Origin of the sequence: Mesobacillus subterraneus (assembly GCF_003937825.1) — a bacterium.
Classification (GTDB): Bacteria; Bacillota; Bacilli; order Bacillales; family Cytobacillaceae; genus Mesobacillus; species Mesobacillus subterraneus.
Genome location: NZ_RSFW01000019.1, coordinates 57115 through 113441, shown reverse-complemented (window position 1 = coordinate 113441; position 56327 = coordinate 57115). Strand labels below are relative to the sequence as shown.

Genomic DNA, 56327 nt, shown 5'->3' with positions numbered 1-56327 from the left:
GCCAGCATTTCCACATGGCCTATTTCCTCTGTTCCAATATCCAAAAGAAGATCACGATATTTTTCATTCCCTCTAGTAGCCCATCCCTGAAAAAGGTATTGCATTGAAACCGTCATTTCTCCATATTGCCCGCCAATCAATTCCTGAATTTTCTTGGCCAGCAATGGATCAGGCCTGTCCGGCTTAGCCTCAAATTGCAACTCTTTAACATGATAAAACATAGTATCTCCTCCTATTTCTATCAGACTGTGAATGGCGTTTCACGATATTTATTTGCCCATGGCTATTAATTAGGAAACCGAAAAAAGCTTAATGGAAAATGTTGCATATTATACAATGTAAAATAAGATTTTTAGTTAATCTGCATTTTCGTTTCCACCAATTTTATATCTGTGAGATCTTCTGTTATTACTTTCAAAAATCCCATTGTACTTTTATCCAGTCAGGAGTAAGATGTAAGAGGTGAAAAACAGAGAGGAGTTGGTATTTTTGGGTTATTCAATAGAACCTGATCCCGATAGTCGCGGGGAAGTCGATAATCTATTAGATTTGATACAATTGAAAACTGCAAGACTATCAACTCTGAAAAAAGGTAGTTGGCTTCCTCAATAAATCATGAGGAGGTTATTTAAATGCTGGAGATTTTTAAAAGCGATATTGATCGAAAAATAACAAGCGTTGATGAAATTTCAAAAGGCTGCTGGATCAATATGGTCCATCCATCCGAAGAAGAGATCATGAGAGTCGCGGATGAAACGGGAGTTGCCGTCGATTTCATCAAAGACGCCCTTGATGATGAGGAACGTCCGAGGATTGAAAAAGAAGACGGAGTTGTTTATATCATCGTGGACTATCCGTATATAACACATGATGAATCCGGTTTTCCTATTTACGAAACGATTCCAGTAGGGATCATCCAGACTGCAAACTGTATCATTACGGTTTCACTGAAGGAGACACCTGTACTGGATGAATTCAAAACGAACAGGGTCAAGGAATTTTACACATTCAAGAAAACGAGGTTCGCACTGCAAATTCTTTATGTGATCTCGATTTATTATTTGCGTTACCTGAAACAAATCAACAAAAAGACAAATGAAATTGAACGTGAGCTTCACCAATCCATGAAAAACAAAGAATTGTACGCATTTCTTGCACTGGAGAAAAGCCTGGTTTACTTCACGACATCATTAAAATCGAATAAAGTCGTCCTCGCTAAGATCATGCGCTTTAATTATTTGAAGATGTATGAGGAAGACAAAGATTTACTGGAAGATGTCATCATTGAAAATACCCAGGCAATTGAAATGGCTGAAACGTACAGCTCGATTTTAAGCGGGATGATGGATGCCTTCGCCTCGATCATTTCCAACAACCTGAATATGGTGATGAAATTCCTTACCTCCATCACAATTATTCTATCTTTCCCAACCATGGTGGCAAGCTTTTACGGAATGAACGTAGATTTGCCATTCCAGCACAACCCATTTGCGTTCATGCTGGCAATCAGTATAGCTGTTGTACTTGCAGGATTAACAGCGTTCATCTTTTGGAAAAAGAAATATTTTTAGCTTGCATCCGCGCCTGGACTTGGTCCCAGGCGTTTTTTATTCTAAAAAGCTTCAAACTTACATATTTATTAACCTAAGAGGCTGTCCACTTGAACGAAATAAAAGGGTGATTCAATGAATGGAATCTTAATCAATATCTATAAAAAAATCATGGCTTTCTTGATGATATTAGTGGTGACGACCAGTATGTTCCTGCTTGCGGGATTCATTTCATCTTCGAACATCAGTTTTTTTAAATTCAAGGTAAACGGGGATATTGGGGCTGAAACGTTCCTGAGAATCATCAGTTATGAAAACCCATTGATTGGACATGCATTGACTGGCTCGAGTCCAGACCTGTCGATTGCTTCTACATCGTTTAAATTAATCACGAACTTTGAAATGAATGATATCAGGAGCCTCATACGGAGCGAAATACCCGGCTTCATGGCTTTTGATTCGAATTTCCTGATTGCTGATGAAGGTGTTACCTTTACAGACATTCCAATTGAATCAGCTCCGCCGATGGAAGTCCTCCTGCAGGAAAGGGAAATGGCGGCCAAGGAATTGGAGGAGCTGAACAGCGGCGGTTCTGCAACTGGCAGTGCACCTTCGGAGAAGTCAGTTTTCATCTATCATACACATAGCTGGGAATCGTATTTGCCATTGCTTGGTCTAGAAGGAGCAAAAAATGCCAATGAAGCAGTGGATGGCAAAACAAATATCACTATAGTAGGGGAATTGCTTGGCAAAGAACTCGAAAAACGCGGGATTGGGGCAAGTGTTGATAAGACAAACATCGGCCAGGAGCTGGACAAGAAAGGCTGGTTATATCATAAGTCTTACGATATTTCTCGCTCATTGGTACAAAGTGCAATGTCTGGAAACTCGAAACTTGAGTATTTCATCGATTTACACCGTGATTCAGTCAGAAAGGACTCGACGACCGAGATTATCCACAATCAGCCATATGCTAAGCTGGTGTTTGTCATAGGAGAGGAAAATAAGAATTTCCAGCAAAACTTAAAATTTGCAAATGAACTTCATAAAATCCTCAACAAAAATTATCCCGGGATCAGCAAAGGTGTGCTGCCGAAAAAGGGGATAGGAGTGGATGGCATTTACAATCAGGACTTACATTCCAACTCGCTCGTAGTCGAGGTTGGGGGAGTGGACAATGATATGAAGGAACTGAAAAATACGATAGAGGCACTGGCAGAGGCAATCAGCCAGATCTATTGGGAGGCGGAGGAGGTCAATGGCTGAGAAAGGCGAAAAGTATTTTTGGCTGCTTTGGACCGTTACCACCTCTCTTACAGCCTTCCATTATGTCTCACTGGCAGTAACTTTCGCATTGTTCCTCGCGGGACTGATCGTCAGCAGCAAGTGCCTGATGGAAGAGTTTTTACAAAACCATGAAGAAAAAGATAGCAAACAGGAAAGGAACCATTGAGCTTGCCTCAATGGTTCCTTTCCTGTTTGCTGTGCAGCTTTTTAACCGTTGACAATCTTTAAAAACCCCAAAACACATTTCATTTAAACCAGCCTTTTTTCCAGAAATAGAGGAACATGGACATGCCGATCAGGAACATGGTGAATAGCGTACCAAAATAACCATAGCCCCAGGTGAGTTCTGGCATGTTCTCGAAATTCATTCCATAGATACCAGCTATAAAAGTTAGCGGCATGAAGATCGTCGTGATGACAGTAAGGACTTTCATGACTCTGTTCGTCTCATGAGAATTCATTGACAAATAACTGTCACGGATGTCTGTCGTCAATTCGCGGCTAGCCTCGACCTTTTCAGCTAACCTTAATAAATGGTCATGGATGTCAGCGAAATATTCCTTTTGAGCGAGGATTTCGGCCAACCTGTGAGAATTGATAATCCGATAGGCTAAATCCCTCATGGGTGTAATCGTATGCCTTAAGGAAAGGAGTTCATGCCTCGTATCAAATAAGTCCTCAAGCAATTCTTCCATTGATCGATCAGCCGAATTTTCATCAATGTCATTCAATACATCTTCAATCCTGTAGACGTGAGGGAAATAGTTGTCAACGATCTTATCCAATACATGATAGAGTACAATGGAGGGATTCCATTCTGAAGGTGTTTTCGCCAGTTCTAACCTCTTCCATACATCCTCGACTTCCCGGTTGCTGACGCTGTGAAACGTAACAATGTAATTTGGCCCTAAAAACAGGTCCACTTCTTCCTTCATCATCGTCTCGGCATTCAATGCCTGGAAAACAAAGAAATGATAATCATCATAATAATCAAGTTTGGGTCTTTGCAGTGTGTGAATACAATCTTCTATCGATAAGGGGTGAAACCTCAAAGGGTTTCTCAAAAGTGCGATTTCCTCATCTGTTGCTTCATTGAAGTCGATCCAGTACCAGTGATCCTTGCTCGATACTAATGTTTCAATACTTAAGCCGGTTTGAATATGACCGGAAGTGCCGACAGAAATGGTTCGTATCATAGAATCACCCGAATAGTTTTTTTGTATTGCAGTCCCTTATGACATGCGAATCTACAATCGCGTCGTTTAAAGAGTCTTCCATTATTATAGTAGGAAGCGTAAAGGAGATGCAAAACAGAAGCATAACTGATTTATCTGGAACGATTTTATTTGAGATCGCCAAAAGAGGGATGGTGAAAATACAAAAGGAGGAGCACAATCGGAATAGACAGCAAAATGGCTATTAAGGGTTTTTTTAAATGGATGCCCAGGATCGTAAACATAATGGCATTGAAGATACCCGAATTATGAATCTCCCACCCATTTGCATGAATAAAGAGTCCTTTCTTATTGAAAAGGAATTCCACAATTGTAAATAAAGACACCCACGCAATAATATAGGCAAATTTCCATTTCAGTTCTTTCGGTGTATAACGGAGATAGATCATTAATAAGGTAGGGATGATGATAAAACTGAACGTAATATCCATCAGGGTATGATTAAGCCAGGGCGTACTTGGATTGAAAGCCCATAAAGTATGATTATAGAAAATGAAATTGTACAGCATATTACAGATGATATAAAATTGGATGGTTGGGTAGTAATTCAGCCAATTTTTCCAATCGACAAAAAAATATGCGAGTAGTAAAGAAGCTGCAATTGTAATTATATAGTACATATCAGAACTTCCTTTTGCATTTTACGTTATTGTTTCCAGTTGGAGGGCAGTCAATACAAAATTTTGGAAAGCCAGGAGGGCGAAGGCATGCTGCATCATATTGAAGTAAATGTATCGAATTTAGATAAAACCATTGAATTTTGGGGCTGGTTTTTAAAAGAGCTGAACTACAGCGTCTATCAAAAATGGGATAAAGGCATCAGCTGGAAATCAGGCGCAACATACATAGTGTTCGTTCAAACAGAAGAACGGTTTATCGATTCAGTCTATCATCGATCGCAAACTGGCCTGAATCACCTCGCTTTTCATGCTTTTTCCCGTGAACAAGTGGATGAGATGACGAAAAAATTTATGGAAAGAGGAGTTCCTATCCTTTATCCAGACAGGCATCCTTATGCAGGGGGCCCCGGGTATTATGCCTTGTTTTGTGAAGACCCTGACCGCATTAAAGTGGAGCTGGTTGCCCCATAGACATTCTAAAATAATTTTTTCCATGTGTATTTCTCCGGTAGAGAGGGAAAAGTATTTTACTTTTGTAAAATAGGAGGCACAGGGAAAGTTATGGCAGAAGCATTTTTAGGAATCGTGATCTCAGCGATGGCAACAGGAATTGGAGCACTTCCGATTTTATTTTTTAATAATGTTTCATCAAGAATCAAGGCATTGCTTCTTGGTTTTGCCTCCGGAATCATGATGGCGGCGACTACATTCAGTCTGATACCCGAATCTCTTAAAGCTTCGAATCTATGGGTTCTATCCTTTGGGATGTTACTCGGTACTTTTATCTTGAATTATATAAACTCTAAGACTGAAAAACTGGATAAGAATGATTTTAAATTTTTGTCAGGAGTGGACGCGAAAACAGTGGTCATTGTAACGGCAATCACTCTTCATAACCTGCCAGAAGGCCTTTCGGTAGGTGTCAGCTATGGTACAGGGGCCGATAATCTTGGAGCGATCATCGCATTTGCTATTGGACTGCAAAATGCACCTGAAGGTTTCCTCGTAGGTCTGTACTTGATGCAGCAAAACATCCCTAAAGTAAAAGCGCTGTTGATTGCCACCTTCACTGGAGCAGTGGAAATTGTCACAGCAGCAATCGGTTATTTTCTTGCATCGGAAGTAGATGGACTTGTCCCATATGGATTAAGCTTTGCCGCTGGTGCCATGCTTTTCGTCATTTACAAGGAATTGATACCAGAATCCCAGGAAGACCGGCATGTCAAATTCCCGACTTATTCATTTATTTTAGGATTGATTTCTATGCTATATCTTACTCTCCATTTTGGATAAAATGAAAAAGCCTTTTTACAAGGCTTTTTTATTTTTCATCTTAATAGTTCTTCCATTAAGTGGTATAATCTCTTCAAAGTGAGAGGGGGAGTGCAAAATGTTTTCGTTTAAAGTAGATGAAGAAATCGCAATCGAGTTGTTTCAGCAGCACCATAAGCAGGAGTTATTTCAACTGATTGACCAAAACAGGGATCATCTCCGAGAATGGCTGCTTTGGGTTGACAAAAGACAATCACCGGAGGATTTTGAACCTATTATTCCGATATGGATAAAAAATTACGCCGACAACAATGGGTTTGATGCAGGAATTCGCCATAACGGCTCACTTGTTGGAATGATTGGACTGCATTTTATCGATTGGAAAAACAAAAGTACCAGCATTGGGTATTTTTTAGCCGAAGAGGCACAGGGTAAAGGAATCATAACAAGATCTGTTAAAGCTTTGCTTGATTATTTATTCAGCGATCTGGTACTGAACAGGGTCGAAATTCAATGCGCGACCAGTAATCATCGCAGTATTGCAATTCCTGAAAAACTGGGATTCACCAAGGAGGGAATCACCAGGGAGGGACAGTGGCTATATGACCATTACGAAGACCTGGTCACCTATAGTTTTTTGAAAAAGGATTTAAAGAAATAAGACCGTGAGGAACGGCCTTCTTTTTTTGCCTCTCAAAAAAGAAGATGGCCCTTAGAGTGGAAATATCTTCGGTTATCCCTGGCATCTTTCAACTGAATTAAATTATTTACAACTTTACAATCCGGAAATATTCCTTAATCCAGTTCCGTTGTTATTTCTGCTCATGTTGGTCCCAAAAATAAATACATAAATCAAGGAACTCCCCACTCCTATCACGAATAAATTATGGATAATGCGATGGAAAGAAGGTTGATGAAAGATGGTATTCTTTCTTGTTTTCCTGATTGGTCTGGGGCTTCCCTTGTTGTTCCTCAAGCTAAAAGCGAATCTGGCGAAATGGTGGCCGTCAATCCTGTTATTGCTGGCAGCCCTGCTATTAGGATTGAAAATTGTTTTCTTTCCAGCTCAGGAAATGGCTGTGTTAGGAGAAATTGTTACCCTTTTACTGATCGGTTGCGGCTTAGCCAGTTCATTAACCTGTGCAATCATCCTTCACTATTTGAAAAAATAAAGAAGGAGAAAACAAATAGTTGACGAACTATTCATGTCTGGATTGAAGGGAGGTATTTCATGAAACGAGTCGATGTTGCTTATGCACTGATTTTAGACGAGTGTGAGAAGAAAGTGCTGATGGTCAATAATGTTGGCAGCGGATGGTCTCTTCCTGGCGGGGAAGTAGAGAAGGGGGAGACTCTGGAAGAAGGAGTAGTCCGGGAAGCCATGGAAGAAACAGGATTGTTCATAGAGCCACTATATTTATCTGCTGTTAATGAGAGATTTCGTGATGATCTTGACGTTCATGTAGTCTTCTTCACATTCAAAGTAAAGATCCTGTCTGGTGAAATTGGCATAAAAGATGAAACCGAAATTTCTGAGGTCATGTGGATTGATTTCGAAACTGCCAACCAATTGATGCCATACTACCCAAACGGTGTGGAAGCGTTGCTAAAATCAGGAGCACCATATCATTTTCAACCGATTACATAATATGAGCTTATATGATAGGGAAAAAATAAAGTATTGGGTAAAGAGAGATAGAGTCTGGTATTCTAAACCTATACAAAAACGAAGGAGGGAATTCAACAATGGGAGAATGCAAAATCGATCATAGCAAAGAGGATGTCCTGAATAAATACGAATCACAAAAGGATTACCTGCCTGAAGAGATGCATCCTTTATTCAACCAATTTTTCCAGGATGACCATACTCAGGATATTCTGAATGAAGTTTTCCATTTGCTTAAAAAGTATGATTTGGCGACTGGGGGAGAAAAGAATGAACGGAACAACAGATTAAATCTTGTATTGAAGAATGTTTAAAGAAAAAAGGAGCCAATGAGCTCCTTTTTTTAGTGTTCCTCTCATATACTTTGCTGCATTCACTTTTATATAGGCTCTTTTCGTAAACTTTGTTGCTTTAGGCCTTCAATCCTCCTGGGATTGGGGGTTTTTAGTATTACACAAAAGAATGAAAACCTTCGGACAAAATCCGGTGCAGGAGCAATGAAAATGTCCGAAGTTGATAGGACTTCGGACAAAATTCGGGGGAGGAGCAGTGAAAATGTCCGAAGTTCACGGGACTTTGGACAAAAGTCGATATTGAAACGTTAGAAAGTGTTACGGAATTACTTACATTATACGAAAAGCATCAATCTATGCAAAAACAGTCCTTATAAAAATGTTGTGACATTCCACACCTTGTATGAATTCACAGAAGATTCTTTGTTTATGATCACATGAAATTTCTATTGCCAGCAAAAACCAGAAGGAGTAAAATTAGGTGGATATTTCGAATGCCAAAATATTTAACCACCTGAAAGAAGAGGAATGTATGCAAAGTCCTTCTGAGATTACAAAGTTGAATGAAAAGAACAGCATTTTTAATGGTGTGGCTTCCACGATTGTCATGAGCATGAGCAATAACTATTTTGCGCTGTTTGCGATTGGGGTCCTTGGTGCCTCGAATTATCAAGTAGGGCTGATCAGTTCGTTGCCGCAGATTGTTGGTATGTTTGCGATGATCCTGGGAACGGCGATTATGAGCAGACTTTCGGAGAAGAAGAAATTTACTGGACGCTCCATTTTATATACGCGCCTTTTTTTAATCGGGATGTTTTTGGTTATTTATCTGCCTGTCGAATACAGAGCGTGGACTTTCGTCCTTTTGATCGGCCTGATGAACCTTCCTGGATCGTTTGCGATGCTCAGCTGGCAGTCGTTTATAGGTGACCTTGTTTCCGACAGCCGAAGAAGCGGTTTTTTCAGTGAAAGGAACCGGATTTTGACAATCGCCGGTATGATCACGACTTTGCTTATCGGGATTGCGCTGCAGTGGTTCGACAAGAGCAACCCATTGCCATACCAGATCCTGTTCATCCTCGCATTTCTTTTTGGCTTGTTGGAAGTATACTATTTAAATAGACATATAGAACCTGCGAAAAAAACGAAGGAAGAAAAAAAGGGGTTCAACTTTGGCTGGGATGCTTATAAGCATAAACCTTTCATCTATTTCCTGATTTGCGGTTTGTTCTTTAACTTTGCCTGGCAGCTGGCTTGGCCGCTTTTCAATATATACAATATCAAGTACGCACACATGACGGGTTTCTGGATCAGCATCATCACGGTGGCGAACCAGGTAGGTCAGATCATCAGCTTCAAATGGTGGGGCAGGATGGCTGATCAGCATAGCAATGCAAAAATGCTGGCAGTTGCAGCTGTTGGGATGGCTACAGCACCCTTCATGACGATTCTCTCAACCAATATGTATTATTTAACCTTTGTCAACTTCACGTCCGGCCTGTTCGTTTCCGGAACCGTGCTCCTGCTGTTCAATCAACTACTTGAAGTAACAAAGGAAGAAAACAGGGGAAGCTACATCGCACAATATAATATCCTATTAGCAATCATCGGATTTGCAGCCCCGCAAGTCGGTGTCTATTTGCTCCAGATAACTTCCATTGACACTGCTATGAATTCTGCAGCCGCTTTGAGACTGTTCAGCGGTTTTGTATTTCTGATATTCTATTTATTTATGAAAAAGCATTATTTTACAACAGGCAGCAAAGTAGCAGTTGAAAGAACATAGAAAGGAGCCAGGGTTCTGGCTCCTTTTTGTGTCTCATGCACCTGAGTTGGTTCTTTGCCGTTTATGGATGGCATTGACGCCCATGACTACTGCAATTAGCTCTTCATTTGATAGTTTGCTTGAATTATTTCTTAATCTGTATGCAGACGATTCGATGAATGAGCTGATTTTATCAAACCGGGCGACGATTTGGTCACCGTCCATGATTTCGTATACTTTCGAAAAAGCTTCTGAGTTGATGATATAACTCCCCCGGTCACTGGCATCATATTCAAATTTCTTCGAAAACAGGGAAAATTTAGCCTTTAATGAACCTATTTCTTGTCCATGCCTGTCATATACCTTCCATTTAAGACCAAACAAAGGGAACTTACCGCTGATGATGACCTCACCGTTTAAATCAAGCACATCAATAGCAGTGCCAAATATATTTTTGAGGTCCAGTTCTCCGGCCATTTCCTTTGCTTCATTATATATTTCAGTGCGTCCAACTGAAAAGAAGTTATCTCTGAAGTATAAATGCTGTTCCATTTTCATATCACCTGCCTTTAAAGATTCACCATTGATTTTAGTATATATAAAAACCAAGATCTATTTTAGAGGGATTTTCCCCGAAAGACACGAACTAATAAAAACATACATCAAAACAGGGGGATAATATGAAAATATGTGCTACAACCAATTACACAAAGATTGCACAGTTAAATAAGACGGTTCATGACATGCACGTGAACATGTATCCAGAGTGCTTTAAAGAATTTAACCAAGAAGAGATGGAGGAAGCCTTCAAAAACCTGATTGGAAATGAACGCCACACATTCATCGTTCTCGAGGACGAGGGGGAAGCCGTAGGCTATGCCTGGTACGAAATCAAGACCTATGATGAAAATGTCTTTAAGAAAGGGTATGTGTCACTATATGTCCATCAGATCAGCATTGAAAAAAGACACCAATCAAAAGGATATGGAACGTTCATCATGGAATACCTTTTTGCCGAAGCATCCAAACGAGCGATTGAGAATGTGGAGCTTGATTATTGGGTTCAAAACCATCAAGCCAGAGAATTTTATAAGAAGCATGGATTCCAACTCAGAAGAGAATTCGTTTATAAGAAACTTTAATGCTAGATGATAATAGTATATTGCTAGCAATCGCTATTTATTAGTTATCAAATTACGACAAACCTTGATATAAAGCGATTTAATTTTTCAAAGGATAACATTTTTCTCATTCAGCTGACAAATGCGCAAGGAAAATTCCAGAGGCTGCAAAGACAGTTCTATAAAGGTGAACGAAAAACATCATACATAATGGAATTTGAAAAGAACAATGGAAAAGCGAAAAATGGGCCTTTTTATTGGACAGCAAAGATGTTACAACCTGGAATTGAAAGGCGGGTTTTTAGCTTTTAATCTACAAGAATGAACAAAAGGAATTTTAAGGAATAATACAGAATAAACTTTCAATAAGATCAAAGGACAGGTTGTGTCATTATTGACTATTATCTTATATTATTTATCAGCCTACCTGATTGGAAGCCTGATGGCTGGGTATTTTGTAGTAAAGCTATTGGGAAGAAAAGATATCAGGGTGGAAGGCAGCAGGAATGTAGGTGCACGGAATGCAGGCCGTGTCCATGGGAAAGCATCTTTTGTCTTAACCTTTCTTGGCGACGCATTAAAAGGCGCTATGGTCATTTACACTGGTCAATACCTTGATTTAGTGCCAGAGCTCGTCCTGGCAGGGCTTTTTTTCGCTATTTTGGGTCATGTAAAGCCTATTACACTAGGCTTCAAGGGCGGGATGGGCATTTCCACTTTCATTGGCGGAATGCTCGCATTTGAACCAATGGCAGCAATCGTGATCATTGCTGGTTTTTTGTTGCTATACCCTCTATTAAAAAGCTTTACTTTTGCCGGATTGGGCGCATTCATAACCATTCCCTTTTTCTTGTATTTCAGAGGAGAAAGTGCTTTAAACTGCATACTGGCCGGCATTCTCGTTCTCGTTATATTGTACATCCATCGCGAAGACATTATGGAAAGATTGGGGAATAAAACAAAAAAATAAAAGGGCTGGACAAACACGAACAACCTATTCCTTCTCTTGCATATAGTAAACCATGGAGATGCAAAAAGAATGGAAGGAATGGTTAAAGTGATCAACTGGGGCGTCCGATTTAAAAATAAATCCTGGGTGATAGCATTTGTTTCACAGCTGATGATTGTTTTACAAATTATTTTGGAAGGTATGAACTTAATCGGTCTTACTTCATTCCGGTTGACTGATGAAATTCAAAATGAAATATTAATGCTCATCAATGCAATTTTCATGATTTTGTCGCTGCTCGGCATTATCCAGGATCCCACTACTAAAGGATACAAGGACAGTGAACGGGCTATGGGCTATAAGGAACCAAATTAAAAGTGGACATTTTGTTTTAATTCCGCACATTTTGAGGTAAAGGGTTGAATAGGATAATATATCCATTCGAAAGGAGCCTGAATAATGTGGAACTGGGTATGGATATTACTGATCGCTATTGGAATCCTGCTAATCATTGAAGAAATTAGCCAATTCATTTGGCGAAGATATTTGAAGGACCCAAATGAAGAGAATACCACCTTGCTTAGACGTATTACAGCTTTTGGAAAGCAAACGATCAACAAATATCGAAAGAATCCATCGCTCTAAGCCGACGGATTCTTTTTTAGTATAATTTAGCATACTTGTAGATTGAAATAATGGTTTTAATCACTTATGATAGAGTAAGATATTCTGAAAATTTAGAAACATATAAAGGAGATGGTTGCATGAATAAAATTATTCCAGAAAAATGGTGGGATCAATTAACCGTACCAGCCATTGCTGCTCCCATGTTTCTTGTGTCAGGTCCAGACCTTGTAAGCGCGTGCTGTAAAAAAGGAGTCATTGGGTCGTTCCCGGCTCCAAACGCAAGGCCGATCGAGGTCCTTGATGAATGGATGGGGAGGCTGAATGATGAACTTGCTGAAGCAAAAACAAATGAACCAGACCGGAGAATTGCCCCCTGGGCCATGAATATGGTCGTACATAGCAGCTACAGCCGCCTTGATGAAGAATTGGAGTTATTGAAAAAGCATAAGCCCCAATTGGTGATTACTTCACTGGGGAGCCCTAAAAGAGTGGTGGAAATTGTCCATGAATATGGCGGTCTTGTATTTTCCGATGTAAGTGATGTGAAATTTGCGAGAAAAGCAGCCGAGACCGGGGTAGACGGCCTTATTTTGGTAGCAAATGGGGCAGGAGGCCACGCTGGTGAACTGAACAGCTTCGCCTTTGTGGATTCTGTGAGGACTTTCTGGGATGGAATCATTGTCCTGGCAGGATCCATCACGACAGGAAAATCGATACTGGCCGCTCAGTCCGCAGGAGCCGATCTCGCATACATGGGCACAAGATTCATTGTAGCGAAGGAAAGCATGGCAAGTGATGAATACAGGCAGATGGTTGTCGAAGCCACCCAAGAGGACCTGATCTTAACTGATGCATTTTCTGGAGTTAAAGCAAATATGCTAAAACCAAGCATAGTCAGAGCTGGACTCGACCCGGAGCAGCTAACGAAAAAGGATACCGTCAACTTTGATTCCATGCAAAAAGAAACGAATGCAAAAGCCTGGAAGGACATTTGGTCAGCCGGACAGGGAGTCGGCGCGATTCAAAATGTCCAATCTGCTGCTGAAATTATCGAGCAGCTCGAAACAGAATACAAAGAAGCAGTTGATAAATTGCAGCAAATGACAAATCGACTTAACCCCACTCTTAAGTGATACCAGACACCGGCCTGAGAAAGGTCCGGTGTCTTTTCGTTTGTTTTGTGGTCCGGAGATATTTCACAAACAAAAATAAAGGGATATCTTTACCTTTTACCGTATAAATATAGAAAGGGATGCAAATGGAATCAAGTAAAATCGATAAAAGGGCCGAAGTGTGTTAGTATAAAGATTATATTTAAATATGTGAATTCATTGTTTGTTTTCCTTGAATTCAAGAGGAGACTGATAACAATGCACACAAAAATTAAAAACTTACTCGTCAATGTGAAAGATACAGGCGCCCATATTTTCTATCCATTTGAAAATGAGGAAAGGTATATTGATAATGTATTAGAATATATTAGAACAGCGCTGGAGCATAACAATCACGTGATGGTTATTGAAAATGACCGGATCATGCCAGAAATCAAAAAAAGGATCGAGGCAGAGTTCGACAAAGAACAAATTGAAATGATCCATATCATCAATAATTATGATTTCTATTGTTATCGGGGGAATTTCCATAAGGAAACGATCCTTAGCTATTTACAAAAGGTGATTGCGCCATTTATAGAGAATAATATTCCGGTCCTCACATGGGCCCATGTGGAATGGAGAGATCAGGATGAGATTTTCCAGACACTCAGTGAATATGAAAAAGAAGCAGACGAAATCCTTCAGGCGACCAATCTTATTACTATTTGCGGCTATGATTCAAACAGGGTTCCAGAATCTTTAAAAGAGACATTGCTGGAGTGCCATGATTATTATATGACTGATGACACCATAAATAAAATCGATCGAACCAGCAGAATAAACTAACCATCCGCCTGCCTATTTTGGCAGGCGTTTATTTTTGTTTCTGCACTCAATTGATGATTTTATACTGATATGCAATTTTATAGTATGGAATCAGGATATGCGGCTGTCCCGGTGGAACTACACAGACTTCCTCACAATTAATTCAAACGGAAGGACAATCTTTTCTGCATAGCCGGGATCGGCGGTTCGCTTGAGAAATGCTTGAATAGCAGAGGTGCCCAATTGTTTTGCCGGGATGTCGATCGTCGAGATTCCCATCATTTCTGAAACAGGATGGTTATCAAAGCTGCAGATCGCCAAATCATCCGGGATTGAGAATCCTCTATTAATTGCTTCCGTGATCATCCCTGCTGCCACCTGGTCGTTGCCGACTAGGAACGCACTCGGTTTGTTTGGCATGTTTTCAAAATGATGGATCACTCTCTTGCCATCTTCGAACATTAAACAATCACCAATAATCCAATCACTGTGAACTTCCTGACGGAGCATTTCCAGTTTATTCGTATAAGCCTCTTGGCGCTTCCTGCTATTTGTACCTTCCAACCTGCCAAGGCAGATGGCAATCCTTTCATGCCCCTTTGAAATCAAGAAATCGAGACCCAGGTTAAAGGCTTCTACATGCTTAATCGACACTGAAGGAAATTCTTTTTGGTCTGCATCTTCACACAGAACAATGGGACCGAAACCTTTATAGATCATGAGGTTATTGAAAGACAAAGCACGAGAGCAGAAAATCAGACCATCGATAAGGTGTCCACGCAGCTGTTCAAGTGCCTCAAGCTCTTTCTCCTGCTTATAACCCGTCTGGAACAAAACCAGCTGAATATTGCGCTGCATCGCTTCTTCGGCAATCCCGTCCAGCAGATTTGAAAAATAAGGGTGATTGATGGTTGGGAGCACGATTCCAACCATGTTCGTCTTTCCCCGCGACAAGTGGACGGCGTTTATATTACGGCTATAATCAAGCTCTTGAATCGTTTTCAAGACAATCTCCCGTTTCTCGCCACTTACATAAGGGTGATTGTTCAATACCCTTGAGACAGTTGAAACGGAAACACCTGCCAAACGGGCAATTTCTCGTATATTAGCCATAGCGACAACCTCACTGAAAAAAAATTCTTGACCTGAAACGCGTTCCACAATTTATTGTAACTGTAACATAGCACAAAGGAGTGGTAATAATGCTTTCAGGGATCCTCATGCTTGCTGGTTTATGTGTTTTTGAAATCATTTTAGCAAAAATCGCACTCGGAAGTAGTGAGATTTTAGATTTTAACTTCCAGGAATTTTATGAGTGGCACGATGCAAATGGCACAAAAGTAAGAGACCAGGACCGCAGCCTGTAAACGGCAGCGGTTTTTTCTTTCACGCTACTTCGAGGTGATGCTGTTTCGGAGCATCGCTAAGGAGACCTATCCATTTATTAAGTTGGTCGATATATTCGCCGATGTGGTCGATATATTGAAAAATCCGCGGTGATAGTTAAAAATTGGGAGGATATATTCGAAAAAGCCCTAATATACCTAAAGATGTGTACAAAAAACATTACGAAACTCAACAAAATGCTGAATTGAAGTACACTAACGCACCATTTTACCTATCATCTCAGAATATTACCATCAAAAACAACAAAAACAACGATCTCCAACATCAACCTGCTGCATTAACACACGATATCCTGAAAAACAGTAGAACCGTCCCTGTGTTTTTGGAGGAAAGTGCTCGTGAATAGCGAATACTATGGAATGTGGGTTATCATACAGGGAGCTGTTTTGAAACTTTTTCCTGGGGGTTACGTAGATACTAAAGTCAGTTTAAGTACTGAGTTAATGTTAAGTGAGGTGATTTCGATGAGCAAAACTAAAAAAGTGATGGCTGGGATTTCGGCGACGGCGTTGTTGATGGGGCTTGCAGCTTGTAACAACCAGTCTATGCCTGATAGAGAATGGGAGCAGGATGGAGCCGGTTCGGATGGGGAGGATTGGACTGCTGGTGAAGGCCAGGATATTCCTCCGGTGCCTGAGGGGACCAATTGCAGTGACTGGGAGTGGGACGCAGAAGATGGCGTCTGGGAATGCGATGATACCAATTCCCCGTATTTCGGGCATTACTTCTTCGGTGGAATGTTTTTCGCGAACCGTTCTTTGTTATATAAAAGCAATGATTATATGAATTATAAAAAGAGCCCCGCTTTCAAAGGAGCAAGGCTGGACAGCAATTACAAAAACACTTCGCCTAGAGGGAGCAGCGGATTCGGCAGTGGATCCAGAAGCACCACTGGCGGTTAAAAGGAGAGAGAAACAAAGATGAACCTTTATGTAAACTTTGCTGCTTATTTAGGGCTTGGCCTGCTGCTGCTGATAGCAGGTGTGGGATTATTCGTCCTGGCTACACCGAAAATCAAGGAGTTTGAACTGATCGCGAAGAGGAACATCACCGCCGCGCTCTCACTTGGAGGCAAGATGATTGGATTAGCCATTGTCCTTGGAGCTGCCGCGGAATATTCGGTATCCCTGCTTGATATGGCAATCTGGGGTTCGATTGGTATTTTGACACAGATTATCGTGTTTTTCATCGCGGAAGTGGTCACTGTTCGCTATAGTCTGCAACAGGCAATTGAAGAAGATAACCGCTCTGTTGGGGTCATCCTGTTCTCGCTGTCCCTGGCAGTAGGCTGGATTGTTGCTAAAAGCCTGTCGTACTAGGAGGACCAAACGCTTATGAAAAAGCTTACTTATTTCATCCATGATGGCAAAGGGAACTACGAGCCATTTTATGAATATACGATTCCCCAGGTCGGTTTGGATGAATTTTATGCCCGTCAGCTTTGCACTTATTTCATTGTCAAAGGAAGCCAATATGAATTGATCTCCAATGAAATGGACGGGGATGAAGAAATTCTTGTCCTCGAAGATCGAGGCAGAAACCATTCCGTACTTGATGAAAAGAACTACCGTGGATTGGGAATCCATGTCGAGTTCCGCAGATACCAGGAGAGAGAAAATTACAAACTTTTAACCGCTGTTCCGTGCAGCACACATCTCGATGTTATTCGGTACTTACTGAAGGACGTCACCGAAATACCAGGATTTGGGCAAATGGCGGTAACTTCTACCGAAATCGATGAAGATCGCGGCGTGTATGTTGTTTATGTGAAAAATCTTGATGAACCGAACATGGAATAGGAGGTATTCCATGGAGAACTATTCAGAGAAAAGAAAAAGATTTTACAGCAATATCAAAAATTTCTGGCCGGACTTATACGGGGAAGAATATGCCTTATATGATGCTGCTTCCATAGGTCAAGAGGAAGCAGAAATGATCAGGATTGCGACCCGGAAAGCCGGCCATATTTTTTTCAAGGTCTGTGAAGTGCTGAGAAACGCAGATAACCAAACACTGATTGAGATGGGGTTTCCAGCTGAAACCCTCGATTTTTTACGTATTAAAGCCATGAAACCTGAAAGTGTCATTGCAAGACTTGATCTGATCAAGTCAAAAAATACATATAAATGTATCGAAATAAACTCAGATACCCCAACATTCATAAAAGAGTTATTTTATGTCAATCGCATGGTCGCGGCAGATTTTGGATTAGGCGATCCCAATGCAGGAATGGAAAGCCATCTCGCCCTCTCTATCCGCAAAAGCATAGCCGATACAGCTGACTGGCTTGGCGAGATAGAACCATACGTAGTTTATACAGCTCACGACGATAATATCGAGGATAAGAACACCGTCTTATACTTGCGTGAACTGTATGGTTTGCCTTCACGATTTGTTCCGCTGCACCTGCTGAGAATTGAGCCTGGGGTAGGACTCTTTGATGAAAAAGGAAGGAAAGTTGACATCCTGTACCGCCAGACTTTTCCTATTGAAAGCATGATTCTTGATGAAAATGGGGCAGGCAATAAAATAGGCTTGTGGCTGCTCCAGCTAGTGAGGGACAAGAAGCTGGCGCTGCTCAATCCACCTTCAGCTTTTCTGCTGCAGAATAAAGCCGTCCAGGCGGTGATCTGGGGGCTGCATGAGAACGGTGACCCCTTTTTCAGCGAGGAAGAACACAGCTGGATAGAAAGATACTTTCTGCCAACCTATTTGGAACCAGTTCCTTTTATTAAGAAGAAAATTCAGTACGTAAAAAAACCAGTATTCGGCAGGGAAGGCGACACGGTGCAAATCTTCGGTTCCGACGGGAAACTGCTGATCGAAGAAGTACATAAGACATATACAGACGTCCCTTCGATCTACCAGGAATGTGTGCAGCTTCCCCGTGCTGTATACCTCTCCGAAAAAGGAAAACAGGAGGGGCATATACTGACCGGGAGTTTTCTCGTGAACGGGATGCCATCTGCATTTGGATTCCGTGCAGGCGGGGAAATCACAAACAATCTTTCCTGTTTTTTGCCTGTGGGTTTGAGTAAAGAGAGAGGAGGCTAATACATGTGGATTTTGCAAAGATTATTTTCAAAGTTAATGAAAATCAGCCTCTGGAAAATTGTCCTGATCGTTGTTTCGGTTATTTTACTCAGCAGCCTGATTATTAAAACGTTAGAGCCTGAGACTTTTCCAAGATATCTTGATGCAGTATGGTGGACGATGACTACTGTGGTTACCGTTGGCTACGGGGATTACTCGCCAAGCAGCGATCTTGGGCGGATTTTTACCATGCTATTGCTATACACCATCGGTATTGGAGCGATGGGGATTATTATTGGCAAGATTTTCGAGGGCTTGACTGCATACAAAAAAATGAAGGAGGAAGGAAAGTTGGCATACAAGGGCAAAAACCATTATATTCTTATCGGATCCTCCCGGGACAAGCTGCAAAATGTTGTGGATGAAATTTTGCATTCCAATAAGACGTGTGACATCGTCATTATCGATCATAGTAATGAATCACCTGTCCAGCATGACCGCATCCACTTTGTGAGCGGCAATCCAGCCGAAGAGGAAATCTTGTTGCAGGCGAATATCCTCGAATCTCAATCGGTCGCAGTCTTTACCGATGACAAGATTGAATTGCCCGAATACGCGGATGGGAAGACACTGCTGATTGTTTCAAGAGTCGAACACATTTCCAAACAATACACTAAAAACATTTACACCATCGCAGAAATCATGAAAGAGAAGCACATTGCTCTTTTCGAGCACGCAAATGTTGATGAATTCATCCTTTCAAATGAATCAGTATCCAAACTGATGGCCCAGGCTGCCATATATCCGGGATCAAGCAGGCTTTTCAAGCAGCTGCTCAGCAATACAGAAGGCGAAAATTTGTATGAAATCAAAAAGAAACCCCATTGGACTACTTACAAGGAGGCAGCCATGGAACTCTTTGACTTAGGTGCAACACTTATATCAGATGGGCATTCGTTAGACGTTGCAAGGAAGCATAATGCCAGGATTCCAGAGGATGCAAAATTGTTTGTTATATGCGATGAAGATACCTTCAAAAAAATCAGCAGCTGATTCTTGGTTAAATTTTTCTAATTGGAGTTTAAAATTTTGTACAAGGGATATAATAAGCACGCAAGGTTAAATTGCAATTTTTTTAAATCGCTAGGAGGCAACAATTGTGGAACATGGTAAGGTAAAATGGTTTAACAGTGAAAAAGGCTTTGGATTTATCGAGCGTGAAGGTGGCGAAGATGTATTCGTACATTTCTCAGCAATCCAGGGCGAAGGGTACAAATCTTTAGATGAAGGACAAGAAGTTACTTTTGAAGTTGAACAAGGTCAGCGTGGCCCGCAAGCGACAAATGTACAGAAAGCCTAACTAAGGATTCCTGAAACAGACTCACACTAGTTGAGTCTGTTTTTTTGTATTGATTTTACGGAAATGAGGCAAAAAAAAACACATCATGGATGTGCAAGTCAAAATCCAAAAAAGGAACTGATCATATTCCTCTTTTTAAATTTCCGCAAAGATGCAACTGCCGGTAGAGATGGTTCATCTTTCTTTATCAACTCTTTTTCCTTTTGTGCCGCAGCCTCTTGCATACTGGAAATGATTTCATTCAGCCTGGTGATTTCATTTTGCAGATCTTCAATTTCCCTCCGGTGCTGCAGAAGCTGATAAGACACGACCTCATCTGCTTTTCCCGCAAGCTTTTTTTCCATTTCATCCAGCCTCGAGGAAATCTTATCCAGGGTTCCATCAGGCACGACAGTTGTTGCCGTTGCCTTTCTAGTTTTCCTTCCTTTGATTTTCAAATCCTGCAGCAGAATTCCATTATTCAGCTGTTCCTGGATATCTCTTAAAATCCCGATGCTTTCATCAGAGTATTGGTAATGTCCCAACTCTGTCCGCTCCATTTGAAGGTTGGCCTGCTTCACCCAACGTTGGATCGTGCTTGGTGATACTCCAAGCAACTTTGCAACTGCGTTAGTATTCATCCTGATCCCTCCTTAGTACTTAAAGGTTTTCGCCATCCTGCAAGATTATCCTTTTACTATGACAAAACTAGTTCCCATTCGGCAAAGAAAGCGAAGAAGCAACAACGTTTTTGAATCATCGGTCATATTACAAAAAATCATCGAATTATGACATAACTGCATGAAAAAGTTAAGGGAAAAGCCTGATGCCAGCTGGTAAAAGAGCATTCAGTTAAATAAGTCAAAAAAGTTCAAAAAAACCGAAACACTTATTGGTAAACGATGGTAAAATTAGATTATTCCTTCGAAAGGTGATCCAATCATGAAACAAAAAAAAGTAGTTAGAAAGTTTCTTCTCCTGGGGATTTTATTCTCTGTCATTTATGTCGGTTTTCTGCATTATCAGATCAGTCATCATGCCAGGCTGGATGCCCCAGATCACGCAGATTATATGATCGTGCTTGGCGCGCGTGTCAAAGGGACCGTTCCTTCATTGGCACTCCAATTCAGAATTGACCATGCGGCTGCCTATTTAAAGGAAAATCCGAATACCATCGTGATTGCCTCTGGCGGCAGGGGACCGGGCGAGGATATATCAGAAGCTGAATCCATCAAAAGGGAATTAATGGACCATGGGATAGAAGAATCAAGAATCCTGCTTGAAGACAAGTCAACGGACACGTACGAAAATATCCGTTTTTCAAAAGAACTAATACCAGAAGATGCAGCGACAGGATTAGTGGTAACGAACGACTTCCATATTTATCGCGCAAAGATGATTGCCCGCAAGGAAGGTCTCGATTTAAGTGGGTTAGCGGCAAAGACGCCAATCCAGGCGGTGTTCAAATCATTTACAAGAGAGTATCTCGCTTTGACGAAATACTATCTTAAAACTGCTTTTTAATCCTTCATTAAGGAGTAATGAAATGAATGTTATTGAGTTGCTTTCATCGATTTTATCCTGGAGCGCCATTATTTTCGCGGCAAGATGGGTTTATCGGAGCCAGAATCTAAAGCCGAACGTATGGAAAATGACCGTAGTCGTTATCCTGGGTTTATTCTCATTTTCTATCAATCTGCCATATATGGACCAGCAGGTAAAACTAGCCATCCTTCCTCTTGGTGTATGGATTTTGTATGCTGTCTTATCCAAAAAGAATGAAGGGAGCAGCTGGCTCAGGTACCGCAGGTTTGCGTGGCTGGGCTTTTTGGCAAATTATCTGTTTCTAACAATTTCCTTGATTAATCCGATCATTCATTCAGCGATTTATCCGAAAGATGACTTATCAACTTATATTTCGGATGCAGGAGAAGCCAAGCTCCTGATCACCCATCCGTCAGGTAATGAGAAAAAACTGGACTTTACTTCGCTGAATAAACAAATAAGAAATGCTAAAAATGAGCCTATTTATAGTGACCTCTGGTACAACGAAGTTTTTGAGAGCGGGGAAGAGGAGACCATGATTGACGAAAGATTCCCGTACCAGTTAACAGGCGCAAAACCCAAATGGGGCAGCGGGCTCCAAACTGTCATCTATATTGAACAGGATGGAAAGGGATTCTTAATCTCAACACCTCAGCAGCAATTGTATTTCCGATCAGCGACTTCTTTTCTGAAGGAGGGTGAGTAAATTGTCGAAAAAACGCCTTCTCCTTGCATCAGGGGCATCCATTATGTTAGCGCTCTTCATTTATTGGTTCTACTTTGCTCCTCCTGCACCGTTTCTTGAGAAGCAAGAAGCCAGGGATCAAATGATGGACTCATTCCCTACAGCAAATATAAAAGAAATTCAGGATATCGTCTTCTGGATTCGAAGCATGTCTACGTTCCATTTATAACAGCCGATGAGGCGCACGGTTTTAGTTTTTGGAAATGGCAAAAACACAAATGGGAATTTATTGGAATTGATACAGGATCCATGGTCCTCATGTGGAAGACCAATCAGAAAGACCCATCCAGCCATTATTTAATGTGGAATTTTCACCCGGATAATAACCTGGATTATCTCTCCTTTTACTTTCTGAAGGAAAGAGGATACTCCATTACCGAAGACATGCATCATTATCAGCCTGAAATCCAAATGGATTTCAGGCAGCAGCTTAGTGGAGAACAAACATATGGTTTCACTAAGCTGCCAGAAGAATGGACTGATAATATCAAAGCGGAAAACAATTTGATGGCATCTGCCATTCCGGATCGTTTTTTTTCAGAGTTTTTCCTGCCACCTCAGTATTATATTGGCTGGCGCTCCAAGAGCCATGACGGAAATGACGATGTACCTCCTTTTCCAAGGAATAGGAATGGCTTTGGGAGCGGTGATGGCTCCATTGAGTTTGTTAGATTTATCGACAGGCAGGAACTATATCAGAAATGAGAGATCGAACTGGATTAAATAATATGGCTCCTTTCAAGGAGTCTTCTTTAGATTGAAACCTTTTTATAAAAACATTCGTACATATATATGTACTTTCTAAAAGGCGGGGAAACATGGACAATTGGCTGTTTATTTTTATTGCTAACCTGTTGGGAGGAATCTTTGTATTTTATTTATTAAGTTTTTTGTTTTCTGGCTTCAATATTGATTCGTCTTTCTTTATCGGAATCTTCCTATTCATCCAGCTGAGTTTCATCACGACCCTCATATTCCATTTGATGCATCGTGTCAATCAGCTTGAAAAGGAAGCGAGAAAAAGAGAGGCCCAATGAATCACAGAATGAAATAAGATTGATTCATTGCTTATTAAAATTTGAAAAGAGTTTGATATCAGGAAACGATAAATCTATTTGTTCTTCTGTTTAAAGGTACAAGCATAGAATGAAACAAAACATGTATTCTGACCAGTATGTTTGCGGACATACCATTTTGAAAGTGCCATTACCCAAGAAAAAAAACAAATTATAGTTTGTAAATTTTGATTAAGCAGGGAAAAGGGTAATGTAGAGTTACAATTTCATTTTTTACAAAAGGAGAAACAACCATGAGCTTGAAACAAATTTTCAAATCAGCAGTAACCTGTCTTTTGGCAATCGCGATTGTCTCATCAGCATTTCCGGCATTTGCCTCGAAAGATAATGATGACGACGTTATTAATGAAAAGTACGGCCTTCCGATCGTCGTCTATGGAGAAGCACTTTCAGAGAAGCAAAAGCAGGAAGTGAGAGATTTATTGGGAGTCAATGATCCAGCAAAAGTGAAGGAAATTATCGTAACAGGGAAGGACCTTGTTACTTATATCGATGGTGATGAGCATTCAAATATGTATTCTTCCGCCAAAATAACCAGGAAAGATACTGGTGAAGGACTGGTGGTGAATCAAGTCACGCCACAGAATATCACGGAAGTAACCGATGAAATGTATGCCAACGCCTTATTGACTGCCGGGATCGAGGACGCAGTTGTTGATGTTGCTTCTCCAGTGAAGGTTACAGGTCATTCTGCACTAGTCGGGATTTATAAGGCGTATGATGAAGGGGAAGGTACAGCTCTTGATAAGGACCGCACTGAAGTGGCCAACCAGGAATTGAATCTTGCTACCAAACTCGCAAAAAAAGAAGGATTGGACCAAGATAAAGTCAGTGAACTTTTAACCGAGATCAAAAAGGAAATCGCCGAGCAAAACCCTGCAACGAAGGAAGACATCGAGAAAATCATTGATGATAAATTGAAAACGCTCGAAATCCAGCTCAGCCCTGAAGACAGGCAGCTTTTGATTGACCTTTTTAATAAAATGCGCGATCTGAACATCAATTTTGACAATGTAAAATCACAGTTGGAAACCTTATCGAATGATATTCAGAAGCGTATAGAGGAAGCAGTAGGAGACAAAGGATTCCTGCAGTCTGTTTCGAACTTTTTCAAAGACCTGATTGAAAGCATTAAAAATATTTTTTCCTGAACAGAGGATTTCTCCTCTGTTTTTTCATGGTTAAGTATTTATAAAGTTAGTGAGTTGTAGATAACTCCATTTTTTTCAAATCCAGCCCCAGCGCCCAGCCCCTCGAGTCGCTTCAGTCCGCCCAATAAAGTCAAAAAACGACTTCACCGGTCGGCCCCCCATCGCTTGTCGGGGCTGAACGAGGCGGTTGCGCTTTTTGTTCTTTAAACTGCTTAATATTGAGATATAATAATAGAATAATATTTGGTAATCGAGGTGGGAAGCGATGTTGATTCGTGTGGCAATAGAGCGGGATGCAGAAAAAGTAGCTAAGCTGATCCAAGACGTTGAAAATAGCTCAAGATATATGTTATTCGGGCCAGGGGAGAGGCCGTATAATCCAAATACAATAAAGAAGATGATTCAAGCTTTAAGCGAAGAAGACAATTCAAATCTCTTTCTTGCTGAGGCAGGAGAAAAACTGGCTGGCTATTTGATCGCCCGCGGCGGGAGCGCGCCCCGCAACAAGCATACAGCTTATCTCGTGATTGGAATCCTGGAGAACTGGCGCGGAAACGGTATTGGCACGAAACTTTTTGAAAGACTTCTTTCCTGGGCAAGCGATACTGGTATCCATAGACTTGAATTGACAGTTGTGACCGAAAACCTGACTGGTCTTGGTTTATATAAAAAAATGGGCTTTGAAATCGAAGGTAGCAAAAAAGATTCATTGTTGATTGATGGCAAATATGTCAATGAATTTTATATGTCCCGAATTTTATAATCCTTACCCAAGGAAAAAAGCAGCACAATGTGATGATGTGCTGCTTTTGCATGTAGGACTCTTAATGATTCGCTTCCCATTCTTCTCTCAGCAATCCCATCTTTATGGAATCATAATATTTACCGTTATAAAGCCGGCATTTTCGGATCCGGCCCTCTTCGACCATCCCTAGCTTTTTCCCTACAGTCAGCATTCTGGCATTTCCGGACCATGTCGTGAAGCCAATCCTCGGGATAGGGAAGGTGTCAAATAAATGCTGGATCCAGACTTTAAGTGCATCTGTTCCGCAGCCTCCGTTCCAATATTCCGGGAGATAGATCACAGCACCGATTTCAAGCCACTGGGAGGACTCATGCTCCCAATAATATGTCACCATGCCGATTACTTCATGGTTGACTTTAATAAGGTATTTCCTGTCATATCCCTGGTGAATCAGATTCGTCATCTGCTCTTTGAACTTATCGTATTCCACACGCCTGAGGGGAAAGTAGGGTGCATCCCATTTCTTCCATTCCGGATGCTCATCATTATAGATCAGACTCCACCATGTTTCCAAATCCTCTTCCTTGATTTTACACAAGTGTACCTGTTCGCCTGCTAGTATGTCAGGTGATTGCATTTTCCGTACCTCCCTAATGTGAATGAGGCTAGAATCTTATGCTTAAATAAATTCTCTCTCATTCTATTATTTCCTGCATTTGAACAAAAATACAACGAATTGACAAATTGCAAGAACAAAAAGCGTAAGCGTCTTGGTCAGCCCCGACAGGCATAAGACGAACCGCGAGGAGGCAGCTCCCCAGCCACCACAGTGGGGCTGCTTGTGCCCCGAGGGGCTAGACGTTGTAGCTGGATTAGGAAAAATAAGAATACTTATCCACAAATTTATTATTTATAATTTTCTGGACAAAGAAAAAGAGACGCTGTCAACAGCGTCTCTTAGTTCATTGCTTCGTCATCTATAAATCCATTTTCATTAACTGCGAAGAAATTGAGTCCAGCGGCGATTGCGAAAGCTCCACCTAGTAATGCAAATGTAGTAATCATTATGTAATCGCTCCTGTCATTAATTGTTTTTGTTTTGTTACTTCTAGTATTCCCGAATAGTAAACTATTAAACATGTTATTACGAAAAAATGACAAAAATATTATTTAATAATTAGCTTTCGTAAAATAAGAGAAAATTCAAATTACTAATCAAAAAAAGGAATTTACTACTGGCAGGATGAATGTAATTAACGGATGAACCAGGTTTGACAGGAGTGAGTAGAATGAAATTAAAAAGTAAGAAGATGACCGAGGAAAAGGCCAGTAAGATTTTAAGTTGGAAATATGAACAGCCTTACGATTTATATAACAATGACTTCAATGAAGAGAGTATGAAAGAACTTATGGAAAGTAATTACTGGGCGATTGAAGATAAAGCTGGAGCACTAATCGGTTTTTATTGCTCGGGCATGTCTGCTCAAGTTCCAGCTGGAAACAGGATAGGCGCTTATTCCGAACAAGCAATCGATGTCGGAATTGGCATGAATCCCAGGTTAACAGGGAAAGGCCACGGACGATTGTTCTTTTCTTTTGTACTGCACGAGCTGGGTAAGATCAATCCAAATCCAATATTTAGGCTGTCTGTTGCTTTATTTAATAAGAGAGCAATTAGATTATACTCAAATATGGGGTTTCAACAAGTATCGGAATTCAAAACAGATGCAGGAATCGATTTTATCACTATGGTAAAGCGATGACAATTCACCGCACCTTAGCTTTTTAACAAGTGGGGACTTTTTTACCAAATCTTTCACAAATTATTTGTAAATGGATGATAATCCTCTTATAATGAAAAAGCTGTGTGAAATTTTCATGCAAGCGATATAGAGAGTAAGGGGAGATTTAGATGAAAAAGATTTGGATTTTACTTTCAGCAATCCTTTTGACGATCAGTCTGACTGCTTGTTCTTCTGACAGTAAACAGGAATCAGCTCCAGAAAAGACAGAAACGGAAGAGGCAGCTAAGCCAGCCGTAAATCCTAAAAGTGTAATGTATAAATTCTACATGAACATCGTCAATACGATTAACGCTTCTGATGCAGAACTTAATGCCTATGAAGGAGCAGAAGAGCCTACAGCAGAAGAGAAAGCAGCTGCAAGCACATCGGCTGCAAAGGTAGCTGAAGAGTTAAAGAAACTTGAAGTGCCAGAAGAACTTAAGGACCAGAAGGCAGACCTTGAAGCTGCAGTTCAGGATTTGGCAGATTCATACAACGTGAAAGCTGAAGAACTGAAGAAGGATGCACCTTCATTTGAGGCAGCAGACGAGAAATTCGCCCAGGGTGAAGAAAAAATTGGGACTGCATTTGAAAGCATTGAAATGAAGAGGCCTTCACTTGCAAAAGAATTGTAAAATCAGCGAAAAAGCTGTGCCAGTGGGGCACAGCTTTTTTTATTCACTCACTTCTTGTTCATCTTCTTCAGTTTCCGTTGTTTGATTTTTCAAATTGAAGTAGGTATCCATTACGGCACGGCCAATCTTTTTGTTGGCTCCATGATCCACGCTGCCCTGGTAGGCCCAGGGAACCATGACTGCCATCGCGATTTCAGGTTTTCGTGATGGGGCATAACCGACAAGGCTTAGATTCATGGTATCCATCATAGGGTCACCTTTCTTCCGAAGTGGACCATCGTAAAACGCTTCCGCTGTCCCAGTTTTGCCAGCAGGTGAATATGGAGCATTGCCGAAGTAGCGGTAGGCAGTTCCTCCTGGTTCTTGCATGACCTTTTCAAAACCGCTATGGACTCGATCAAGCCATTGTTGGTCCATGCCAATTTCATTTAGAACATTGGGAGGGAAGGATGTATAAACCTGGCCGAGTTCCTCAGTATTTGTTGCCGGTTCGCGGATTTCCTTCACAAGCCTCGGCTGCATTCTGTAGCCATTGTTGGCGATGGTTGATATATATTGGGCCAGCTGCATATTTGAATAGGTATCATACTGGCCAATGACTAAATCGAGGACTTTACCAACAGGATAATTGACACCTTTTGCGCCTGTCTGTTCATTTGGCAGGTCTATTCCTGTCCTGACCCCTAGTCCAAAAGAGGCGAAAGAGGAACGAATCGTATCCCATACATTTGAGTTAAGATTGAGAGGTTGCTGATATCGATAGACACCTTTCCCAATTTTTATGGCAGTATGAAACATATAAACGTTCGAAGAAACTTTCAATGCTTGTATGTCATTTAGAACGCCCAAATAACTGTAGGACTTTTTTATAGGTGTTCCCTTGATATCTAAAGCTCGATCATCAAACCTAGTATAGGAATTAATCGCTCCAGTCTTATACCCCGTCAACACAGTTGCGCCCTTAACGACTGAGCCGACATTGAATGTATTCAGTATATTTCCCAGCGCGTCGTCTTCTAAATACAATTTATTTGTTTCTTGATCCCTGACAATCCTCTTGCCTGCCATTGCCAGAACCTCACCGGTATTCGGATCCATCAATACAACATAGGCCCGGTCAAGCAAACCAGTTCCCGGGGAACTTTTGGCAGCCCACAATTCTTTCTCGATGATTTTCTCGACAGCAATCTGCAGATCCATGTCAATACTCAGGATTAAATCTTTACCCCTGCTGCCTTCTGAAACAAGTTCTTTTTCCAAAAGTTCTCCCGCTTTATCCGTTACATTGACAACTTTTTCTTTTTTCCCCTGCAGGACATCTTCATATTCCAGTTCAAGGTTACTTTTACCTACCCGATCATTGCGATTATAGCCCCGGGACATAAAGTAGTCGATTCTTTCAGCAGGGAGGCCCTCACTGCTGGTCGTAATTCTGCCTAACACAGGTCTGAATGTATCCTCAAACATATATTGACGATCCCAATCCATCGTTGCATTTACACCCGGAAGTTTATCGAGGTTTTCATTGACAATCGCGAATTCTTCCAGAGTAACACCCTCATTTTTGATAATTTGGGGAGTGAATTTATATCCACTGTTCATAATCCTGAATATGGCCAACTCTTCAATATCCTGCTGTGATAACTGTTTAAGATGATTGTCTGTAATTCTTTTCAGCTGCAGCTTGTACAAATCTTTGTTGCCTGTTTTTTTCTTACTATAGAGTTCCAACTCTTCTTCGCTAATCAATTTCTTTGCCTCATCGGGATACTTGATAATCCAGAAATCTTTTTTATCTCTTTCCCGTACTTTGTCCGTTTTTTGGTCGATGATCTGGGCGAGCCTGGCGGCTACCTTGAGCATTTCCTCCTGTGTAGCACCTTCATTTGTATATGTAATAGCGTTCAGCGGCTTATTGTCGACAATAACTTTATAATTGCGGTCAAGCATTTTTCCGCGGGGAACAGGGTTATTGACAGTCACATCCTCTTTTCTGTTAATCTCACGCTTGTAATCTTCACCATGGACGATCTGGACAATCCCGAGACGGAGAACCAGAAGCGAAAAGAGTACAAATACAGTAAAGAAAAGGATATTTACCCTTAATGGAGTTGAATTCTTCTTTTTAGGCAAGCATCTCACATCCTATGAAATTATGATTATAATAAAACCATCTATTACCATAAGTGTACGTAACCTTTACCTAATCTGTAAAGGTTTTCCTGTAAATAACCAAAAATGGAGCAGGAACTAAAAAAAGGAAACCAGTTAACTGGATTCCTTGGCCAATCATATAGCTTCTTCGGGTATAAGTGTACTGCTGTCAGTACTCGGAACTTTCCGTTTTTCGATGTCGATCTCATCAGAGGAGTATATCATGACGATCATTTTTCCGGGATATGTTTTGGCCCTTATTAACACTGGCTGGTTGTACCTGTTTTTAAACGTGAAATCCGGTCCATACCAGCTGACGGTAGCATCCCTGCCAGGAGGGACATATGGGACCTGCTTGCTGTGTGAATAGCGCTCCAGTATCTTGAGTCCTGATCGATCGGCGGCATTGAAAAGGGTGGAGCTCACCTGGCATATACCTCCGCCGATACCCTCTGATAATTCCCCTCGTACAATGATGGGGGCAGGCTGGTAGCCTCTTGATGCAGTTCGCTTTCCAACCACCTTATTGAATGAGAAGGTTTCTCCCGGAAACACGACATGGTTGTTTATCGCTTCCGCAGCAAGAGCAATATTATGGGTTCGCTCCTTATTGCCACTGTTGAAATAGGTTATGTAATGTCCGATCAGCTTTGTCCGGATGTTTGCGATGATTTCACTGTCCACCTTTGGATAAACCGGTAAGGTTGGAATTTCCAGTCTGGAATGTTGCTTCAGGAAGAAATGATTCGTGAAATCCCGCTTGAATTTTTTCTGGTCTAAAACATAGCCGACTTTTTCTGGCAAGATCCTCCCGTAATCGTCAAGCCCCGCATCTTCCGGATCTTTCTTAACCTGAAGGGAAAGTTGTTTATTCAGTGTTTCAAGCATCGTGTGGTTAAGGATTGGGTACCCAAACCATGGGATGGAAAAATCGGATCTGTGAACCTCGACGACTGGCTCACCATCCCAGATGATTGAAATGTCATCTTCATTGTCTGCAGTACCACTGGATAGTATTAGTGCGAATGTAAGCAACCATCTCACCGTTTTCACCTCCCACTATATTATGGTTTTGTGAGTCTTATTTAATGTATCTTTAAAGAACAAAAAACTTCGAAAAGGGAATTAGGCCAAAGAAGGCGAATAAGTATTTTGAGAAAACTTAAAGGATAAATAGCATGGAATTATTGTTATCATTATTGACCTTAGAAGATGCCGAATCCTTATATTCGTTTGAGAAAAACAACAAAGATTTTTTTGAAAAGCATGTTCCTCCGCGTCCTGATTCCTATTTTGAACCGGAAGGATTTCAGTGCATTCTGGATGAATTACTTGCTGAACAGGAAGAGAGGAAGTCTTTCTTTTACCTGGTAAAAAACTATAATGGTGAACTCATTGGAAGAATGAATTTAGTGGATGTTGATTGGTACAAGGGAACAGGTGATATAGGGTATCGAGTAGGAGAAGAGTTTGGCAGAAAAGGATTTGCAGCTCATGCATTGAAATTACTTTGCAATGAAGCTGCACAGTTGGAGCTTAAAAAGTTAACGGCAAAAACAACTTTGAACAATATAGCATCACAAAAAGTATTGGAAACATGCCATTTCAAAAAAACGGGAATAGATGAACAAAATTTTATCCATTACGTAAAAACACTCTGAACATGGAGTGTTTTTTTTGAGGAAAAAATTTGTTGAAACCAATTGCAGAATTTTATTTAAATGTTATAATTTGTGTAAAAATACACTAATTGTAACAGAGAGGTTATTGTCATGAGGGATAATTTTAGTAAAGGGTTTTTGATATTTTTCAGTGCGTCAATACTGATTAATTCCATTAAGGTCTTTTGGTTTAGCAAAGACATCGAATTGATTGCAGGGGATTTATTGCATTTAATCCCAGCTTTAGCGCTTAACGAATTACTTGACAATCTCTTCTTTATGAAGGAATTCTTACTGGTTCCGATTGGCCTCACCGATGGATTAGTCGGAGGAATTACAGGATTAATAGTCGGTAACGTACTGTCTAAAGCTAATCTAAAGGGTTTTTTTTTATCCTCTTGTTATCAGTGCATACATACTGTTTCAGTTCGTTTTTTTACCTTTTATTCCTCTTTTTGAAAGTTAAGATTTGTAACTCACAGCTTTCTTAATTTCTCTTAAGAAATTATTAAGAAATTACCCTCTATCTTTTTGGAAGTAGTTGGCATATAATTTAACTGTATTAACAATAATAGTACACTTAGTACAGATTGGGGGTCATTATGTTTGAGCTTGACCTGAGAAGCCGAAAACCGATATACGAGCAGCTTGTCGACAAAATGAAGGAGCTGATCATGAATGAAGTGCTCAAACCTGATGAACAATTACCTTCCGTCCGGCAGCTGGCACAGCAGCTGACAATTAATCCAAATACAATCCAAAAAGCATACAGGGAGCTTGAGCTGCAGGGATTCATCTACTCTTTAAAGGGGAAAGGCAGCTTCGTCAACCCAATGGACGCTGGAAAGGATGCCGAAAAAATCATGCAAGTAAAGCTAGAACTTGAAAAATTGCTGCTGGAAGCCTTGTACCTGGGCATTCCTGCTGAAGAGCTCCATGGGCTTATTCGTGAATTAGACGCTTCAAAAGGGGGAGGCGAGTAAATGATTCAAATGATAGGAATCAACAAGACTTTTGATAAGCAGCCAGCTTTGAAAGATGTCCATTTGGCGATTGGCAGAGGGTCGATTTACGGTTTGATCGGATCGAACGGAGCTGGTAAAACCACGATCATCAAATTGCTTGCCGGGATTTACAAGCAGGATTCTGGTGAAGTTTTATGTGAGGGAAATCCAGTATATGAGACTCCAATGTTGAAAGAAAAAATCTTTTACATTCCCGATCATCCATATTTCTTTGCACATTATACAGTCAAGCATATGGCTCAATTCTATAAAAGCATTTATCCTTCATGGAATGAAAGCCGGTTTCAAAGATTAGCCGAGGTATTTGACTTCAGCATGAATAAGAAGATACATACCTTTTCAAAGGGAGTGCAGAGACAGGCTGCATTTTGGCTTGCGCTGTCGACCATGCCAGAAGTGCTGATTCTTGATGAACCGATGGATGGACTCGATCCGGTTGCACGCAAGAAGGTAAAAAACTTATTGATTCACGACGTCGCCGACCGGGACATGACCGTTCTGATTTCATCCCATAATTTAAGAGAAATCGAGGATTTATGTGATCATATCGGAATTTTGCATCAAGGTATGCTCTTGTTTGAAAAGGAACTGGATGATCTCAAATCCGATGTTCATAAAGTGCAGCTTGCTTATAAAGGGGATCCTCCTAAAGACTTGGGAGATAGCTTAAAAATGCTTCACTGTGAAAAACGAGGCAGTGTCATGCTTTGTATCATAAAAGGGAAAGAAGAAGAAATTGAGAAGGTTGTGCGTCTGACAGAGCCGGTCATCTTCGATATACTCCCGTTAACCCTTGAAGAAATTTTCATTTATGAAATGGGGGATATCGGCTATGCAGTCAAAAATGTCATTGTTTAATAGAGAAATGATTCTCCAGGTGGGCAGAAGTGTCGGGTGGATTTCCATCATCTATTTTCTCGTTTTATTTTTTGCAGTTCCTTTAAGGATGATGATGGATTATTCTGGTGAGAATTTTCGAACATTTATGACAGTCCGGAATATGTTTCAATTCGAATTTGAAATCCAGTTCATTATGCTGATCACTGTACCTGTCGTCCTATCGGTGTTTTTATACAGATTCCTTCATGTCAGGCAGGCAGCAGACTTGATGCACAGTTTACCTTTGAAAAGGGAACAGATTTACCATTTTTACACGCTGACTGGCATTGTGTACTTGATTGTCCCTGTCTTACTGAACGCCCTGATTGCATTCATTGTGCACAGCATTTATGATTTGAGCCTATTCATCAACCTGTCTGACATTTGGAAATGGGCAGGCACTGTCATCCTTTACAATCTTGTCTTTTATATAGCAGGCGTTTTTCTCGCCATGCTGACGGGAATATCAGTGGTCCACGGTGTCCTGACTTATATCCTGCTTTTATTCCCGGCTGGCTTCACACTTCTGGCCCTTTATAACCTGGGCATGATGCTTTATGGCTTTCCTAACGACTATTACCAAATCAGGAATTTGGAGTATTTATCACCAATCTCCCATTTGACTCTTATGGAAAGCAAGAGCTTAACAATCCAGGAGATTGCATTATACATTCTGCTACTGATTATTTTTTACTTCTTTTCATTGTTCATCTATAAGAAGCGTAAGGTGGAAGCAGCTTCAGAAGCAATCGCATTCCGCAGTTTAAAGTCCATTTTCAAATATGGAGTAGCATTTTGCATGATGCTCCTCGGCGGGATGTATTTTGATGCCATGCAAAATAAATTTGCCTGGCTGTTATTTGGCTATGCAGCAGGAGGGATCATTGGCTATTACACTGCTGAAATGATCCTGCAGAAATCATGGAGGGTATTCGGAAGGATCCGGGGTCTTGCCTATTTTGCCATTTCCATGGTGTTGGTGATTCTCGTTATTCAGTCCTTCGCTCCTTATGAAAAAAGAGTTCCTGCACTGAATGATATTAAAAGTGTGACCTATACCAATACCATTTACGTTGATCCAGACGAGCGGCTAGCTCCAAAGCCTCTATTCAATAAAGAAAACATCAAAGCAGTACGTAAGCTTCATGCAGACATCATTCGGAATGAGAAGACAAATGAACAGGACATGAAGTCCGGCGAAAACGTTCTGTTCATCTATGAATTGGAGAATGGAAGAAAAATGGTCCGCCAATACTCCATTGACCGATTTGACTACGAGACTCAACTGAAAGCGATATATGAATCCCAGGAATATAAACATTCGTCACAGGCTATTTTTAAAATAAAAAATGACGAGGTTCGTTCGCTTAGGATCACGAACTATAACAAAGAAAGTTTCCTGACGTTCTCGGATAAAGAGAAAATCGATCAGGTTATGACTCTCTTGAAAAAGGATATCGAGCAAGAGTCGTTTACAGTTGAATATTATCCAATCGGAAACCGCTCAAACATCGAGATCATGGTCGGACCTGTTGATAGTTACCATGTTGACTTGAAACATGACTATCAAAATATCATTACATGGCTTAGAGATCAAAATATGCTCGACCAGGCAATGGTCATGCCAGAGGATCTCGAGTATATCCTCGTCACGGACGAACGGATTAAACCTGATGAGTTCAAGGAATATCCTGAGGAAGAAATCATGAACAAAATCCTGAATGATCAGGATAATCTAAAAATTGAAGATGGGGCGCAAATCAAAATTGCGATGGAAAAAGCGGGGTATGGCTGGTTCAACGAGACACCATACACAGCCATTTTCGTTTATAAAAACAACAGTCAAAGAGAGATCCGAACTTTCACTGAGAAAGATGTTCCTGTATTTATCAAGGAACATTTTGAGAAGCGTTAAGTTTTTGCACGAGACAATACTTTCGTAACCAAATAATCGTTAGAGAGAGAAACAGGGCAAGGGGGATGGATATGAAGAACATTGACTTCGATGAGCTTTACAAATTATATAGTAAAAAACTCGGCCAAATCGCCTATAGCATCACAAAAGATCGACATTTGGCCGAGGATGTTGTTCAGGAAACGTTTATTAAGGCGTATAAAAAGTCAGATACGATTTCTGATACAAATAAAATCGGTGCATGGCTTGCGGCCATTGCAGCGCGGACAGCAATCGATTATTTAAGAGCAGAGAAAAGAAGGAAATGGCTTCCTTCAGACCAGAGCATCATGGAGCAGATCTTCAGCGATGCAGATTTCAGTCAATCGCTGGAACAAGAAGTGGAGATCCTTCTCTTCAAAGAGGATATCCAGCATATGCTGTTTATGCTCACTCATGAATATCAGCAAGTATTGATCCTCCGATTGCAATATGGATTAAAAGAAGATGAAATAGCCTGTAAATTGAATCTTAAATCCGGCACGGTCAAGACCCGACTCCATCGAGCCCGCAAACAGCTGAAAAAAGTCTTGACGGAGAAATATCCAGCCTAAACATGCTTTTAGGCGATTGGAATCCAATCGCCTAATTATTTTTGAATTATTATATGTTAAATTTAAACATTTTTTGTATTTTTTAGAAAAAGAGGTGCAGTTATGATCACGATTAAGCATTTAAGCCATGAATTTGAAATAGGCAAAAAAGGAAGCAAGTCCATTATCCCTGTACTTAAGGATGTTTCTCTAGAAGTGAAGAAAGGAGAGATCGTTACCATTGTAGGCAGGAGCGGCTCGGGAAAATCAACCCTTCTTAACCTGGTCAGCGGATTCATCAGACCCAAAAAAGGTGAAATCAGCATTAATGGAGTTCAAACCTCAACGTTGAATGAATCTAAATTCGCCGATTTCAGGATTGAACATCTCGGATTCATATTCCAAAGCTTTCAGTTGATTCCCAGCATGACCGCCTATCAAAACGTTGAGCTTCCACTCATTTTAAAGGGGGTAAAAGAAAGTGAGAGGAGGAAGCGGACAGCAGAAATTCTTGAGTTGGTTGGATTATTGGATTACCAGGATCACTACCCTGGAGAACTATCGGGCGGACAGCAGCAGCGTGTCAGCATTGCACGGGCGCTAATCGTCAATCCTCCAATCATACTGGCTGACGAACCCACAGGAAGCCTTGATTCAGATACAGAAGATGATCTATTAAAATTCATTAAAAAATTAAATGAAGAACTTGGCATTACCTTTTTAATTATTACTCATGATGAAAAGGTGGCCAGGATTGGCCACAGAACGATTGAATTAAGAGATGGACGGGTTTTAGAGGAGGTTTATGGATATGAAGCTTAAGGATCAGTTTCGATTTGTACAGCAAAACATGAAGAAGAACAAGACGAGGTTATTTATGACCATCCTGGCCACGGCAATGAGTGTAGCGTTTCTGATCGTTCTTGCTTCAGTCGGTTTTGGACTTCATAAATCAATTGTCAAGGAAACGCTCGAAAGGCGGATTGTCACTGAGATAGAAGTCCCGGGAAAAGAAATTGAATCTGGAGGCTTCAGTGTGTTAACCGACAAAGATATTACCTTCTTTGAAAAAATCGAGGATGTTAAGGCGGTTACAAGACGGAAAAACCTGCAGGATTATTCATTTGAAGTAGACACACACCAGACGTACGCCCAGGCAGTAGTAGCAAACATGCCAGCTGAAATAGCTGCCGGTCTGGAACTGGCTGCAGGCAGATTGCCTGAAAAGGGTAATGAGATACTGGTTGGCTATCATTTTGTTGAAAATCTTAGGCCTGCAGCAGAAAATGGCGAAGAGGTCTATGATGAACAGGGAAATATAAAAGAAGAGTTCCGATTTAAAGAGGATTTGATCGGCAAGAAGGTTACGATGAATGTTTTAAAGCTTGAAGAAGGAAAAGAATTGACGGAATCGCTTGAATTGACAATTGTTGGAATCCGTAAACAACCAACGAAGGAATGGGTATATGATCCACTTGTCTTTGTGTCGGAAGATGTCCTAAAAAAGGTAGAAGCATTCACAGGTACGCCACGAGGAATGATGAAAGATTCAAATAACGCTGATACCGACCCTCTTAGCATACCTGCCGACCAATATGATCATGTGAAGATTTACGCAAATGATATGGAATCTGTTAAAGCAATCACGACGGAATTAGAGGCTAATAATTATCCATCTTATTCTGTCATTAACGAGTTAAAGGATGTAAATGTCATGTTTACCATTGTCAAGGCAGGATTGATTTTCATCGGAACGATTGCCATTTTGATCGCATCGATCGGTATTTATAATACAATGACAATGGCTGTTACGGAGAGAGCACCCGATATTGGGATCATGAAAGCGATCGGTGCCAATCCAGGAACCATCAAAAAGATTTTTCTGCTCGAAAGCAGCTATATCGGTCTGATTGGGGCAGCAATTGGGACAATTGTCGCTTATGCCATCAGTTTTATCGTGAATTTTGGATTGCCGCTGATCATTAAACAGGCATTCGGAGAAGAACCGCCAGAAGGACTGATGTTCAGCCATATTCCTTTAAGTTTGCCAGTGATCAGCTTTGTTATCTGCTATTTTGTCACCATCCTGTCTGGCCTGCGCCCTGCTCAGCGGGCGACTAAAGTGGATGTTCTCCAGGCTATGAGGAGAGAGGTATAGATAAATGATCGACCAGTCGAATACGACTGGTTTTTTCTATGCACTTTTCCTAGGAAAAAACCGAAATCATGAATGAAACTATAATGAATAGTTTATCTAATTTCGGAAAAATCTAATCCTATCGATTAATTTACAGGGGGACTAGATCATGTCTGTCATCGTCTTTCAAACATTTGAGCTGAAGCAGGATAAATTTCCGGATGGAATCAAAAATTTGCGCTTAATCCAAAACTTCCGTAATGAGCACTATGATCACATAGTCGAGTTGCTGTCACCGATTACCGGGGAAGACCATACTTATGCACTGATTTCTACTTATGAAGGGCTGGCGGAGATGGAGCTGCAAAATAAGAAAATGTTTGAAGATGAAGAGTACAAGCAGCTCATAGGTGAGTTTTTCCTCGAAAACATCGTACAGGGAAGCATGTACACCCAGATGTATCGTACCATGACCGGTTTGAAGAGTGATTCAGAGTCTGAAGATAAAAAAAAGTAAAGGTTGAGGTGAAGTCGATTCCTTAGGTTTCGGCTTTTCTCGTTTTTGCAGTCTTTTTAAGTACATAAAAAAGTCCTCTTACTCGAATGCTAATAATTGTGAAGAAGGAGGGCAAGAGGTATGGACTTTTTTCTCCCGTCATCAAAATCCGGGAATGGAAATACTGGCAATGAAGGCGACTTAAAATGGTGGCAATTATCCTTGATTGGTGTAGGGTGTACGATTGGGACCGGTTTCTTCCTCGGTTCGGCAATTGGGATTAAAATTACCGGGCCCTCTATTGTGTTTTCATTTATCCTGGCGGCAATCGGTACATACGTAGTATATAATTTACTGGCAAAAATGACTGCTGAGGATCCACAGGAAGGCTCTTTTTGTTATTATGCCAAAAAGGCGTATGGCCAATGGGCTGGGTTCAGCTGCGGCTGGAACTATTGGAGTTCCAATATCTTGATCATGGGAAGCCAGTTAACAGCACTTTCAATTCTATCCCAATTCTGGTTTCCGAAAATCCCATTATGGCTCTTCGCAACTGGCTATGCGATTCTTTCCATTATTGTAGTCATAACTGGAAATAAAGGTTTTGACAAGGTGGAGGATTTATTGGCCATAATCAAGACTTCGGCAATTTTAATGTTCATTTTAATTGCAGCCGCTGCCCTTTTAGGCTGGTTCAACTTGGATACAAAGGATGTATTGATTCCAAACTCTCCACAAAAACTGTTCCCAGAAGGCTTCAAGGGTTTCTGGGCTTCATTGATTTATGCTTTTTATGCATATGGAGGCATTGAGGTTATCGGTTTGATGGCAACAAGATTGAAGAAAAAAGAAGATGCTCCTAAAGCAGGCGTAATCATGTTGATTTTGCTGGCGATTATCTATGTGCTCGCACTTGGTTTAGCCGTTATGATGGCCGCGCATGGTGCTTTTCACGAAAAGGAGAGTCCATTTGTCACGGCCTTAAAAAAATATGACTTAGCATTTTTTCCGCATGTGTTCAATGCAGCAATCATCATGGCTGGTTTTTCAACCATGACTGCTTCGCTATTTGGCGTCACGACATTGCTTGTAACGCTGGCAGATGATGGGGACGCCCCAAAGGTATTTTCTAAGAAAATCGAAAAATGGAAGCAGCTTCCTTTGCCATCACTCTTGCTCGCTGTAGTTGGACTCGTTGCTTCTATTATTACCGCACTGCTACTTCCAGGGAAAATCTATGAGTACATCACGACCGCAGCAGGGATCCTGATTCTATTCAATTGGGCATTCATCATCATTTCCTCTTTGAGAATCCTGGAAATGAAGGCATGGGGAAAATTCATCGCTTTTTTCGGGATCGCTCTTATTCTCGCAGCCATCAGCGGAACTCTAATGGAAGATAGCATAAGGATGGGTTTCTTTGTTAGCATCATAGTTGTAGCGATCATCGGAATGATTGCATTTCTTTTACAAAAAAAGGTATGGAATAAGCAACATGCAGCAAAATAATGTTATACCACAAACTATATAAGGAAGGGGCTATTGTTGTGAGACATCTAAGAGCAATCGTCATCAAGTTTTTAGCCAGTTTTATACTGCTGTTCATCATCTTTGGCCTAATGTATAACATGTCATTTACAAATGTATTCCTGATCTCATTGGTCCTTGGACTAGCATCATACGTCATAGGAGACCTGTTCCTTCTGCCAAAGACAAACAACACAATTGCAACATTAGCTGATTTCGGATTAGCCTTCATGATCATATGGCTGCTGAGTGAAAGCCTGACATACGGAGAAAGCCTGCTCGGCCCATCCTTCTTCGTAGCCGCAGGCATAGCCATCTTCGAATACTTCTTCCATAAATACATTGCAAGAAATATGACCGAAGACGAAAACAGAACAAACCACCAGCCAAAATACCAATACCAGACAGAAGCAGCACAAGAACTCTATCCAGTAAAACCCGACGTCAGAAGCGACGACGAGTGAAACAGAGGGACGGTTCTCCTGTTTTTGCCAAAACAGAGCGAACACAAGGACCGTTCTGCTGTATCATTATTAAATCTTAATACAAAACCACCAAAAAAAGAGAGCTGCCACAGCTCTCTTTTCATTCATTCATTCATTCATTCATTCTTTTACGTACACCGTTTCTGTCTTCCTGGCATATTTGAATTCAAACACCTCAAAAACAATTCCATAGATAAACGCTGTCAAAAATATTGAACCGAACATATCAAGGATATAATGCTGCTTTACGAAAAGAGTCGATACAATGATCATCGAGCCCATTACAGGAACGAAAAGGCGGTGGAATATGTGCTTTTTCCGGATATTGATATTGCCAAGAATGATAGCAAAAGTCGTCAATACGTGAATGCTCGGGAAGGCGTTATATGGCTGGTCATGGCTGTAAATCATCGCAACCAGGTCAATCATGATCCCATCACCAGTAAGCTGCGGGCGAGGGACAGTTGTCTGGAAAAAGAAATAAACAAGGAAGCAGATTAATTCGCCTATGACAATCATAGCAAGGGTTTTGACATAAACCCTCGTATCTTTGTACCAGAAATAAAGCAAATACCCCAAAATGAATGCATACCAGAAAATATACGGAAGAATAAATACAGGCAAAAACGGAATCAGACCGTCTAAATCAGTGGAAAGCGTGACTGCATCGCGAGGATTATTGTTTAGGACTTTATAGATCAATCCCAATACTGGCATGACCAGCAGTAATAATAAATACGGTATTTCTCTCTTTTTTTCCTTCATCAGAAGTCTCCTTTAACTCAGATGTTCATGGTGTATAAATACCACAAACCGCATTTTTTAATCCCATTTGGTTGATTGATATAGTAATAGCTAAATTTTGCATATTTACCTATATAGACGGAAAAGGAGTCTAATTAGTTCCTCTGACACTGAAAATTAAGGAATTTATCCACAAGCTCATTTATAATATATCTTTTAAACATTCTATTAAATAATCTTTCATATGGTAGTGTTGGAATGTGATAGGGGTTAGAGTGATGATCAGGAAGTGGGATTTCCGGAAAGGTTTCCTATTTGGTTTGAATTTTCGCTTGGAGTGTACAGAGAGCTATATAAGCTGAACAAATTCTGTAAGTGTCAACGATATGATTGAATCCAAAGAAAAGTTGCATCATAAAGCGGGAATGAGAAGGGTTCTTTTACACAACTTTAAAAAAATAAAAAACCTTGATAAAAATCAAGGTTTTAAGCGTCCCAGAAGAGATTCGAACTCCCGACCTACAGTTTAGGAAACTGTTGCTCTATCCTGCTGAGCTACTGGGACATAGTAGGATAATAATTCATTATTTGTGAAAGTTAATCAATCGTGATTTAATCCCGTCCTCATCTCGGCAGATAACTCAAGAAGATGCTCGATGAGTACGCTGATGCTTATTCAAGGAAGATAAGTCTGACGTGCTGAGCTATTGGGAAATGAATTAACATAATTACAGCGACTCAATTATTATAAGATGATTCCTGAAAAATTTCAAGATAAATTTTCCTTTAAATTTAGACTACCTGACAGGCAGCTTATTACTAGCTGCCTGCATTGGTTTATGAGTGCTGTTTTCGATGGAATAAACCCATGACTTCAAGCGTTTCCGTAATATTAACGAATGCTTCGGAATCGATTTCTTCTATTAAAGTTTTCACCTCTGTCAGCTCGTATCGGGAAATCACCGTGATAATGACATTGCTCTTCTCATTGGAATAGCCTCCCGTTGAATCAATGATGGTGACGCCGCGATAAACATTTTTAAGGAGGTGCTGTTTTACTTCTTCACCTTTTCTGGTAATGATCATCAATGTGAGTTTGACATGATGGGTGTGTACCTTATCGATCACTTTACCCAAGACGTAGATCGAAACGAGTGTATTCAATGCCGCGTCCCAGCTAAAAAGAAATCCGGATAATAAAATAACGATTGAATTCATTGCAAACAGCAAGGTTCCCATTGGAAAATCCTTTCGCCTTGCCAGGAGCATCCCGATGATATCGAATCCCCCGGAAGATCCTGCTGATCGGAAGATAATCCCGATGCCAAGGCCGCCGATTGCACCGCCAAAAATTGATGAAAGAATCGGGTTTTCGGCCAGCGGAAAAACCGGAATGACATAAAGGGTCACCGAGATCACCACCACTGAAAGGATCGTATAAAGGATGAAAGTTCTCCCGAGTTTTAAATACCCCAAAATTAATAACGGAAAGTTCAAGAGAAAATTAAATACGCCTGTATTGATCGAGGTGAGCATCGAAAAGATGATGGACAGCCCGCTGATTCCACTGCTCATGATTCCATGGGGGATTAAAAACAGGTTGAACGCAAATGATACAATTGTGGATCCAATAATAATTCCTGCAGCCTTCAAAATAGACTCCTCCAAAAATAGGTTCGTTAGGAATATTATATTAGTGAATAGAAAGAAGTAAATTTAATAGTTTATTTAAAATACATGAAGAATTTTGATTAGAGCTTCCTATTCATATCAAATTGAGAGAAAGGGAAAACTGAAAGAAACTAGTGGGGGTGATAATGTGGAACATGATTCAATCAGGGATTTAGTAACTGTCACAGATGAACAGGGCAATGAAAAACATTATGAAGTCGAAGCGTTATTTGAAATGAATGGCGATTCTTATGCGATGCTTAGAGGGGAAGAAGGCACATTGTTGATGAAGGTCGAGGAACAAGGAGATCAACAGTTTTTAGTAGGATTGAGCAGTGAACTTGAAAAAGCGAATTTGCTTGATGCCTATCAGATTGCCGTAGATGCTGCGCCAGCCGAAGATTGAAATAAGCCGCCCAATCTTGGGCGGCTTATTTCAATCCAGGCAGGAGATTTCATTCAGCAGAAAGAATTTAATTTGTATACCTTGTTTAAAGTGGAGGATTTATGGAATTTCCTGTCTTAGAAACAGAACGACTCATTCTTAGAGAATTGACAGAGGGAGATGCTGGCGACTTGTTCGCAAATTTTTCAGATCAGAGAGTAATGAAATATTATGGTTCTGAAGCAATGGAAAACATTGAGGAAGCGGTCGGACTCATTCACTCCTTTCATGTGAATTTCTGCGAAAAAAGAGGGGTGCGTTGGGGGATTGAAGTGAAAAGCAACGGCCTCCTGATTGGCACTGTTGGTTTCCATGCCTGGTCTGCAAAAAATAAACGTGCGGAGATAGGATATGAACTAAACACGCATTATTGGGGACAAGGCTTAGCCAAAGAGGCAATCAGCAGGGCTATGTCTTATGGTTTTAACGAAATGGGATTAAAGAGAATCGGAGCTGTCGTATTTCTTCAGAATGAATCATCGAATGAACTTTTATTGAAGCTCGGCTTTAGAAAAGAAGGCATCTTAAGAAGTTATATGATTCAAAATGGCATAGCTTATGATACAAATATCTATTCCAAACTTGCCGAATAAGGTTAAAAAAGGAAAGGGCGCGGCCCTTTCCTTTTTTAGTGGATATTTCTTTTTTTAAACCTGCCGCCACGCACTTCGGCAATATTCCCGACAGCAAGAAATGCTGTTTCGTCCAGTTCTTCTACAATCGACTTCAACTTTGCTTCTTCAAGTCTGGTGATCACACAAAAGATGACCTTCTTATCTTCTCCAGTATAAGCACCTTCTCCTGTTAAATAGGTGACTCCACGGCCGAGACGGGCAAGAATCGCTTCCCCAATTTCCTTATGCTGGTCACTGATGATCCATGCGGCTTTTGATTCATCCAAACCTGTAATCACAATATCGATTGTCTTGAATGCAATAAAATAAGCAAGGATTGAATACATAGCCCTGTCCCAGCCGAATACAAAGCCCGCTGTCCCAAAGATGAAAATATTAAAGAACATGATGACTTCACCGACTGAAAAGGGAAGTTTCCTGTTCGCAAGGATGGCCAGTATTTCTGTACCGTCCAACGATCCGCCATACCGGATGACAATACCGACACCAGCACCGAGAACTATGCCGCCAAACACCGTCGCAAGCAGCAAATCTTCTGTAAATACGGGCGCGCTATGAAGAAAGAAAGTAGTCAGTGACAACACACTAATCCCCAGCAGGGTGGATAATGCAAATGTTTTTCCAATTTGTTTGTATCCGATAAAGAAAAAAGGAATGTTCAGGATAAAAATAAAAAGACCGAGGCGCCAGCCCGTCAAATGAGAAAGGATAATTGAAATACCGACAATTCCTCCATCCAGGATTCGATTTGGAACAAGAAACTCCTCGATTCCGACTCCCATCAAAATAGCGCCAATGATAATGAAGAATATTCTTTTTGCCAGTTTTGTTTTGGTGATTCCTTTATGCTGCTGAATAATGGCCGCTTCTTGAATACTGTTCATTTTTTCCCCCTTATTCATTTCACTGTAAAAAACTATAGTTAATTTTACCACATACGAAAAAGTAATCACGAAAATTGACTAACTCAATCATTTTCCAGTGTAGAAAAAACATAATGAGGGTAGTAGAAAGGATAGCGAATGAGCAATTTAGTAAGTAGTAGACTTTTTTATAAGAAAGAATGGACAGGCAGATTTCCATAAATAAAATAAAGGTGTTGTTGAAGATTGAATTTGACATTGGCCATAGGGTTATTTTTACTGGCATTGTTTCTGATCGGATTGATTGGAATCAAAGTCATTAAAATTCCGGATATCCTTTTATATATTTTACTCGGGCTCTTTTTATCCACAATTATTAAAGAGTCCAAAGTAATCGAGATTGCAGGGGAAATCGGATTAATCCTGCTTTTTTTCCTTTTGGGTACGAAATTTTCCGTTAAAACTTTGATCACCTATAGTGCGAAAGTGTGGAAAGGCGGTCTGCTCGATGTCTTTCTCGGGCTTTTCGTTACAGCTGGAATCAGTTTTCTTTTTGGACTTGACTGGGTCTCCGCATTCCTCGTTGGAGGGATTGTGTATGCTACAAGTTCTTCAATTACAGCAAAACTGCTTGAAGAAAAGAATCGAACCGAGAACAAGGAATCCCAATTCATGCTCCTCATTCTTGTCTTTGAAGATTTAATAGCACCTATTCTTGTAACAGTATTAATAGGACTTACCGGAGAAGGTTTTACGGCTGCGGACTTTTTGTTCATACTTGTTAAAATAATTCTTCTTGCAGGGGTAGCTGCTTTCTTTTCCATCGTGGTTTTCAGAAAGTTGGAACCTATTTTAAAAGAGATCAATCAGAATGATATCTTCATCGTCTTAATTACAGGAATCGCACTCACTTACGGGGGAGTCGCTCTGCTGCTTGGCCTGTCTGAGGTCATCGGCGCTTTCCTCGCTGGCATGATGCTGTCTGAACTGTCGATAAGGGACAAAATTGAAAGAGCAGCTTTGCCGGTTCGCAATATTTTCCTGCCTTTCTTCTTCCTGAACTTTGGAATCCACATCGAACTGACCAGGGACATTCCCTATGTGGGACTTTTAATCGTCCTGATACTTTGGTCTTTGCTCCATAAGGTCATTGTAGGATATGTAGGCGGGCAGTGGTATGGTCTTGGAAGAGCAGATTCCTTGATGGCAGGATTGTCATTGACACAGAGAGGAGAATTTTCCGTCATAATCGCAGCTCTTGCTGTCGGAGAACTGAAGATGTTTGCGAGCATCTATATCCTGGTGATTGCTTTCATTGGGACAATCCTGTTCCAATTGGCTCCGCGACTCAATAAACTTATTGTTGAAAAGGTAAAAGAAAAGACCAGTTAAGGCATTAAAGGGAGAGCCCTTTAATGCCTTTTTGCCTTTCGGGATATGGGCAACAGGCAAGTTGTTCCTGGCCTGTTATTCAAGTAATTCCTTCACTCGGCCAACCTGACCGTCTTCAAGTCTGACTTTGATTCCGTGGGGATGTGTACTCGAATTGGTTAGAATGTCTTTTACGATTCCAATTGTCAGTTTGCCGGATTTTTGATCTGCTTTAAGAACAATACTGACTTTGTTTCCTGGTTTGATTTCATTGCGTATTTTTCCTGTATTGTTATCGGCCATGGCTGTTCCTCCTGAAATTAGTTATGACTTTAGTATAAACTTTAAGCAGTCCAAAACAAATTTATATATTGATATTTATCTCTCTCTTATTTTGAATTATCATTAAATCTAGGTATGAGTAATCTAGACGAGTGAGGGGTTATCTTGAATTTTAAAAAGTATGCAACCATGCTGGCAATCATCCTACTTATTCCAGGCGGCATCTATTTTTATCAGCAAGCCCAAGCTTCAAAGTATGAAGGCATGACATTCATACCTGAACAGTCAGATGATGTTCCGCTTTATAGAGGGCTGAAGGCTGAGAGTCCAATTTATAAAATAAAGGGGAACAAATGGGAAGATATCATGGTTTTCTACCAACAGGAACTTCCCAAAAACGGCTGGGCTGAGGAAATGATGCAAGTATCTTCTGACTTTTCGGACGGTGCAGGCTTTATCTCAACCTGGCGGAAAGAACATCAGGGTTGGGAGCTGTCAATCCGTGCGGCATTTTATAAAAACACAAACCAGACAGAGGTTTTATTTGATAAAAAAGAACCAAAGCAAGCTTTTGATTGGATTAAAGGCGAACCGAGTGAGATATGCATAAATGAACAGCCAGATCGAAGTGATGAATGCTATCCAATCATTGAGTCAGAAGTAATCCTAAAAATTGCTGAACTCATAAACAGCGCGTCAGAAGCAGACATGGAACAAATTCCATACAACGAAAAAAGCATTATTGAGATAGGGCCATTGAAAATCGAAGTTTACTATGATTTGGAGAAAGGGATTTATCTTGTGTCAGAAAAAGGCGAAAAATGGATGAAACCAGAAACAGAATTTTTCCAACTGACAAGAATATCGAAAGAATACTGATTATTCCGCCTGGATGCCCCAGCTGGATTTTTTTGGTATGGTGTCTTCCCAGAATCACTAGTTTTATCAGGAAAATTGACCTGGGCCTACAAGATTATTTTTATCATAGGTTGACTAATGAACAGGTCCGAAGAAGATAATTTTCACGTAAAAGTGTATTCTATTGATATAGACCGTTCAAACCCTCTCGCATACTCAATAAGAAGTGACTGTATAGTTACAAAGACTGTAAAATAATAAATATTTAACGCTTTTTTTCATACTTAACGATAAAGGAAGTGGCCTTGATGAATCCAACTTACGCGGTTGCAGAAGAATTACAGCACAATGCCAATTCAATCGCAAAAGAGATGGTACAGAACATCATTCAGAATATCGGGGTTGAAATACCAAAAACGGAGATCGATCAAGCTATTGTTGTGTACACTGAGTACCTTGGATTTCTGGGGGAGGTCATTCATCATGATGAAGAATCTGCTCCGGCTGCACTCTTGGAATGGAGCCGCAATAATGGGGAACGGGAAGCGGCAAAGGGTGGAAGAATTTCGGATATCATCCTCAGGTATCCTCCTACGAGGCTCGTTTTCATTGATAAAATGGCAGAAATCAGTCTGAAACACGGCGTCAATACAGAGGATTTGCTTTCTATTAACAAAAAAGTAAACAATATGCTGGATATTAGTATTAATGAAACCGTTTTTGCATTCGAGAGACTAAACGCAAAACTGATGAAGGAAGTTCAGGATGAAGTAAATATTTTATCTGCGCCAGTTGTTCCGGTACAGGAGAATGTCGCGGTCTTGCCGCTTGTCGGAAAAATGGATCATGACCGGGCTACCTTAATCATGGAAAAAGCGGTCCCGATGGTTGCTAAGCAAAAAATCCAATGTTTAATCATCGACTTCTCTGGAATTGTCACCATCGATGCGACAATAGCAAAGCATGTATTTGATATACATAATGTCCTAAGGCTGCTTGGAGTGGAGTCGATCGCGACTGGCATGAGACCTGAGCTTGCCCAGGCAGCGGTTGAGGGCGGTGTGGATTTTTCCAGCATTAAAACGTTCGCTACGGTCAAACAAGCCATCGACAGTATCAATAGCAATCATAAATTATAGGAGGTTCGTTTTGAACAGACCAGATATTAAACTAATTGCACTGGATATGGATGGAACCTTGCTGAATGAGCACCACGAGGTGTCAGAGGAAAATAGAGAAGCCATCAGGAAAGCAGAAGAAAAAGGGGTCAAGGTTGTGCTAAGCACAGGCCGAAGCCTGAAAACTGCAAGAGACTATGTTCTTTCGCTTGAATTATCCTCTTATCTCGTCACTGTCAACGGCGGGGAAATTTGGGGTCCGGATGGGAAATTAGTCGAGAAGAACCCTGTAGCAACAGAGCACATACAATGGATGTATGATTTATCGAAAGAGCATAAAGCAAAGTTCTGGGCGATCAGCAGCCAAAACAATTGGAATAACTCTATGCCGGATGATATCCTTTCCGAAGAATGGCTGAAATTCGGCTTTCATATTGAAGAGGACGAAATCAGGGAGAGTGTTCTTCAGGAATTAAAGGATAAAGGTTTGTTTGAAATCAGTAATTCCAGCCTGAAGAACATTGAGGTCAATGCTATTGGGATCAATAAAGCAAAAGGACTGGAAAAGGTATGCGCACGCCTTGGCATTTCGATGGGAAATGTCATGTCAGTTGGAGACAGTTTGAATGATATAGCCATGATCACCGAAGCAGGCCTAGGGATTGCAATGGGCAATGCCCAGCAAGCTGTAAAAGAGGCTGCTGATGATGTCACCGGTACAAATACCGAAAGCGGAGTGGCACAGGCAATCAACAAATGGGTCCTATCATAAGAAAAGCGCAAGTGCACCCGACAAGTGCTGGAGCTGGACAATTCTCAAAGTGAAATTTATATCTCTTAGAGTCGGAAGCAGCAAACGCTGCTTCCTTTTTCGTTAAACGTATTATCCCAGGGAGGTGCTTGATTCTCCTCGCTGCAAAATCGGCATCTTGTATCCGCTCGATTCAACTTCTCTAATATCCACTTGATCGCCAATCACTTCAACGACTGCCGTACCATTTATGGCATTTGCAAAAACTTTCTCAACCGCCGCCTTTTCAATTCCTTTTCCTATATGGACGGCGACAGGGGCAGAGTGCCGGGAAGCCACTTGTCGAAGTCTGACATTATCTGCATGGTTTCCGCCTCCGAAGACCTTTATATCAGATCCTGCACTCGTAAAACCCGTTATATTTATATTTTTCAGCATGATATTCCTGGATTTATACTGGATGGCAATGACTGGTTCTCCTCCATAGTCGTATGCAGGATCACCAATGACGGTAAAATGGTTAACCGCGACATTTTTGTAAGCAGAAATAACCATTGCCCTTGGTGTTGAGGCGGCATACAATTCGGTATGCACCGGCTTGAATGATACCAGATTCGCAGCTCTAATATTGATCGCTGTTTTTGATTCAGGATCGCTCTCCTTGTGATGCCCGATATGCCTGAAGTTGAAGCTTCGGTTATCATTAACGGAGAGGTGGCCGATGATGACAACATTATTGGCGGCAGACGAAGTATGATGCGCCTTCACCTCCACACCGCCGAAGCATCTGGCAGAAGAGTTGTTTAATAGCCAGACATTGCGTGAACCGTCATCGATTTCGATTCCATTCGAATTCGAGAATCCCTTTTTATGTGCCTTGCCGCTCGGGTCACACATATGGCAATTAGAAATGAAAATATTATCACTGTGGTGTGTTGTGATTCCATCATCTCCAAAACCATAGCCTGATAGATTGTCCAGCCAGACAAACTCACTTCCGCCACGGGCCCTATATCCGTCACCATAATAATTATAAAGCGGGGAAGAGATATCGAAACAGTGCAGCCCCGGGTTAATCGCCTCAACATCCTTGACCCATCCATATTTCAAATTGGCATACAGCAGACAGCTGGAGTGGTTTCCCCATGTACTTGTTTTTTCCGTGTTTCCCAGCCGCTCAACATTCCAATCGAGCGTCATTCCCTGGACATGGACGTTTCGATTACCGGTACGGTGGTTCGTGTTGGTAATCAGTCTCGTTCCCTTTGGAGCGGAGTCATGCAATTTAATGACCGTTTTGCCTTTACCTGTGCCGACCAGGGAGGTGAAGGAGGGAAGCCTTATTTCCTTCACGATAAAGACTCCTTCAGGAACATGGACTTTCACTCGCCCCTTGCCAACGGCCATCCGGAATGCCTCCGTACAGTCTGTCTTTCCGTCACCAACAGCCCCAAAATCCTCTATATGAACCTCCCGTTCGATTTCTTTTAGCAGGTGTTTATATTCATCATTCAATTCGGCCATCCATTCTGGATACACATTGCCATTTTTGTCTACAATGGTTTCAAATGACGGGGCATCATCAAAAGCTGACTTCGTCTGGATGATCTTTCTTAATGTGGAACTGAAATTGGTAAAAATGGACGAGAAACCAGCAGTCATTTGTGGATGGGCAGGTGTATAATCCTGTATGGCTTCTTGGAACAACAAATTAGTTTCATTTACCAGGTCTTGTATAGTTAATGTTTTACCGCTTATTTGCGAGAGTAGATCCGAATTTTTCCGAGGATCATGATTTTTTTCTAAATGGACCATTTCATCCCCACCTTTTTATAAAAGCTGCTTGAATATTATTTCCCGCTTCAGGGCAACATAACCTTTTTAAGACGCCTTTTCTACTAATTTATGTCTTGATAACGATCGAGAGTGGTTTCATTTAAACAATCAAGGTAATTATAGAATATAAGCTTACTCAAGAGAGTGAGGGATACATAATTGATTACTTTAGGTCCACGGGTTTTGAAAACAGGCCTGGCAGTGGTTCTTGCATTGTACATAACGAGGTGCTTAGGACTGGAACCGCCAGTATTCGCTGCTATTGCTGCTACATTCACCATCCAGCCATCGATCTACCGGTCCTGGAAGCAAGTGATCGAACAATTCCAGGCAAACACACTTGGAGCTGTAATAGCCGTTACTTCAATCTACTTATTTGGAAATAACCCAATCGTCATTGGACTGGTCGTGGTGATTGTCATCATCATCAGCCTGAAGCTGAAAATGGAAAGCTCCATCTCTCTTACCTTGATCACCGTATTAATCATGATGAGTTCACAGGAATTCGAGGGAATCATTACTGCTGCCAACAAGTTCGTCATCGTCCTGGTTGGGATGGGATCCGCTTTTCTTGTCAACCTCGTCATCTCACCTCCGAACTTCAATAAGAATTTCAGAGAGAAAATGGACGAGAGCTTCAGGACCTTATCTTTGCTGATCAGAACGGTTATCTCCAATGAACTGACGGAAAAAACCTTCCAAACGCAATGGAATCAATTGAATAAAGATATCAACAAAATTGAAGAACTTTATAAAATCCTTGATGAAGAGAGGGAGAAGATTTCAAGGGTTAAACCTACGGATGTCAGGGAAATCGTTGTATTCAAACAAATGCTTTCCTGTCTAAAACAAGGTTCGAAGCTGCTTGATATTGTAGAAGACCATTTCTTCCAGAGCCAGCCCGACCGCCAGGATACCAAAGAATTTGACCGGCATCTGGAGGAATTGATTCAATATCATGAAATGGTCCTGCTAAAATTCTCGGGGAAAATAAAAGCTGCCGATACAGAAGGTATTGTGGAGGAAACGGGACAATTTCTCGAAACCATTATTCAGGATGAAACCATTGACCAACAACACAGGCTGCGGCTGATCATCATTGGTTCCGCAATCTACGATTATGCTTTCCAGCTTGAGCGACTTAACGAACTAATCTCCCAATATCAAAAAAGGCCCGAACCTGAGAGGTCAAAATTTAGAATCTTATAAAGGAACAATTTTTGATAGAAGAATGAATGTTATACAGAAATAAAATAAACAAAAAGAAAGTGGCAAAGAACGATCCAAAAAACAAGAATAAAATTTCCCTTAATGTATTATGTATTAGTATTGTGTAAAACCTCATCCATCCTTGGCTTACGATGAAGCCGAATGATTTATTTGAAACAGACACTACAAAAAAGTGATTTCTAACAAACTTTACCAACCAGGAGGAAATCAGTATGAACAGTCCGGCAGGTTTTTGGGTAAGACTGGGGGCATCAATTTTAGATGGACTCATAATCGGAGTACCGCTTTTAATCATCAGCTATTTGGCTACAGGAAGCTGGGATGAAAATCTTTTCACGCAGTCATTAAACTTTCTTTATACATTGCTTGTACCAATATTATGGTACGGTTATACAATAGGAAAGAGGATTGTTGGTGTAAGAATCGCGAAAGTGAACGGTAAGAAGCTCGGTTTCGGTGCCATGATCATGCGGACAATCGTTGCAGGAATCGTTTATACGCTAACGCTTGGTATCGGGGTAATCGTCAGTGCCTTTATGGTGGGTCTTCGCCAGGACAAAAGGTCGCTTCATGACTTCATTGCCGGCACCTATGTGACGTATGAAAAGCCTGAAGAGTTAAGCCGCGAAAAAAATACATTCTAGATTTGACGCCTGGTCCTTCAGGCGTTTTTTTTATGGAAAAAGCTGGTGTTAAAATTAATCTTTTATGCTATATTTGATAGAAAAACGAAGGGACTTGATTGGATGGGACCAATAATCTTCGGTATTTTTGCGGCGTTCTTTTTTGCATTCACATTCGTCCTGAATCAATCGATGGAATTATCAGGGGGAAGCTGGATTTGGAGTGCTTCTCTACGCTATATTTTCATGGTTCCATTCTTGCTGATGATCGTAATTCTAAGAAGGAATTTGAAACCCTTATTGCTGTCGATGAAACAAAACCCGGTTCCCTGGCTGCTGTGGAGTTTTGTCGGCTTTGTTCTATTTTACGCTCCATTGACTTATGCAGCAGCCTATTCGCCAGGCTGGCTAATAGCAGGTACCTGGCAGATTACCATCATTTCGGGAGCTCTGCTAACGCCTTTGTTTTATGAAACCCGGCACAGCAACAACCGTTTGGTAAAGGTGAGGGCGAAATTACCCTTGAAAGGCCTTGGAATGTCTATGATTATCCTGCTGGGAGTCTTGCTCATGCAGCTTGAGCATGCAAAGCATATTCCAATCGAAACTGCCTTGCTGGGCATTGTGCCCGTATTAATCGCCTCTTTTGCATACCCGATGGGCAATCGTAAGATGATGGATTTTACAAAGGGTTCATTAGATGCCTACCAGCGGGTCCTTGGCATGACACTGGCCAGTTTGCCATTCTGGTTTCTGCTCTCATTGTATGGACTATATACCGAAGGTCCGCCATCCATGAACCAGAGTTACCAGTCATTGTTAGTAGCCTTAAGCTCAGGAGTGATTGCCACCATCCTTTTCTTCAAAGCCACTGACATGGTCAGGGGGAATATGCAAAAGCTTGCTGCAGTTGAAGCTACACAGGCAATGGAGGTCCTCTTCGCGCTGGCTGGAGAACTTGTTATTTTATCCATGCCGCTGCCTTCACCATTATCTTGGTTTGGCATCTTTGTCGTCATGCTGGGAATGGCCCTACACAGCTACTCGACCATCAGGAAGAAAGTAAAGAGCTTAAAAGTTAGTGCTTGAAACCAGAAAATATTATGGTTAACTCCATCCATTCTGTAAAAAATGAAGGTTCTATCATACAAGAAGGAAAAAGAGGTTTATTCTCAGAAATAAAAGTAAAAAAAGCATTTCAGTAAGCTTTCAAAAAAAATTACTCAACTTTTCGATAGGAGGCTGTGGATGGATTATAAGAATGTGAAGTTCACAAGACAATTGGCAAAAGCAATCGAACTTGCTGATCAGGAGAGAATCAAAACAAAAAGCAGTTGTTTGTTGCCTGCGCACTTATTGATAGGTTGTTTGGATGATGGTTCTACTCCTGTTAAAGAAGCAAAGGAGAAAACTGGCATTGATATTGTTTCACTAAAAAATTCAATAATACGGGCGGAGAACTCAACTCCAGGGATTTTATTTAAACCTTTTAAGTCACCAGTCAGTACTGAGACAAAGCAAGTGCTCCAAGTTTCAATCAACTATATGAATTCCTATAATCAAATCTATCTCAATTTGGGGCATGTAATTAAGGCATTAATAACTACGGGTCTTACAGAAGGGTTATTGTCTCAGGAGCAAAGTCATGCTCTTTTGTCTCTTGCAGCTGTATCAAGGGATATGCTGGTAAATCTTTCTGATTATACTGCTCCTGAAATATCTTACAGGAACATAAGGAAAGTAACGAACTTGGATGCCGATGGTTTGATGCGGTTTATCGAGGAGGAATTTTCCGGCCGCTGGAACGAATCTATAAAAAACGCATTCTCTCAGCTTCACCCTCCTATTATTATTGCAAAGGATTCATCGGGCAAAATAGTTGGATTTGCTGTATACAATACCAATGGCCATTTTGGTCCGATGGGAACCGCTCTTAACAGGAGGTCTGAGGGGATTGGCGTATCTCTGCTTCATTGCTGCCTTAATGAAATGAAGCTTAAAGGCAAAAGGAAAGTCATTATTGACCAGGCAGGACCAATTGAATTCTATGAGACAGCTTGCAATGCCCAAGTAATTCCAGTTAGATAAAATTGCAATCTTCCAAATACTGAAAATGATCATATGTGCACCAGGCGTTGGGGTCCGTCTGTTAATAGAGCTCGCAGCATCACAGAGCCATGACCTCTTGACGCCAACCGCAATAACTTTATTGACAAGGGGGGATAGTTTTCATTCCCTTATGTGCCAATTTATTTGCATGAATGTCTGTTAAAGTACAATGTTAATATTAACACCTGTGGATTGTAGTGGAAAGCGCGTAGACTCGTGCGGGATCAGCTTGACAGGTAAGACCCCGCAGACGCCAACGGCGGCGAGGAGGCTCAGCGCCAGCCCCGAGGAAGAATTGCTTATGAAAAAGACGGCAGTTGGTCTTTTTCATATTCTTCCCGCGGAAAGCGAAGCGCCTGTAACGGAATTCAACAACCAAATTTAACAGAGCCTATAGAAAAATAATGTCCGTAATAGCTGCAAATACGGCATTTTTATTTACGCCGGTAAATGTTTTTCGCTGAAGTCAAAAAAAAAAGAAAGACCATTTTAGGGTCTTCTGATGTAATTTTCTAGTCAGCCATTATGGTTCCTAATTATTGATTGTACCAGTCCACAGCTCAAATAAAGGAGTCTTAACTGGTGTACCTGCGAACATCTCTCCGGGCTTATAGATAATAGTATACGTTAGGTTGTTCCATTTCGAGAAACCATTTTCCTTAAGAGCCTGATGATATTTGGGCCTCCATGTGCCTGTGTTCAAATAAACCCGTTCTTTTTGTTTTGCTCTATTTTTTTCTTTAACAATGCCTATTGTCTTTTTATAAGGGTCATGTGTATGACCATAAAGTACGTATTGGTATTTTTCAGGCAAGTATTCTAAATCTTCTTTTGCACCAGCGAGATATTTGCTTTCGTGGACGAATTCCTTGACTGTATCCCATTTGTCAAAAAGCTGTAGCTTCCACACCGAATTTGATATATCAAATGTTCTTAATAGAGTACCTATCAGCTGCACTTTATCACCGTTATCAAGAGGATGCCAGAAGCGATCATGTTTTTTTATCCACTCCTTAACAAAAGGAATTTCCATGAATTCCTCTCCGACTTGCCGAAATGCCGAATTAATGGCATCTTGTACAAGGTCCCCAAACTCTTCATACCGTTTAACTTGATATGAGAGCCAAGGAATAATTGCAGAAATAGGTCTGACATCAAATAGATTCCTAAAATTAT

General features: G+C 40.9%; 68 protein-coding genes and 1 tRNA gene (2 of these 69 only partly in view). 53 read left to right on the top strand and 16 right to left on the bottom strand.

What is annotated here, in order from left to right; all coding sequences use genetic code 11:
* On the bottom strand, nucleotides 1–221 hold the 5' portion of the coding sequence (locus EJA10_RS16945; RefSeq protein ID WP_125481211.1) for a manganese catalase. 607 nt of this gene lie to the left of the window's left edge; only the first 221 of its 828 coding nucleotides appear in the window; its start codon is at nucleotides 219–221; its stop codon lies beyond the left edge, outside the window.
* 411 nt (nucleotides 222–632) lie between these two features.
* Here EJA10_RS16945 and EJA10_RS16940 point away from each other — a divergent pair, with 411 nt between their 5' ends.
* The 3 genes from EJA10_RS16940 to EJA10_RS16930 all read left to right on the top strand — a co-directional run bounded on the left by EJA10_RS16940 (nucleotide 633) and on the right by EJA10_RS16930 (nucleotide 3003).
* Nucleotides 633–1571, top strand: coding sequence for a magnesium transporter CorA family protein (locus EJA10_RS16940; RefSeq protein ID WP_125481210.1), 939 nt, complete (start codon nucleotides 633–635; stop codon nucleotides 1569–1571).
* 114 nt (nucleotides 1572–1685) lie between these two features.
* A complete protein-coding gene (gene spoIIP, locus EJA10_RS16935) occupies nucleotides 1686–2816 on the top strand; it encodes a stage II sporulation protein P (RefSeq protein ID WP_125481209.1) in 1131 nt (376 codons plus the stop codon).
* A complete protein-coding gene (locus EJA10_RS16930; RefSeq protein WP_125481208.1) occupies nucleotides 2809–3003 on the top strand; it encodes a hypothetical protein in 195 nt (64 codons plus the stop codon). Before spoIIP ends, EJA10_RS16930 begins: the two co-directional genes overlap by 8 nt.
* A 79-nt stretch (nucleotides 3004–3082) precedes the next feature.
* On the opposite strand, the gene corA is transcribed toward EJA10_RS16930, so the two are convergent.
* A complete protein-coding gene (gene corA / locus EJA10_RS16925; protein WP_125481207.1) occupies nucleotides 3083–4033 on the bottom strand; it encodes a magnesium/cobalt transporter CorA in 951 nt (316 codons plus the stop codon).
* Between the two features lie 146 nt (nucleotides 4034–4179).
* The gene (locus tag EJA10_RS16920; protein WP_125481206.1) at nucleotides 4180–4692 is read right to left on the bottom strand and encodes a CBO0543 family protein; all 513 of its coding nucleotides are present in this window, start codon (nucleotides 4690–4692) and stop codon (nucleotides 4180–4182) included.
* Between the two features lie 87 nt (nucleotides 4693–4779).
* Between EJA10_RS16920 and EJA10_RS16915 the strand changes: the two genes are divergently transcribed.
* The 7 genes from EJA10_RS16915 (at nucleotide 4780) to EJA10_RS16885 (ending at nucleotide 9709) form a co-directional block, all read left to right on the top strand.
* Complete coding sequence (locus EJA10_RS16915; protein WP_125481205.1) at nucleotides 4780–5163, top strand: VOC family protein; 384 nt, start codon at nucleotides 4780–4782, stop codon at nucleotides 5161–5163.
* A 90-nt stretch (nucleotides 5164–5253) separates the two neighbouring features.
* Nucleotides 5254–5985 carry a ZIP family metal transporter gene (locus EJA10_RS16910; RefSeq protein ID WP_125481204.1) on the top strand — a complete coding sequence of 244 codons (732 nt, stop codon included), beginning with the start codon at nucleotides 5254–5256 and terminating at the stop codon, nucleotides 5983–5985.
* A 97-nt stretch (nucleotides 5986–6082) separates the two neighbouring features.
* Nucleotides 6083–6625, top strand: a complete 543-nt coding sequence (locus EJA10_RS16905) for a GNAT family N-acetyltransferase (RefSeq protein ID WP_125481203.1) — start codon at nucleotides 6083–6085, stop codon at nucleotides 6623–6625.
* A gap of 259 nt (nucleotides 6626–6884) precedes the next feature.
* Nucleotides 6885–7136, top strand: coding sequence for a hypothetical protein (locus tag EJA10_RS16900; RefSeq protein ID WP_125481202.1), 252 nt, complete (start codon nucleotides 6885–6887; stop codon nucleotides 7134–7136).
* 59 nt (nucleotides 7137–7195) lie between these two features.
* Entirely contained in the window at nucleotides 7196–7612 is a 417-nt protein-coding gene (locus EJA10_RS16895; RefSeq protein WP_125481201.1) for an NUDIX hydrolase, read from the top strand.
* A gap of 98 nt (nucleotides 7613–7710) precedes the next feature.
* Nucleotides 7711–7944 carry a group-specific protein gene (locus EJA10_RS16890; protein ID WP_125481200.1) on the top strand — a complete coding sequence of 78 codons (234 nt, stop codon included), beginning with the start codon at nucleotides 7711–7713 and terminating at the stop codon, nucleotides 7942–7944.
* Nucleotides 7945–8404: 460 nt separating this feature from the next.
* Entirely contained in the window at nucleotides 8405–9709 is a 1305-nt protein-coding gene (locus tag EJA10_RS16885; RefSeq protein ID WP_246017831.1) for an MFS transporter, read from the top strand.
* A gap of 33 nt (nucleotides 9710–9742) precedes the next feature.
* On the opposite strand, the gene EJA10_RS16880 is transcribed toward EJA10_RS16885, so the two are convergent.
* Nucleotides 9743–10240, bottom strand: a complete 498-nt coding sequence (locus EJA10_RS16880; protein ID WP_125481199.1) for an LURP-one-related family protein — start codon at nucleotides 10238–10240, stop codon at nucleotides 9743–9745.
* A gap of 128 nt (nucleotides 10241–10368) precedes the next feature.
* Here EJA10_RS16880 and EJA10_RS16875 point away from each other — a divergent pair, with 128 nt between their 5' ends.
* The 6 genes from EJA10_RS16875 (at nucleotide 10369) to EJA10_RS16850 (ending at nucleotide 14325) form a co-directional block, all read left to right on the top strand.
* Nucleotides 10369–10830 carry a GNAT family N-acetyltransferase gene (locus EJA10_RS16875; protein WP_125481198.1) on the top strand — a complete coding sequence of 154 codons (462 nt, stop codon included), beginning with the start codon at nucleotides 10369–10371 and terminating at the stop codon, nucleotides 10828–10830.
* 373 nt (nucleotides 10831–11203) lie between these two features.
* Entirely contained in the window at nucleotides 11204–11779 is a 576-nt protein-coding gene (locus EJA10_RS16870) for a glycerol-3-phosphate acyltransferase (RefSeq protein WP_125481197.1), read from the top strand.
* A gap of 69 nt (nucleotides 11780–11848) precedes the next feature.
* A complete protein-coding gene (locus tag EJA10_RS16865) occupies nucleotides 11849–12133 on the top strand; it encodes a phage holin (protein WP_125481196.1) in 285 nt (94 codons plus the stop codon).
* Between the two features lie 84 nt (nucleotides 12134–12217).
* Nucleotides 12218–12403, top strand: coding sequence for a hypothetical protein (locus EJA10_RS16860; protein WP_125481195.1), 186 nt, complete (start codon nucleotides 12218–12220; stop codon nucleotides 12401–12403).
* A gap of 119 nt (nucleotides 12404–12522) precedes the next feature.
* Nucleotides 12523–13518, top strand: coding sequence for an NAD(P)H-dependent flavin oxidoreductase (locus EJA10_RS16855; RefSeq protein ID WP_125481194.1), 996 nt, complete (start codon nucleotides 12523–12525; stop codon nucleotides 13516–13518).
* A gap of 237 nt (nucleotides 13519–13755) precedes the next feature.
* Nucleotides 13756–14325 carry an MEDS domain-containing protein gene (locus EJA10_RS16850; RefSeq protein WP_125481193.1) on the top strand — a complete coding sequence of 190 codons (570 nt, stop codon included), beginning with the start codon at nucleotides 13756–13758 and terminating at the stop codon, nucleotides 14323–14325.
* A gap of 117 nt (nucleotides 14326–14442) precedes the next feature.
* On the opposite strand, the gene EJA10_RS16845 is transcribed toward EJA10_RS16850, so the two are convergent.
* Nucleotides 14443–15417 (bottom strand): LacI family DNA-binding transcriptional regulator, encoded by a 975-nt coding sequence (locus tag EJA10_RS16845; protein WP_125481192.1) that lies wholly within the window; start codon nucleotides 15415–15417, stop codon nucleotides 14443–14445.
* Between the two features lie 89 nt (nucleotides 15418–15506).
* Here EJA10_RS16845 and EJA10_RS23475 point away from each other — a divergent pair, with 89 nt between their 5' ends.
* The 7 genes from EJA10_RS23475 to EJA10_RS16815 all read left to right on the top strand — a co-directional run bounded on the left by EJA10_RS23475 (nucleotide 15507) and on the right by EJA10_RS16815 (nucleotide 20104).
* On the top strand, nucleotides 15507–15671 hold the full coding sequence (locus EJA10_RS23475) for a hypothetical protein (protein ID WP_170169170.1): 165 nt from the start codon (nucleotides 15507–15509) through the stop codon (nucleotides 15669–15671).
* Nucleotides 15672–16175: 504 nt separating this feature from the next.
* Nucleotides 16176–16613, top strand: coding sequence for an aminotransferase yhxA (locus EJA10_RS16840; RefSeq protein WP_246017830.1), 438 nt, complete (start codon nucleotides 16176–16178; stop codon nucleotides 16611–16613).
* Between the two features lie 18 nt (nucleotides 16614–16631).
* Nucleotides 16632–17030: a DUF350 domain-containing protein gene (locus EJA10_RS16835; protein WP_125481191.1), complete on the top strand. Its 399-nt coding sequence runs from the start codon at nucleotides 16632–16634 to the stop codon at nucleotides 17028–17030.
* A 15-nt stretch (nucleotides 17031–17045) separates the two neighbouring features.
* A complete protein-coding gene (locus EJA10_RS16830) occupies nucleotides 17046–17510 on the top strand; it encodes an RNA helicase (RefSeq protein ID WP_125481190.1) in 465 nt (154 codons plus the stop codon).
* Nucleotides 17511–17520: 10 nt separating this feature from the next.
* Nucleotides 17521–18765: a glutathionylspermidine synthase family protein gene (locus tag EJA10_RS16825; RefSeq protein WP_125481189.1), complete on the top strand. Its 1245-nt coding sequence runs from the start codon at nucleotides 17521–17523 to the stop codon at nucleotides 18763–18765.
* Nucleotides 18766–18768: 3 nt separating this feature from the next.
* Nucleotides 18769–19797 (top strand): ion channel, encoded by a 1029-nt coding sequence (locus EJA10_RS16820; RefSeq protein ID WP_125481188.1) that lies wholly within the window; start codon nucleotides 18769–18771, stop codon nucleotides 19795–19797.
* Nucleotides 19798–19903: 106 nt separating this feature from the next.
* Entirely contained in the window at nucleotides 19904–20104 is a 201-nt protein-coding gene (locus EJA10_RS16815; protein ID WP_125481187.1) for a cold-shock protein, read from the top strand.
* A gap of 98 nt (nucleotides 20105–20202) precedes the next feature.
* Here EJA10_RS16815 and EJA10_RS16810 read toward each other — a convergent pair whose 3' ends face one another.
* A complete protein-coding gene (locus EJA10_RS16810) occupies nucleotides 20203–20724 on the bottom strand; it encodes a MerR family transcriptional regulator (RefSeq protein ID WP_125481186.1) in 522 nt (173 codons plus the stop codon).
* Nucleotides 20725–21025: 301 nt separating this feature from the next.
* On the opposite strand from EJA10_RS16810, the gene EJA10_RS16805 reads away from it, so the two are divergent.
* From EJA10_RS16805 to EJA10_RS16775, 7 genes are all read left to right on the top strand, one after another.
* Complete coding sequence (locus tag EJA10_RS16805; RefSeq protein WP_125481185.1) at nucleotides 21026–21607, top strand: YdcF family protein; 582 nt, start codon at nucleotides 21026–21028, stop codon at nucleotides 21605–21607.
* A gap of 22 nt (nucleotides 21608–21629) precedes the next feature.
* Nucleotides 21630–22334 carry a hypothetical protein gene (locus tag EJA10_RS16800; RefSeq protein ID WP_125481184.1) on the top strand — a complete coding sequence of 235 codons (705 nt, stop codon included), beginning with the start codon at nucleotides 21630–21632 and terminating at the stop codon, nucleotides 22332–22334.
* A 1-nt stretch (nucleotide 22335) separates the two neighbouring features.
* Nucleotides 22336–22542, top strand: coding sequence for a hypothetical protein (locus EJA10_RS16795; RefSeq protein ID WP_125481183.1), 207 nt, complete (start codon nucleotides 22336–22338; stop codon nucleotides 22540–22542).
* An 89-nt stretch (nucleotides 22543–22631) separates the two neighbouring features.
* A complete protein-coding gene (locus tag EJA10_RS16790) occupies nucleotides 22632–23078 on the top strand; it encodes a hypothetical protein (RefSeq protein WP_125481182.1) in 447 nt (148 codons plus the stop codon).
* A 113-nt stretch (nucleotides 23079–23191) separates the two neighbouring features.
* A complete protein-coding gene (locus EJA10_RS16785; protein ID WP_125481181.1) occupies nucleotides 23192–23410 on the top strand; it encodes a hypothetical protein in 219 nt (72 codons plus the stop codon).
* 272 nt (nucleotides 23411–23682) lie between these two features.
* A complete protein-coding gene (locus tag EJA10_RS16780; RefSeq protein WP_125481180.1) occupies nucleotides 23683–24600 on the top strand; it encodes a DUF1002 domain-containing protein in 918 nt (305 codons plus the stop codon).
* 265 nt (nucleotides 24601–24865) lie between these two features.
* A complete protein-coding gene (locus EJA10_RS16775; protein WP_125481179.1) occupies nucleotides 24866–25363 on the top strand; it encodes a GNAT family N-acetyltransferase in 498 nt (165 codons plus the stop codon).
* A 61-nt stretch (nucleotides 25364–25424) separates the two neighbouring features.
* On the opposite strand, the gene EJA10_RS16770 is transcribed toward EJA10_RS16775, so the two are convergent.
* The gene (locus tag EJA10_RS16770) at nucleotides 25425–25982 is read right to left on the bottom strand and encodes a GNAT family N-acetyltransferase (RefSeq protein ID WP_125481178.1); all 558 of its coding nucleotides are present in this window, start codon (nucleotides 25980–25982) and stop codon (nucleotides 25425–25427) included.
* A 652-nt stretch (nucleotides 25983–26634) separates the two neighbouring features.
* On the opposite strand from EJA10_RS16770, the gene EJA10_RS16765 reads away from it, so the two are divergent.
* Nucleotides 26635–27108 (top strand): GNAT family N-acetyltransferase, encoded by a 474-nt coding sequence (locus EJA10_RS16765; RefSeq protein ID WP_125481177.1) that lies wholly within the window; start codon nucleotides 26635–26637, stop codon nucleotides 27106–27108.
* A gap of 149 nt (nucleotides 27109–27257) precedes the next feature.
* The gene (locus EJA10_RS16760) at nucleotides 27258–27764 is read left to right on the top strand and encodes a hypothetical protein (protein ID WP_125481176.1); all 507 of its coding nucleotides are present in this window, start codon (nucleotides 27258–27260) and stop codon (nucleotides 27762–27764) included.
* A 39-nt stretch (nucleotides 27765–27803) separates the two neighbouring features.
* Here EJA10_RS16760 and EJA10_RS16755 read toward each other — a convergent pair whose 3' ends face one another.
* Nucleotides 27804–29897, bottom strand: coding sequence for a peptidoglycan D,D-transpeptidase FtsI family protein (locus tag EJA10_RS16755; RefSeq protein WP_246017829.1), 2094 nt, complete (start codon nucleotides 29895–29897; stop codon nucleotides 27804–27806).
* Between the two features lie 156 nt (nucleotides 29898–30053).
* Complete coding sequence (locus tag EJA10_RS16750; protein ID WP_125481174.1) at nucleotides 30054–30962, bottom strand: VanW family protein; 909 nt, start codon at nucleotides 30960–30962, stop codon at nucleotides 30054–30056.
* A 134-nt stretch (nucleotides 30963–31096) separates the two neighbouring features.
* Between EJA10_RS16750 and EJA10_RS16745 the strand changes: the two genes are divergently transcribed.
* From EJA10_RS16745 to EJA10_RS16695, 11 genes are all read left to right on the top strand, one after another.
* Nucleotides 31097–31579 carry a GNAT family N-acetyltransferase gene (locus tag EJA10_RS16745; protein WP_125481173.1) on the top strand — a complete coding sequence of 161 codons (483 nt, stop codon included), beginning with the start codon at nucleotides 31097–31099 and terminating at the stop codon, nucleotides 31577–31579.
* A gap of 111 nt (nucleotides 31580–31690) precedes the next feature.
* Nucleotides 31691–32038 carry a hypothetical protein gene (locus tag EJA10_RS16740; protein WP_125481172.1) on the top strand — a complete coding sequence of 116 codons (348 nt, stop codon included), beginning with the start codon at nucleotides 31691–31693 and terminating at the stop codon, nucleotides 32036–32038.
* Between the two features lie 143 nt (nucleotides 32039–32181).
* The gene (locus EJA10_RS16735; RefSeq protein ID WP_125481171.1) at nucleotides 32182–32562 is read left to right on the top strand and encodes a GntR family transcriptional regulator; all 381 of its coding nucleotides are present in this window, start codon (nucleotides 32182–32184) and stop codon (nucleotides 32560–32562) included.
* Complete coding sequence (locus EJA10_RS16730) at nucleotides 32563–33462, top strand: ABC transporter ATP-binding protein (RefSeq protein WP_125481170.1); 900 nt, start codon at nucleotides 32563–32565, stop codon at nucleotides 33460–33462.
* Nucleotides 33437–35398, top strand: a complete 1962-nt coding sequence (locus EJA10_RS16725; protein WP_125481169.1) for a DUF6449 domain-containing protein — start codon at nucleotides 33437–33439, stop codon at nucleotides 35396–35398. The genes EJA10_RS16730 and EJA10_RS16725 overlap by 26 nt, the downstream gene beginning before the upstream one ends.
* A 71-nt stretch (nucleotides 35399–35469) precedes the next feature.
* Nucleotides 35470–35991: an RNA polymerase sigma factor gene (locus EJA10_RS16720; protein WP_125481168.1), complete on the top strand. Its 522-nt coding sequence runs from the start codon at nucleotides 35470–35472 to the stop codon at nucleotides 35989–35991.
* Between the two features lie 102 nt (nucleotides 35992–36093).
* Nucleotides 36094–36792, top strand: coding sequence for an ABC transporter ATP-binding protein (locus tag EJA10_RS16715; RefSeq protein WP_125481167.1), 699 nt, complete (start codon nucleotides 36094–36096; stop codon nucleotides 36790–36792).
* Nucleotides 36782–38128 (top strand): ABC transporter permease, encoded by a 1347-nt coding sequence (locus EJA10_RS16710; protein ID WP_125481166.1) that lies wholly within the window; start codon nucleotides 36782–36784, stop codon nucleotides 38126–38128. The genes EJA10_RS16715 and EJA10_RS16710 overlap by 11 nt, the downstream gene beginning before the upstream one ends.
* Before the next feature lie 148 nt (nucleotides 38129–38276).
* On the top strand, nucleotides 38277–38624 hold the full coding sequence (locus EJA10_RS16705) for a hypothetical protein (protein ID WP_125481165.1): 348 nt from the start codon (nucleotides 38277–38279) through the stop codon (nucleotides 38622–38624).
* Nucleotides 38625–38744: 120 nt separating this feature from the next.
* On the top strand, nucleotides 38745–40112 hold the full coding sequence (locus tag EJA10_RS16700) for an amino acid permease (RefSeq protein WP_125481164.1): 1368 nt from the start codon (nucleotides 38745–38747) through the stop codon (nucleotides 40110–40112).
* A gap of 38 nt (nucleotides 40113–40150) precedes the next feature.
* The gene (locus tag EJA10_RS16695; protein ID WP_125481163.1) at nucleotides 40151–40594 is read left to right on the top strand and encodes a YndM family protein; all 444 of its coding nucleotides are present in this window, start codon (nucleotides 40151–40153) and stop codon (nucleotides 40592–40594) included.
* A 141-nt stretch (nucleotides 40595–40735) separates the two neighbouring features.
* Here EJA10_RS16695 and EJA10_RS16690 read toward each other — a convergent pair whose 3' ends face one another.
* From EJA10_RS16690 to EJA10_RS16680, 3 genes are all read right to left on the bottom strand, one after another.
* Nucleotides 40736–41380, bottom strand: a complete 645-nt coding sequence (locus EJA10_RS16690; RefSeq protein ID WP_125481162.1) for a phosphatase PAP2 family protein — start codon at nucleotides 41378–41380, stop codon at nucleotides 40736–40738.
* A 470-nt stretch (nucleotides 41381–41850) separates the two neighbouring features.
* Nucleotides 41851–41924: transfer RNA gene (locus EJA10_RS16685), tRNA-Arg, on the bottom strand.
* A gap of 272 nt (nucleotides 41925–42196) precedes the next feature.
* Nucleotides 42197–43015: a YitT family protein gene (locus EJA10_RS16680; protein WP_125481309.1), complete on the bottom strand. Its 819-nt coding sequence runs from the start codon at nucleotides 43013–43015 to the stop codon at nucleotides 42197–42199.
* 163 nt (nucleotides 43016–43178) lie between these two features.
* Between EJA10_RS16680 and EJA10_RS16675 the strand changes: the two genes are divergently transcribed.
* Nucleotides 43179–43436: a DUF1292 domain-containing protein gene (locus EJA10_RS16675; protein ID WP_125481161.1), complete on the top strand. Its 258-nt coding sequence runs from the start codon at nucleotides 43179–43181 to the stop codon at nucleotides 43434–43436.
* A 101-nt stretch (nucleotides 43437–43537) separates the two neighbouring features.
* Entirely contained in the window at nucleotides 43538–44068 is a 531-nt protein-coding gene (locus EJA10_RS16670) for a GNAT family N-acetyltransferase (RefSeq protein WP_125481160.1), read from the top strand.
* A gap of 35 nt (nucleotides 44069–44103) precedes the next feature.
* Here EJA10_RS16670 and EJA10_RS16665 read toward each other — a convergent pair whose 3' ends face one another.
* Nucleotides 44104–44994: a YitT family protein gene (locus tag EJA10_RS16665; RefSeq protein ID WP_125481159.1), complete on the bottom strand. Its 891-nt coding sequence runs from the start codon at nucleotides 44992–44994 to the stop codon at nucleotides 44104–44106.
* A 225-nt stretch (nucleotides 44995–45219) separates the two neighbouring features.
* Between EJA10_RS16665 and EJA10_RS16660 the strand changes: the two genes are divergently transcribed.
* Nucleotides 45220–46365 (top strand): cation:proton antiporter, encoded by a 1146-nt coding sequence (locus tag EJA10_RS16660; protein WP_125481158.1) that lies wholly within the window; start codon nucleotides 45220–45222, stop codon nucleotides 46363–46365.
* 75 nt (nucleotides 46366–46440) lie between these two features.
* Here the strand turns inward: EJA10_RS16660 and EJA10_RS16655 are convergent, their stop codons facing one another.
* Nucleotides 46441–46647 (bottom strand): YwbE family protein, encoded by a 207-nt coding sequence (locus tag EJA10_RS16655; protein WP_125481157.1) that lies wholly within the window; start codon nucleotides 46645–46647, stop codon nucleotides 46441–46443.
* A gap of 144 nt (nucleotides 46648–46791) precedes the next feature.
* Between EJA10_RS16655 and EJA10_RS16650 the strand changes: the two genes are divergently transcribed.
* The 3 genes from EJA10_RS16650 to EJA10_RS16640 all read left to right on the top strand — a co-directional run bounded on the left by EJA10_RS16650 (nucleotide 46792) and on the right by EJA10_RS16640 (nucleotide 49374).
* Entirely contained in the window at nucleotides 46792–47505 is a 714-nt protein-coding gene (locus EJA10_RS16650; RefSeq protein ID WP_125481156.1) for a hypothetical protein, read from the top strand.
* Between the two features lie 287 nt (nucleotides 47506–47792).
* On the top strand, nucleotides 47793–48623 hold the full coding sequence (locus EJA10_RS16645; RefSeq protein ID WP_125481155.1) for an STAS domain-containing protein: 831 nt from the start codon (nucleotides 47793–47795) through the stop codon (nucleotides 48621–48623).
* A 10-nt stretch (nucleotides 48624–48633) separates the two neighbouring features.
* On the top strand, nucleotides 48634–49374 hold the full coding sequence (locus EJA10_RS16640; RefSeq protein ID WP_125481154.1) for a Cof-type HAD-IIB family hydrolase: 741 nt from the start codon (nucleotides 48634–48636) through the stop codon (nucleotides 49372–49374).
* A gap of 111 nt (nucleotides 49375–49485) precedes the next feature.
* Here the strand turns inward: EJA10_RS16640 and EJA10_RS16635 are convergent, their stop codons facing one another.
* Nucleotides 49486–51168, bottom strand: a complete 1683-nt coding sequence (locus tag EJA10_RS16635; protein ID WP_125481153.1) for a glycosyl hydrolase family 28-related protein — start codon at nucleotides 51166–51168, stop codon at nucleotides 49486–49488.
* A 180-nt stretch (nucleotides 51169–51348) separates the two neighbouring features.
* Between EJA10_RS16635 and EJA10_RS16630 the strand changes: the two genes are divergently transcribed.
* The 4 genes from EJA10_RS16630 to EJA10_RS16615 all read left to right on the top strand — a co-directional run bounded on the left by EJA10_RS16630 (nucleotide 51349) and on the right by EJA10_RS16615 (nucleotide 55130).
* The gene (locus EJA10_RS16630; RefSeq protein ID WP_246017828.1) at nucleotides 51349–52398 is read left to right on the top strand and encodes an FUSC family protein; all 1050 of its coding nucleotides are present in this window, start codon (nucleotides 51349–51351) and stop codon (nucleotides 52396–52398) included.
* A 233-nt stretch (nucleotides 52399–52631) separates the two neighbouring features.
* Entirely contained in the window at nucleotides 52632–53063 is a 432-nt protein-coding gene (locus tag EJA10_RS16625) for an RDD family protein (protein WP_170169169.1), read from the top strand.
* 102 nt (nucleotides 53064–53165) lie between these two features.
* Nucleotides 53166–54131 (top strand): DMT family transporter, encoded by a 966-nt coding sequence (locus tag EJA10_RS16620; protein ID WP_125481151.1) that lies wholly within the window; start codon nucleotides 53166–53168, stop codon nucleotides 54129–54131.
* A gap of 159 nt (nucleotides 54132–54290) precedes the next feature.
* Nucleotides 54291–55130, top strand: a complete 840-nt coding sequence (locus EJA10_RS16615) for a Clp protease N-terminal domain-containing protein (RefSeq protein ID WP_125481150.1) — start codon at nucleotides 54291–54293, stop codon at nucleotides 55128–55130.
* A gap of 553 nt (nucleotides 55131–55683) precedes the next feature.
* Here EJA10_RS16615 and EJA10_RS16610 read toward each other — a convergent pair.
* Nucleotides 55684–56327 carry the end of a metallophosphoesterase family protein gene (locus EJA10_RS16610; protein WP_125481149.1) on the bottom strand. Its footprint extends 727 nt past the window's final position, so the window shows 644 of its 1371 coding nt (coding positions 728–1371); the start codon falls outside the window, past its right edge; it ends in the stop codon at nucleotides 55684–55686.

Coding starts and splice junctions, on each gene's coding strand:
- EJA10_RS16855 (WP_125481194.1), top strand. CDS start 12,523: ATGAATAAAATTATTCCAGAAAAATGGTGGGATCAATTAACCGTACCA.
- EJA10_RS16730 (WP_125481170.1), top strand. CDS start 32,563: ATGATTCAAATGATAGGAATCAACAAGACTTTTGATAAGCAGCCAGCT.
- EJA10_RS16875 (WP_125481198.1), top strand. CDS start 10,369: ATGAAAATATGTGCTACAACCAATTACACAAAGATTGCACAGTTAAAT.
- spoIIP (WP_125481209.1), top strand. CDS start 1,686: ATGAATGGAATCTTAATCAATATCTATAAAAAAATCATGGCTTTCTTG.
- EJA10_RS16830 (WP_125481190.1), top strand. CDS start 17,046: ATGAAAAAGCTTACTTATTTCATCCATGATGGCAAAGGGAACTACGAG.
- EJA10_RS16620 (WP_125481151.1), top strand. CDS start 53,166: ATGGGACCAATAATCTTCGGTATTTTTGCGGCGTTCTTTTTTGCATTC.
- EJA10_RS16920 (WP_125481206.1), bottom strand. CDS start 4,692: ATGTACTATATAATTACAATTGCAGCTTCTTTACTACTCGCATATTTT.
- EJA10_RS16850 (WP_125481193.1), top strand. CDS start 13,756: ATGCACACAAAAATTAAAAACTTACTCGTCAATGTGAAAGATACAGGC.
- EJA10_RS16715 (WP_125481167.1), top strand. CDS start 36,094: ATGATCACGATTAAGCATTTAAGCCATGAATTTGAAATAGGCAAAAAA.
- EJA10_RS16725 (WP_125481169.1), top strand. CDS start 33,437: ATGCAGTCAAAAATGTCATTGTTTAATAGAGAAATGATTCTCCAGGTG.
- EJA10_RS16625 (WP_170169169.1), top strand. CDS start 52,632: ATGAACAGTCCGGCAGGTTTTTGGGTAAGACTGGGGGCATCAATTTTA.
- EJA10_RS16735 (WP_125481171.1), top strand. CDS start 32,182: ATGTTTGAGCTTGACCTGAGAAGCCGAAAACCGATATACGAGCAGCTT.
- EJA10_RS16670 (WP_125481160.1), top strand. CDS start 43,538: ATGGAATTTCCTGTCTTAGAAACAGAACGACTCATTCTTAGAGAATTG.
- EJA10_RS16780 (WP_125481180.1), top strand. CDS start 23,683: ATGAGCTTGAAACAAATTTTCAAATCAGCAGTAACCTGTCTTTTGGCA.
- EJA10_RS16905 (WP_125481203.1), top strand. CDS start 6,083: ATGTTTTCGTTTAAAGTAGATGAAGAAATCGCAATCGAGTTGTTTCAG.
- EJA10_RS16760 (WP_125481176.1), top strand. CDS start 27,258: ATGAAAAAGATTTGGATTTTACTTTCAGCAATCCTTTTGACGATCAGT.
- EJA10_RS16930 (WP_125481208.1), top strand. CDS start 2,809: ATGGCTGAGAAAGGCGAAAAGTATTTTTGGCTGCTTTGGACCGTTACC.
- EJA10_RS16690 (WP_125481162.1), bottom strand. CDS start 41,380: ATGAAGGAAAAAAAGAGAGAAATACCGTATTTATTATTACTGCTGGTC.
- EJA10_RS16890 (WP_125481200.1), top strand. CDS start 7,711: ATGGGAGAATGCAAAATCGATCATAGCAAAGAGGATGTCCTGAATAAA.
- EJA10_RS16800 (WP_125481184.1), top strand. CDS start 21,630: ATGAATGTTATTGAGTTGCTTTCATCGATTTTATCCTGGAGCGCCATT.
- EJA10_RS16810 (WP_125481186.1), bottom strand. CDS start 20,724: ATGAATACTAACGCAGTTGCAAAGTTGCTTGGAGTATCACCAAGCACG.
- EJA10_RS16820 (WP_125481188.1), top strand. CDS start 18,769: ATGTGGATTTTGCAAAGATTATTTTCAAAGTTAATGAAAATCAGCCTC.
- corA (WP_125481207.1), bottom strand. CDS start 4,033: ATGATACGAACCATTTCTGTCGGCACTTCCGGTCATATTCAAACCGGC.
- EJA10_RS16740 (WP_125481172.1), top strand. CDS start 31,691: ATGAGGGATAATTTTAGTAAAGGGTTTTTGATATTTTTCAGTGCGTCA.
- EJA10_RS23475 (WP_170169170.1), top strand. CDS start 15,507: ATGCTTTCAGGGATCCTCATGCTTGCTGGTTTATGTGTTTTTGAAATC.
- EJA10_RS16895 (WP_125481201.1), top strand. CDS start 7,196: ATGAAACGAGTCGATGTTGCTTATGCACTGATTTTAGACGAGTGTGAG.
- EJA10_RS16765 (WP_125481177.1), top strand. CDS start 26,635: ATGAAATTAAAAAGTAAGAAGATGACCGAGGAAAAGGCCAGTAAGATT.
- EJA10_RS16915 (WP_125481205.1), top strand. CDS start 4,780: ATGCTGCATCATATTGAAGTAAATGTATCGAATTTAGATAAAACCATT.
- EJA10_RS16840 (WP_246017830.1), top strand. CDS start 16,176: ATGAGCAAAACTAAAAAAGTGATGGCTGGGATTTCGGCGACGGCGTTG.
- EJA10_RS16805 (WP_125481185.1), top strand. CDS start 21,026: ATGAAACAAAAAAAAGTAGTTAGAAAGTTTCTTCTCCTGGGGATTTTA.
- EJA10_RS16635 (WP_125481153.1), bottom strand. CDS start 51,168: ATGGTCCATTTAGAAAAAAATCATGATCCTCGGAAAAATTCGGATCTA.
- EJA10_RS16940 (WP_125481210.1), top strand. CDS start 633: ATGCTGGAGATTTTTAAAAGCGATATTGATCGAAAAATAACAAGCGTT.
- EJA10_RS16785 (WP_125481181.1), top strand. CDS start 23,192: ATGGACAATTGGCTGTTTATTTTTATTGCTAACCTGTTGGGAGGAATC.
- EJA10_RS16825 (WP_125481189.1), top strand. CDS start 17,521: ATGGAGAACTATTCAGAGAAAAGAAAAAGATTTTACAGCAATATCAAA.
- EJA10_RS16655 (WP_125481157.1), bottom strand. CDS start 46,647: ATGGCCGATAACAATACAGGAAAAATACGCAATGAAATCAAACCAGGA.
- EJA10_RS16705 (WP_125481165.1), top strand. CDS start 38,277: ATGTCTGTCATCGTCTTTCAAACATTTGAGCTGAAGCAGGATAAATTT.
- EJA10_RS16665 (WP_125481159.1), bottom strand. CDS start 44,994: ATGAACAGTATTCAAGAAGCGGCCATTATTCAGCAGCATAAAGGAATC.
- EJA10_RS16900 (WP_125481202.1), top strand. CDS start 6,885: ATGGTATTCTTTCTTGTTTTCCTGATTGGTCTGGGGCTTCCCTTGTTG.
- EJA10_RS16700 (WP_125481164.1), top strand. CDS start 38,745: ATGGACTTTTTTCTCCCGTCATCAAAATCCGGGAATGGAAATACTGGC.
- EJA10_RS16745 (WP_125481173.1), top strand. CDS start 31,097: ATGGAATTATTGTTATCATTATTGACCTTAGAAGATGCCGAATCCTTA.
- EJA10_RS16860 (WP_125481195.1), top strand. CDS start 12,218: ATGTGGAACTGGGTATGGATATTACTGATCGCTATTGGAATCCTGCTA.
- EJA10_RS16720 (WP_125481168.1), top strand. CDS start 35,470: ATGAAGAACATTGACTTCGATGAGCTTTACAAATTATATAGTAAAAAA.
- EJA10_RS16790 (WP_125481182.1), top strand. CDS start 22,632: ATGTGGAAGACCAATCAGAAAGACCCATCCAGCCATTATTTAATGTGG.
- EJA10_RS16645 (WP_125481155.1), top strand. CDS start 47,793: ATGAATCCAACTTACGCGGTTGCAGAAGAATTACAGCACAATGCCAAT.
- EJA10_RS16910 (WP_125481204.1), top strand. CDS start 5,254: ATGGCAGAAGCATTTTTAGGAATCGTGATCTCAGCGATGGCAACAGGA.
- EJA10_RS16845 (WP_125481192.1), bottom strand. CDS start 15,417: ATGGCTAATATACGAGAAATTGCCCGTTTGGCAGGTGTTTCCGTTTCA.
- EJA10_RS16880 (WP_125481199.1), bottom strand. CDS start 10,240: ATGGAACAGCATTTATACTTCAGAGATAACTTCTTTTCAGTTGGACGC.
- EJA10_RS16615 (WP_125481150.1), top strand. CDS start 54,291: ATGGATTATAAGAATGTGAAGTTCACAAGACAATTGGCAAAAGCAATC.
- EJA10_RS16835 (WP_125481191.1), top strand. CDS start 16,632: ATGAACCTTTATGTAAACTTTGCTGCTTATTTAGGGCTTGGCCTGCTG.
- EJA10_RS16770 (WP_125481178.1), bottom strand. CDS start 25,982: ATGCAATCACCTGACATACTAGCAGGCGAACAGGTACACTTGTGTAAA.
- EJA10_RS16865 (WP_125481196.1), top strand. CDS start 11,849: ATGGAAGGAATGGTTAAAGTGATCAACTGGGGCGTCCGATTTAAAAAT.
- EJA10_RS16710 (WP_125481166.1), top strand. CDS start 36,782: ATGAAGCTTAAGGATCAGTTTCGATTTGTACAGCAAAACATGAAGAAG.
- EJA10_RS16775 (WP_125481179.1), top strand. CDS start 24,866: ATGTTGATTCGTGTGGCAATAGAGCGGGATGCAGAAAAAGTAGCTAAG.